Here is a 57,439-nt window from a genome sequence, read left to right as displayed (position 1 = left end):
CCTTTGGTTGGCGTTGAACTGGGCTAGATAGTCATTAAAATCACTAAAGCCTCGGTTTTGCCATACATAGCTATGATGCAGCCACTTGTGAAAGCCCAGCGCCTCCATCTGTGCCTGCCAATCAGGATCGACATACAGAAAATTGCATCCAGATATCTTGTGCTGTAAGCAAAACTCATCAATTAACTGCACCATCGCCTGAGTCAGCATCGCCTCATCTTCAGTCGGTGCGACCAAGAACCGATAGCCTTCCGCTGGCGTAAACGGCGACATGCCTAGTAGCTTCGGGTAATACTCCACCCCTAGCTGTGAGGCTAGCTCAGCCCACTGATGGTCGAATACAAATTCACCGTAGCTGTGCCCCTTTAGATAAAGCGGAGCCGCCGCAACCAAAATATCGTCTTTCCACAAAGTAAGATGATTCGGCAACCAGCCAGTATTTGGCCCGGTGCTACCAGAGGTTTCCATATTGTTCAGCCAGTCCCACTCAAAGGCGGGGGTAGGTAGCGGCATGGCCATTGCATTCCACTGCTCGGCTGAAATATCTGATAAGCGACTCATCCAGCGGGCGGTGTACTGCACTTGAGTGGTTGACACAGGAAGTAGCGGGTATAGAGCTCTATATAGAGTAGTAGAAGTTTTAGAAATCTGCTGCTCTTATCGCTTCTCTGGCATAACTACCGGAATAGTTTCATTTCGATTGATCCGATAGATATTGAAGTCGCTGTCGAACGTAACAACTGGAGTATCTTTTCTCAGCTCCGCCATTCTCACTAGGCAAGCATCTGCTAGAGACAATAGTCTTTATACGTAGACAACCTAATTTTCCATCTCGTCCGCTGTGGTGCTATCTAAGATGAGCAGCATCTACGCACAATTTCCTGATAGGGATGTCTGACCGCGATAATGATGCCGAAGTGTTGCTTTTGCGCCTCAAAGTATTCTTGCGCTAACTTCATCCTCATCTAGGTAGGTATAGACAAATATCCGACTCATGCTTATCTGACACGCGGATCGATCAGGCTTTCTAGAATCCGATTCCGTTCGATATGTGCGTTGATCTCTGCTTGGTGATCCAGATAGTAGCTGAGGGCGTCAAACACTTGGGATAGAGATAGGTGGGGCAGTCTCTGAGGAATTTCTGCGGGCGAAACGTTGATGCGCCACATTTCTACAATGGCCCTCACTAACGTTCTAGTTCCTTTAATGATGGGCTCACCATCGAGAATTTCTTCGTTTCTAACGATATGGCAATGTTCGGTCTGAATCATCAAATTTTGTCTGACAAGCTAGGCTCTATATTAACGTGTGGACTTAATAGCAACTGATGAGGGAATGACGGGATGCTTTGTTCGGAATCTTTGGCGCAGATGAAGCCGTTTGATAAGTTGCCTGCTGAGCGGCTGGATTGGGTGTGTGATCGCGCCGAACAAATCCACCTATCCCCCGGTGAAGTCCTCGTCCGTCAAGGCGATACCTCGCTTGGCTTCTTCATTCAGATCAGCGGTCAGATTACTGTCACGCAGCATACTAACGGGGCCGAAATGCCCGTCGGTCGCCACAGCAGTCCGTCTTTTTTTGGTGAAATCCAGGTGCTGACCGAAGACCTTGTGCCAGTGACGCTCACTGCCGATACCGATACCGAACTCTATCGACTGAATTGCCCCGACTTTCTCGATCTTGTCCATAGCTGCCGGGAGTTTGAAAGGGATATCTTTCGCACCGTCGGCCAGAGAATGCGCGGGCTAGAATCTTTTATTCGCACCCGCGAAAAGATGGCAGCGCTGGGCACCTTGTCTGCTGGGTTGGCCCATGAGCTGAATAATCCAGCAGCGGCACTAGTTAGGGTGATGAAAGACATCAAGCCTGCTGTGCTAGAGCTACAGCGGATGAACTTGGTGTATGGGCAGCATCAGCCGGATGAAGCGCATACCGAGCAGTGGACAGATGCTAGGGATCGGGGATTTGAGGCGATCGCGCATCCAGATAATGATCCGCTGGCTCAAGGCGATCGCGAAGACGCCCTGGGTGACTGGCTAGAAGACTACGGGATAGAGAATGCTTGGGAACTGTCCGAACCCCTGGCTGCCGGACGGATTGAGCCTGAAACGTTAGATAGATTGATCGACTGCTGGCGCAATGACAAGACTGAAATGCGGGACATGGGGATTCGCTGGCTTGCTCTCTCTTTTGATGTGATGGGCATGATTCGCAATGGTCTCGATGGCGCAGAGCGAATCTCTACGCTGATTCAGTCGATGAAGTCTTACTCGTACATGGACCAAGCGGCTCAGCAGCAGGTAGACATTCACGACGGGATCGAAGACACCTTGCGCCTATTTGCCTTCAAGCTAAAACATGGCATTCAGGTCAAGAAGCAATATCACCAGGATTTGCCAAAGGTAACCGCCTTTGGTAGCGAACTCAACCAAGTATGGACGAACTTGATCGACAATGCGATCGACGCGCTTAACGAAGCGTCAGATGAAGCATCAGATGAAGCGCCCAATGGCCAAACGCCTACTATCACTATTCGCACCTGTCAAAAAGATGCAGACATCATCGTAGAGATAGAAGACAATGGCCCTGGCATACCGCCTGAGGTTAGAAGCAGAATTCTAGAGCCTTTCTTTACGACTAAACCGATGGGCAAAGGATCGGGGCTGGGGCTTGATCTGGTTAGAAGAATCGTGCAAAACCGTCATAAGGGAAGTCTGTTCGTAGATTCAGAGCCTGGTAAGACCGTTTTCTCTGTGAGAATACCTGCCTAGTATCAGCTTTGTAGTCGCTTCCTCTGTAATCGCTTTCCTTGGAGCTAAGTCTACTCTGCGACGAGTTCACTGTTGACTTCATTCACCGGACGACGCCGCAGCTCTACGGATTCTTCACGCGGGAGAAGGTCGAATACTTCGCGTAGCTTGTCATCAACTTTCTCGTAGCTAACCTGTCCAACTTCGTTGAGTACGACATTGTTCTTGGCATCAAAGACGACGGTCTGCGGCACTGAGCCTTTGAAGTAGTAGCCGGCTTCGTTGGGTTCGTAGTCGTCTTTGACTGGGATGGAATCGGCGGCGACTGGCACGAAGTTGGCTGCTCTACCGTAGGGTGCCTGTAGCTGAGAAACTACGGGCGAAAACACTTTGCTGTCTCGGCTGTCGTCGACGTAGAAAAATAGCAAGGTAGGCTTGTCTTGCTTGAACGACTGAGCCAGGTTAAATTTGGGCGGCACGATCGAACCGTTGCCCGCGTACAGCGCGAAAATGTTGCCGTCGTAGTTGTCATCGTCGATACCCGCCCAGGCAGGCGTCGTCCAAATGCTAAAAAGGGCGATCGCACACAGTGCTATCAGGCCAAACCTACGAAAAAATTGAACCACCATACCTAATCTGTATATTTCCGGCTATCAAAAATGGACGAACGATGACTAGCGACTAATCTGCTCTTTCACTATCAACCCTATCGTGGGCAACCCTATCGTGGGCAACCCTATCGTGGGCAACCCTATCGTGGGCAACCCTATCGTGGGCAACCCTATCGCAGGTGAATCTGTTGCAGACAAGTCTATAGCGGTCAAATGCCTCTAAGACCCTTCAAAACTCGCGATGATTTCTTGCAGCGTTTCTCTATTGTCGGCGTAGAGCTCTCTTCTTGTCCAGCCAACCACCTGATAGTAGCTGTCTGTGCCTCGAACGGTCGTATGTAGGTACACGACCGGCACGCCTTCTACTTGCCCTCGAATTTCATACTGGACAGCAGGGTATCCATTAACTTCATCTACGCCCGTGCGAGTCGAGGTTTCATAGTCGTTTAGTTCCCTTTCAATCAGTCGGCGGTACTGCTCTGCATTATCTTCTAGGCCAAACTGGCCAATCCTAGTATCGTTTTCAGATACGACACTGGCATATAGCGCTTGCGATGGGTAAGTTGCATAGATATCAGCATCGCCTCGAAGCAGGCTCGCGTTCTCCCACTGAGGTGGGACAGTGATCCTGACGCCGGTATCCCTATTTTCTAGTACCGTCGGCCTGTTATTAGGTATCTGGTCGGTCAAACTTGTCGTGTCAGCGCTGCTCTCAGTACGAGTCCCACAGCCTCCGAGGCCACTCGTCAAAAGCATCCCTGCCAATAGAGGCAGGGTTAGTCTAGCGGCTACACTACCAGCGGATTTAGCGATTGACGAAGTTGACCTCATTTTTGCTTAGTGCTTTCTATCTGTATATCTATAATCTTTTTGTCTAGTTTTTTAAGCCTACATAGAGCGTAGAACTGCTCTGACCACGGTTTTACAGGAGACTTGTGGGGAGGCTTTGCAGCAAGTTAGCCAAAGCATAGCAGAAGAAATATCCCCTATTCCCTTTATGCTGGAGACAGCTATATATTGTCATTTTAATCCCCATGCTCAGAGCCGGAATTGTTGGACTACCCAACGTCGGAAAATCTACTTTATTCAACGCGGTTGTCGCGAATGCGAAGGCTCAGGCCGCAAATTTTCCTTTTTGCACTATCGAGCCGAATGTAGGGGTAGTCGCAGTACCGGACGAGCGACTAGGCCCACTGGCTGACATTTCTAGCTCCAAAGAAGTGATTCCGGCGCGAGTCGAGTTTGTCGATATTGCTGGTCTGGTCAAAGGGGCGAGTCAAGGAGAGGGCCTAGGCAATCAGTTTTTGGCTAATATCAGAGAAGTCGATGCGATTATCCACGTGGTGCGCTGCTTCGAAAATGATGACATCATTCACGTGTCAGGCTCGATTGGGCCGCTGCGCGATATCGAAGTGATTAATTTAGAGCTGGCACTGTCAGATTTAGGTCAGATCGAGAAGCGAATGGAGCGAATTCGTAAGCAGGCTCGTAATAGCAAAGAGGCCCAGGCTGAGCTGGAAATCTTAGAAAAGCTACAGCCTGTACTAGATGAGGGTAAGGCTGCTCGCACCGTAGAGCTAGACGAAGATGAAGCGCTGATTGTTAAGCCCCTAGGCTTACTGACCCGAAAGCCTGTGATTTATGCGGCGAATGTCTCTGAAGATGATCTAGCAGAGGGCAATCAGTGGGTTGAAGAAGTGCGATCGCAAGCAGAAACTGAAGGCGCTCAAGTAGTGGTGGTCTCTGCTCAAGTTGAGGCAGAGCTGCTAGAGATCCCCGAAGATGAGCGAGCGGACTTTTTAGAAGCGCTAGGCGTAGAAGAAGGTGGATTGCAGTCATTGATTCGGGCCACGTACGATTTGCTAGGGTTGCGAACCTACTTCACCACCGGGCCGCAGGAGACTAGGGCATGGACGATTAAGGCGGGCATGCTAGCGCCGCAGGCGGCAGGGGTGATTCATACTGATTTCGAGCGGGGCTTTATTCGCGCCGAGACGGTGGGTTATGAAGATCTCGTCACCTCTGGATCGATGTCGGCGGCGAAAGAGAAGGGCCTAGTCCGCAGCGAAGGCAAGGAATACACCGTCAAGGAAGGCGATGTCATGCTATTTCGATTCAACGTTTAGCTATTGTGTTTAGACGTTGTATGTAGATTTTGGGCTTACGAAGATCTTGGGCGTATAGAGATCTTGGGCGTCGATACTGGCATATTGAAACTACGTAGCCAAAATAAAGCTAGTAGAAAAGCTGCTACTCTTCGCTACGGGCGATCGCGTGTTCTGACGGAAAAAGGCTCTAAATCGGGCTTTTATCTAGGCAGGACACTCGGTTCAGATTAAAATTTTTTCAAGCGGTGGGTGCGGTTTCAAATTGAGGGAGTTCCGGTCTGAGTAAGGTGCTTGTGTGATTAATTGGTTCACTAGGATTCCAAACTGGGCGGCTTTGTCGCTGGTGATGAACGGGCTGCTGTTTACAACGGTATTGGCAATTTCGCATCAGCAATCAGGGGCGTCAGAGCTATACGCGGCTGGACAGTTGAACGATCCGTTGGTCATTGACGCGGCGATCGCACCCAGCATTCCAGCGCTGCCACACCCTAGCGGCGGACGCAGGCTTAGCTACACGCAGTGGAAAGAAGTACTCGCGCAAGACGCCAAACTGATGGCGGCAAGGAATCCTGACCGCCTGAGCGTGTTGCTAGGCGACTCACTAAGCCTATGGTTTCCGGGTGAACTGATGCCGGGACAGCGGGTGTGGATTAACCAAAGCATCTCCGGCGAAAAGACCAGAGGCTTATTAAATCGGCTAGATTTGCTAAAAGACAACGATGTCGAAGCCGTTTTTTTGATGATTGGCATCAACGATCTGATCTGGGGTGAGTCGGATCAAGAAATTTTGGCTAATTACAGAGAGATTGTTCGCCAGCTGAAACTAACGCATCCGAATACGCAAATAGTCGTTCAGTCGATTTTGCCGCACGGTGGTGAGGCGTCCACTTGGGAGAGCCGCGACAAGCTAGCAGCGCTGCCTAGCGAACGTATCCAGCAAATGAACGATGCGCTGCAGAAAATCGCTGCTGACAATCAAGCCTATTATCTAGATCTCTATCCTATCTTTGTAACTGGTGATGGCACCTTACGGCCTGATCTGACAACCGACGGTCTGCATTTGAATCGGCAGGGCTATCTGGTTTGGCGCAGTGCGATCGCGCTCTATGCCCAGCTAAAACTTCAATAGATAGCCCTTACAAGATCGAATCCTTAGCATAGACGTGCGATTGAACAAAATTGCCACTGAACTTAGTACGATAGGGTATATAAAGCCATTGATAGAAAGCCTAGAAAGCTGATTACCCTCATGGATACCAAAGCCTTTAAGCGCAGCCTCAATCACTCCGAGAACTATTACCGCAATCAGGGCTTTGGAGAGAAAGAAAGCGTCGCTGGGCAAATGCGCTCGGAATACGAAAGTGCCCTCATTCAGAAAATTAGAGCGAACGACAATCGCCTAGTCGAAGGGGATGTCACTATCCACCTAGCTGAATCCTTTGGGTTTTGCTGGGGTGTAGAAAGGGCCGTCGCCATGGCATATGAAGCAAGGGCGCACTTCCCCGAACAGCGCCTATGGATCACTAACGAAATTATCCACAACCCAGAAGTAAACCAGCAGCTTAAAGCCATGAATGTTCATTTCATTGAAGTGAACGCAGGCGTAAAAGACTTTTCTGGTGTTCGCAGAGGCGATGTGGTGATTCTGCCTGCCTTTGGCGCTAGCGTACAAGAGATGAAGCTGCTACACGATGAAGGCTGCACCATCGTAGATACCACCTGTCCTTGGGTTTCCAAAGTTTGGAACACCGTCGAAAAGCACAAGAAAAAAGAATTCACCTCTATCATCCACGGTAAATACAAGCACGAAGAAACTGTGGCCACCACTTCATTTGCGGGCACGTATCTAGTCGTCTTAAACCTAGCTGAAGCCGAGTACGTCGCCGACTACATCTTGAATGGGGGTGATAGAGAAGCCTTTCTTACCAAGTTTACTAATGCCTACTCGGAGGATTTCGATCCAGACCGGGACTTAGATGCTGTCGGCATTGCCAATCAGACCACTATGCTCAAAGGTGAAACCGAACAGATCGGCAAACTTTTTGAGCGCACCATGCTAAAAAAGCACGGGCCTGTCGAATTCAACAATCACTTTCACAGCTTCAATACCATCTGCGACGCTACTCAAGAGCGCCAAGATGCCATGTTCAATCTGGTAGAAGCTGATATCGATCTGATGGTTGTGATCGGCGGCTTCAACTCATCGAACACCACTCACCTACAAGAGATTGCCATCGAGCGCAGCCTGCCCTCATTCCATATCGACAGTGCCGAGAGGGTAGACGTAAACAACCGAATCGAGCACAAACCGCTTCACAGTGATCAGCTAAAAGTGGAATCAGATTGGTTGCCCGCTGGCAAGATCTCAGTCGGCGTGACATCCGGGGCATCCACGCCCGATAAAGCAGTACAAGAAGTCATCGAGAAGATCTTCGCAATTAAGGCAAAAGTGCTGGCGGGTATCGCTTGACTGGTATTGTTTGATTTGATCAACAAAGTCAGGCTACCGTATGGCAAACCTGACTTTGTTGTTACCGCTTACCGGAAATAGTCAGTCAGTTCTCTCTTTGCCTTTTTCATTCGCTATAGATTGGCGAAACTAGCTAGAAAACTAAGCTTTTATAGCCTCCCGAACGAACATAGCAACTGATACCAACAGACCTGCTATGAAGACAAACGGAATCAGCAGCATGATAGTGTCACCAGCGGCCATCCATAGAACCTGATAGGGCAGGGCGATCGCGATCGCGCCAAATATAGCCAGTCCAAGCACAACAAAGAAGATGAATCGATGGACTGATTTTATCGACTGGTCAAACAAGGGCGCTTTACTACGTCGAATTTGATAGGTTGTTGGAATGTGGCTAAGAATACCTTTGTCATCTTCTGGAATTGGCTGAGCTGTACGCGCTAGCTGATCTTCAAGTTGCTGGATGAGTGAATCACGTTCATTTAGCTGTTCTTGATAGTAGTAGCGCTGATCCGAAATTCGCTGTTCGTGAAACTGATTGTTCTTTGCGATCGCCTTATTCACAGCCACTCCTACAACTTCTTCAAGTACCTCCTGATAGGACTTGTCTTGAAAGTTAGGCATCTTATCAAGCGGACGTTCAGAATGAGGCGGCAAGGCTAGAAGCTTCTGGGGCAGGTTGTCTATGTAGCCGCGTCCATTAAGTTCTGGCTCAAGGTGGAAACTGTTATTTTCAGACATTGGCATTGTTCAGACTCCTATTGCTGGGGGCAAATGCTTGATGAATCTGGAGATCTAGACGGTTAATAGAGTATATGGACGCGGTTACACCTCAGGAATAGAATCTTTTTGTTGTTTTGATGGAATGTCGAATCGATAAATTAAGCTGCTAGGGTGGATGGAGAAAGAGACACACACCGCGTGAACTAGAAAAGCTCAACTCTAGAGAGTATTACTACAGCTTCAGAAAAGCTGATAGAAATAGAATATATAAATCAATAAGATTCTCCTATAGTTATCTATGCACAGTTAGCAGGGCTTTAGTGCAACAAATTCTGCGGAAAACCGCACTCGAATTAGAGACTAATGACGTAGGCTAAGCTAATGCACTCAAAACCAAAAGCCTATAAAAATATGACAAAAGCGCTTCAATACTCTGCGGTATGTATTCGAACAGTTTCGATAGGAGCTCTTCTGTGGGGTATACCAGAAGTAGCCTCTGCAGTCGAGAATGCCGTGATCATCTCTGATATTGTCAACGCTGAGGAGTTAGAAGCTGAAGATGTCGAACGGCAAGTTTGGCAAGGGAGGGGGCAGATAATACAGGGGAGAGGTGTTGGAGCAGTAGCCTTTCTTGAGATAGAGATAGAAGGCAAAACAGCTCACTTCTTGAGTGGTCCATCGGCTGGAGAGCGAGTGCCAATTCCAGAAGACAATCGAGACTACAGCAACGCTAGCAACGGTAGATGGAAGTTTAGATATAGAAGAGAGGATGAAATGATTGTAACTTTTACTGAAATAAGAACAGAAGTAGTAGACCAACCCAATTCTCCATTTACAAATACGCTGAAGGTGATTGAGTACATCCTAGTGCTAAAGAACTCGTAAGTTAACTATGTCCTTTTGTTCTAGAAAGAAATCAAAGATAAGCTTATTACCAGGAATAAAGAAATTTGGTGCGCTGCTATCATCAGGTCGGACTATAAAAGCGGCGGGCTCAATCTTCGGCTTCTTGGCTTCCACTGGGTTACTCAACAGCTTTAACATGGCCGCAGCCTATGAAATCTCTTGTCGTGGTAATGGACAGATACTTAGAGGAGAGGGCAGAGGCGGCATTGTCTCTCTGTCTCTAAACAGACGTTTCGCCGGAGGTAGTACATACGAAATTAGACTTCATCCTAATTACTTCGGTGGTGATACATTTAACATCAGTGCTTATTCCTCTAACCAAAGACGATACGGACGTTGGACAGCCGAAGAAATTAGTCGTAACCAGATAGTCTTAATCTTCGAGCAAGAGCGATCGCCCTACGTAGTAGTAAGCTACGTATTGAACTGTGGCTAGCAAGCTTTCTCTTAAATACGCATAGAGATTGTCTTGCCGACAGTACAACTACAACCAGGTTATGGCGTATGCGTCATCGATCATTTCTGACCTGTGCTTTATTAGGCTCAATCATCAGTATAGGCTGTCATTTTCTGCTCTATTCTGCCCCCTTCACTAAGAGCGTAGACAGCGGAATAGAGCCATATCTACTAGGAAGCGACAGAAGAGGAACTACCTCGGAACCAGTTGTCATTATAGGAATTGACGAATTCAGAGGAGATCACGCCTCTTTATATACTGAAATATTAGAGGAAATGCTAACTGAGCTATCTGTAGGAGTTGTTGTAATCAATCCGCCAGAGCACTGGGTCAGCACGGTGCAAAACACAGGCGACGATATTAACGCACTTCACAGTCTAGTTGCAGAACATCAGGATAGAATTGTCGTAGTGTCTACGGTACCCCCTGACTACAGTCCTCCTATCGGTTTGCACAGCTATTTTATCGGACACGATTCAGATAGCTTTGAACCAGCTATGCCACCTGAGGCTATTCACGGCTATTTCGAGTTCTCTAATTTTCAGGCTCAAAACAACATCAACACAAGTAGTCAGTTTTCTTTGGAAAGAGATTTTGTTCGTAAAGATAGCTTTGAACCCATTTCACTACAGTCAGTCGCATACAGCAGTTACAAAAAGCTTTTAACCTATCAAGGTAAGAGCGAAGAAAGTACCCTCAATCGATGGCCAAGAAACCATAGTGGCTTCTTATTTTCCATTGCCAGGTTTAAAGCACCTATAAGAGATTTTAGTCGTCAAACTTATTCTCTCTTTGAAGAGTGCGCGGAGGAAATATACGGATGCCGCCTTAGTGAAACAAAAGAACTATCAGAGTTAGAAGGTAAAGTTGTTATCCTTGGCTTGGTTAATCCAGCACCAGAGCAAGATGAAGCTCAAACAATAGATGTAACCATAGGTCCTGTGTCAGCAGCGGAGACCCAAGCTAGCCAAATTTCTGGACTGATTGAAGGTCAGGTGTATATCCCCTACAGAGGATGGGCTGAATATGCAGTTGTCGGAGTCATCGGTGTCTTTTTTAGTTATGTGCTAGGCGTTTTAATATTCTATTCAGCGCCAGGGGAGAGGGCAGCCAGGAGAAACCGAACTCTATTTACGCTTCTATCAGCTCTAGTTCTTTACGGTTTTCTAGTGCTCGCGTTTGCGTACTTTTATGTTCTGCTACCCATCGCCTCCCCAATAGCTAGCTGGATCGTAACTATTGTGGGATCTGGTATGTTTTGGCTGTACAGAGACCAACAGAAGGCTATCAGAGAGCAGAAGTTGGCAAACGTACGAGCGCTTTTGTCTGAACGACAGGCGATTGTCAACCACGCTAGCAATCAACTTAGAAGCATTGCAGATCGAGTACATCAAGATGCCCTACATCACTTGAAGCTGGCGATGGATAGGTTAGAGCTGATGCGAATCGATAATCTAGATTGTGATCTGCAGGTGCCTATAGAAAAGCTATTGCAGGCTAGCGAAAGTATTCGGAGTAATTTACAAGAAACTCGTCTTTGCGCGAAGGAACTAGCCATCTCACCCGAGCTAAAACCGGGACTGTGTGAGGCAATTCACAAGCACTTAGAGGAGCTTCAGGTAGATAGCGAGCTAAAGCTGAAGGTAGATAGCGAGATAGATTTAATAGATGAAAGCATTTTGAATGATGGGTGGATAGAAGCTAGAGAAAGCGTGTTTAGCTTTTACCGAGATGCCATAAACAATGTCGTCTACCATGCTCAGCCACCAAAAGGAAGAGCGGCTTGGGTCAAGATAGTTTTACGCTGTCAGGGAAGCCAAGCTTGCTTGCAGATAGTTAATGATGGCGGCTTCGATCAATCTTACCTACGCAATCTATCCAGAGGGTTTGGTGCTCAGTCTATGGACGAGGCAACCTCAAAGCTGCCGGAAGGTAGGTGGTCTAGAACTATTACTGAAGAAGGCTACTTTCAGGTTAAGTTAAGATGGTCCGTACGAGATTTTCTATAGATCAGCAGATGCTATTGACTTTCTTTAGCTGCCGTCCTTACTAAACAGATTATGGAAAAACCAGAGTATTCTTTTCTGGTAGTGGAGGACACAGAAGAAGTTGCACACAATAACTGTACGTTTCTACACTTGATCAGTCCAAGCGCTACTTGTGAAATTAGCTTGCATCCGTATGAGGCTAAGCGAGAGCTAGAACGCCACCGGCCTGACCTGCTCGTTGTTGATCTTCTCTTTGGGCACAAAGAAGCTGATGCTGTAGAAGACGTAGGTATTAGTTTCTTGAAACACGTTCTTTCATGCTATCCCACTATTAACGTGCTGGTCTACTCCACCAATCCTGAGCTGATAAAGCATCTTTCTAAACGTATTGAGATGCATAAAGGAGGCTTTTCTATTGTTAATAAGATGGATCTAAGAGAAGCTTTCCTAACAGGAGCAAACGTCGCACTGTCTGGTCAAAAAAGAATACCTGCCGAGCTTTCATTAGATTGAATTCACAAGAAGCAGTAGAGTTTGCATTGAAATGATCCGGCTGTAGGGTTTACTCTATAGATAATTCTATAAAAAAAGCATAGTCTTAGAGCCTCTTATGACTAGTAGCATTAATAATACTTATCTAATTGTTGAAGATGACGGCGAAACGGCAGAGTTCAACAGTTTATACATAAAAATGTTTGATACAGATGCTAACTGTATCAATGTGGCATCGCCAATAGAAGCAAAACAGCAGCTCGAAAGAGAGCAGCCCAGGCTGATTATTGTAGACATCCTGTATCGCGATGCTGTGGGTGAAAGATCGTCAAAGCCTGGACTGAATTTACTAAGGGACATTCTCGATGATTATCCACAGCTTAATGTCTTGGTATATACCGTCGAACCAGAGTTACTGCGACCAATACTCCACCGGATTCGACCACATCTTGGTGGATTTGCAGTCGTGAATAAGCTGAAGCTGAGAGATTCTTTTACCGCAGGCGTTCGTGCTGCTGTAGATGGTCGCTATTCTCTATCGCCTGAGCTGCGTGAGGTGGCGGACGTGAGCGAGGAAGATCAAGAGATTTTACGCTTAATGTGCATCGACTCTCTGAGTGACAAAGAAATTGCTAAACAGATGAGCCTATCTGTTAGGGCAGTACAAAATCGCATTGCCAGCCTGAAGCAGAAGCTAGCACCCGAAGCTCTCGATGACACAGGGCGGAATTCTAGAGTGGCTGTCTGTATGCGAGCCTTTGAAAGGCGCTGGATTGCAAAATAGGCATTTTCGACGCACTCTTCGCACCGCTGCTATGTGCTTGGCGCTACATGCAGCCAAAGGCTAAAGCTTCTAAAGCGTGACCTAACCCTCTACAGATCATTAGGACTGTAGCTCGCTAAGTTTAGCGGTGATTCTGTCTATGTTTTCTCGGTCTTCGTTGGCTTTGAAGGTATCTAGAGCGAGGTTGAGATCCTGTGTGGCTTGTTCAAGATCTCCCAGCATTTCATAGTTGATGGCTCTATTGACGTAGGCATAGGCGAAGCCTGCCTCTAAGTCTATAGCTTGACTGTAGTCGGCTATGGATTTTTCGTACTTTTCTAGGTTGTGATAAGAGTTAGCCCGGTTGTAGTAAGCAGGTACGAGAGTGGGCTCTAGAGCGATCGCACGCCCATAGTCTTCTATTGCCCCTTGATGATCGCCTAGCTCATCACGTACCAGCCCCCGATTCACCAGCATTGTTGTATTTTCAGCTTCTAGCATCACGGCCTTGTCAAAACTCTCAATGGCTTTATCAAGGTTGCTTTGTTGAGTTTGAACAATTCCCTGCTGATGCCAGCCTTCAGCCGTCTGTGGCGAAGAGGAACAACCGCTAACTGCAGCGCTAACTGTACTGAGTGATAGCGCGATCGCCAAAGCACTCACTGACTTTTGAAAGAGTTGATACATGCTCAAAGCTATCTAACAGCTATCTAGCGAACAACCATCTCATAGCTACTCGACGTTGACAGGGATCGCAAATAAAATTACCCACCCACAGGCCAATACCAAAGCTATGGCAGTTGATAGTAAACTCATCTCTTGGCTAAGTTCCTCGGCTATGGTTTTCCCAAATATTTTTGGCAGCTACCTAGGGCCGTCATAAGGAAGGCGCTGCCAATCTGGATCAATTTGTTCTAGCCAATCTTCACCCACCCGAATCGTGATATCAGAATCGATATCGCCTGTCGACTCAGAGACGACCTGACCTAAATCAAGAATAGATTTGATTTCTCTAGCGCTGCCAACGTCTCCTCGCTGAACGACGACTGAAGTTTCGCGCTCTACCCTAGGCCAGTTAGTAACAACGTATACATCGTAAAATCCTTGGTCTCTCAGATACTCTGCCATAGAGGAGCTAGCATATCGCTCGTTAGTTGCGTTTTGTACAGCCACTCTCAGGTTACTCAGCGCCCAGTCAGAAGGCGTCTCGTAATAATTGGTTCCGATATCGTTGACGAATTCGACGGTGTCCGCATCAAAATACGTCCGCATAATCTCGCTATTGACTGACGGGTCAGAGAGCCAGTAGCTAGCCCGGTATTCTTCTGGCGTGCTGAACCTGCCTGGTAACATCACCATCTGCAGATCTTGACGCTCAAGATCTAGGCCGAAACCTGCCAGTGCTAGCAGCTCTTCTACGGTTAGGTTAGTATCGATGCGTTTTTGTAAGACTCGAATAATCTGCGGTAGCTTGGGTAGTACGGTGGGGTTGGTGAGCCGCTGGCGTAATGCTTTAAGTAGAATTTGCTGTCTTTGCACTCGGCCAATGTCGCCGTAGGCATCTTGCCGAAATCGAGCGAATTGTTCTGCCTGATCACCATTCAAAGTTTGCAGTCCGGGTTCTAAATCAATGACGAGCCCTTGGGTTTTGTCCTCATATTCCATCGCTTTGGGTACTAGCACTTCAATGCCACCGACTAGGTCGACGATCTCTTTAAAGGCAGTGGTGCTAACTCTGATGTATCGATCAATTTCTACGTTGCTGAAGTTGCGGCTGACGGTTTGAGCCGCGAGTTCTGCGCCGCCTTCAGCATTGGCCTCGTTGATTTTATCGATGCCGTAGCCCGGAATCTCGACCCGAGTATCGCGAGGGATAGACATAACGTTGACGATATCTGCGTCTGGATCAACGCGAACGAGCAGCATCGTATCGGTGCGGCCAACGAGATCTTCTGGGGTTGCCCCTTCAATATCTCTCGCTTCGTCTAGACCCATGACCAGAATGTTGACAGGGTGAGCAACCTGATAGCGAAAGCCAGAACGCCAAAGGTCAGTGAGGGGGGGCGCAACGGCTTCACCGCTGAGCTGACGAGGTAGGGGAAAGGTAATCACCGCGATCGCACCCAACCCAGCCGTCACTAACGCTGTCGCTGTAAAAGCTGCCCCTAGCAGCGTGTTTTTGAGAACGCGCCGCAGGCCAAAGGGAGCAGTTTGATTCGGCTTTTCTCGGACGGTTATCGCGGTGGATTCACGTTCAAGAGGCGATGCGATCGCCCGCTCTGCTACGCGCTTATGGTCTGTTCTAGACTCTACTTTGGAAGGGATTCTAGAGTCTCTATCTAGATTAGGTGCCGGATTGGGTGACAGGTTAGGTGGTAGTTGAATACGTCTAATATCGCTAACATCGGCAGAGGATAGCTGGGTCTCAGCGTTCTGTTGTTTAGCAGCCGATTGTTCAGCAGCTGATTGTTTAGCAGTTGGTTGTTCAGTAGTCGGTTGTTCAGCAGTCGGTTGTCCGACATCCTGAACAGCAAAACTTTGTTGTTCAGGACTTTGATCTTCACCACTACGGTTTTCAGCATTATGTTTTTCAGCAGTATGCTTTGATTCGTAGGGTTGAGTAGTCATGCTGAACGGCGATTGCTGAGGTTTACAAAAATAGCTAGCTGATATCTAGGCAAGTTTCTACTGAAGTTAACAGAAGGTTACACACCCAATTAACCCCTGACAGTACCAAACACTCGCGAGGCGACTTGCTGTTTATCAGACAGTTTCTCAACGGATCAGCCGAGAGATAAGGAAATTGTCTAGGGTAGGGCTCTCTAGATAAGCAAACTTTGATGAAGCATTGTAATTATCTGCTGTCATCGTCTTTTTTCTGAAATCTAGTCTTGATGCTGCCGCCTAGAATCGGCTCGCCAAGAATTGATTTTCCACAAGCGGATGTACAAAGCTTGTAAAGATATCAGCAAGCTTATGATTTGTTGTCAATTATTAAGATAATTGTAGCTCAAGAACTACCGTCCCTGGAATCCAGGCGGTAGGATAGTCCGAAATCTTAGATAGCGTAGTGGCAGTTATGGTTCGTTTTATTCCGATTATCTTGGCGGGTGGAAAAGGTGAACGCTTTTGGCCAGTGAGTCGGCTGAAGCGGCCAAAGCAGTTTCTTTGCTTAGATGGCGGCGATCGCTCGCTACTGCAATGTACTGCCGATCGGCTATTGCCCCTAGCTAGCTGGGACGACCTATTTGTGATTACGGCTGCTCATATAGCAGAGGGTGTCAAAACGCAGCTACCTGAGATGCCATCTGAAAATATCTTGGTCGAGCCCCAGGGTCGAGATACTGCGCCTGCGGTTGCCTGGGCCACTATTGAGATAGCCAGACGCTACGGCGATGATGCGGTTTGTGGCTTTTTCCCAGCCGATCACTACATTACAGATGAGGCTCGCTATTGCGACACGCTGCGGGCCGCAACGGCGCTAGCCGTGAATGCAGGTGCGATCGCCACACTAGGAATCACGCCGACGTTTGCGTCTACCGGCTACGGCTACATTGAGCAAGGTGATTCGGCAGGCAGCTTCAGCGCCGGCAGCGTTACTGACTTGCCAGCCTACAAAGTTAGTCGCTTCGCTGAAAAGCCTGATAAAGCTACCGCCAAAACGTTCCTTGATAGCGGCAACTATAGCTGGAATAGCGGCATGTTTATTTTCCCAGCAGCGGTGATGCTAGGCGAACTCAAAACTCACGCGCCAGACATGACCCACGCCCTACTCGAAAAAGGCGTAGACGCCTACGCGACGCTCGAAAAGCTCAGCATTGACTATGCGGTCATGGAGAAGACCGACCGGGCGTATGTCGTTCCGGCTGACTTCGGCTGGGATGACTTGGGCGATTGGAACGCGATCGAAAGACTGCTAAAAGGTGAAGATGATAACGTAGAAATGTGTGAGCATGTCTCTATCGATACAGTTGGCAGCATCTTGTACAGCGCAAATCCTGATGAGGTTGTCGTTACCATCGGCCTAGAAGATATCGTAGTGGTGCGTGATGGCGATGCCACTTTGATTGTGAAAAAGGATCGGACTCAAGAAATTAAGCAGGCGGTCAAAGCGCTAGGCAAAGAAGATAGATTTCAGCATTTGCTTTAGCCTCAGCCGACGCGATCGCCTTTGTTGATAAATGTGCCTGACAAAGAGCCAATTGCCTACTGTCACAGCTACGTGTCTATACGTCCTGATGGCTTTGTTAGTTTGTGGAAATACTTTAGTGTGACTGTTGAGCATGTCAACACGAGTCAATCGATATGAGTGAACCGAGGAAAGTATGGCGAGATTGTTGGCGGGCTAACGCAGCCGTTTTGCTAGGTGCTAGCGCTCTTTGGGTGAGCACGGGCCTATCGGTACGTGCCAATCGAGCGAGTGACGATGCCACTGCATTGAGGACTTACGCAATCACTCGCACTGAAGCGGCGAAGGCTCGGCTGGCAAACCATCGAGTTGTCTTAGATATCAGCGATCGCAAGGTCTATCTATACGACGGCAGTGAACTGATCAAGGGCTATCCGGTAGCGGTCGGTACACCTGAGACGCCAACGCCGACCGGAGAATTTGCCGTCACGCAGCTTGTCGTCAATCCGGTGTGGCAAAGTCCGTGGACTGGGGAAGTGCGATCGCCCGGTCCAAATAGCGCGCTAGGTCTGCGGTGGATTGGATTTACTAGCAATCGCGAAGGCGTCTTTGGCTTTCACGGTACGCCAACGGTGGAATCCATTGGTCATGCCACTTCTAACGGCTGCGTACGAATGCATAACGCCGATGTGGTCGAGCTATTTGCTCAAGTAGCGATTGGCACCACCGTTTCAGTCGTACCGTAGCTACTGCGAGTCATTAATACTGCTAGTGATCTACTTCGCGACCGTTATACAAATTCATCGAGCGCTCTACGCCTTTTCTCAAGCTTAGATCTACAGCATCGACTGCCATCGGAATTACGGCATCAACTACTTTTCTCTCTTCTGGGGCAAAGCGACCCAGAACGTGAGAAACCACAGCACCATCGCGATCGCCACTCTTATCCGCACTGCCAACCCCCACTCTCAATCGCGGAAATTCCTTAGTTCCCAAATGAGAAATAATCGACTTCATGCCGTTATGACCGCCCGCACTGCCTGAGAGCCGCATTCGCAGTCTGCCAGTCGGCAAGTCCATATCATCGTATATCACCAGCACAGCCGTCGGCTCTAGCTTATACCAGTCCAAAACAGCACGTACTGCCTGCCCAGACTTGTTCATATAGGTAGTTGGCTTTAGTAAAACGATCCGCTCTCCCGCGCTGCGAAATTCGCCTGTTGCACCTTGAAACCGTTTATTAGGTGCAAGCGAAACATCTGGAAAACTTTTCGCCAGGGCGTCAACAATTTCAAATCCGATATTGTGCCGTGTTCGATCGTACTTTGCACCCGGATTACCCAGTCCGACAATTAATCTAGGCACTACCAATGCCGGGGCGATGGTTGGCTGATCTTTTTGAGTACTTGGAGGTGTCCCTACCATCTTTTCTTTTGCTACTTGCTAGGCTGGCTGCGACTCGTCTACAGTTTCAGCCACTTTGGTTTCATCGGCTTCGCTCTTTTCATCGGCTTCGTTATTAGAGGCTTCAACGATCTCGGCCTCAGTCGGCTCGTCTTGACTGCTCGTTTGATTGCCTTTTGGAATGGCCGCTTCATCGACTGTCTGATTGGGCGTCTGATTAGGCGCACTAGCCTTCTTCTGTCCTTGAGAAATCGCCCGAGGCCCCTCTAGCGTTGCCTTCATAGGCTCTACTGTCTGCTCAATCCGCTCGGCCTCTTTCTTAAATTCAGTCTCAAATTCTTTCGTCGCGTCTTGAAATCCTTTCATGGCCTTACCGAGGCTACGGCCAATTTCCGGCAGCTTTTTAGGCCCAAATACCAGCAAGGCCACGATCATAATCAGGCCCATCTCAGGCAGGCCAATTCCAAAGATGTTCATTTCTTTTCGTCCAAAGCGTGTTCTATTGCCTGCTTCTATTATCTAAAGCTGTGAAGTATCTGAAGCTATCTAAAGCTGCAAAGGGGCGATGCATTACACACCTGCCCCTTGTTTAACAGTAGTACTGTTAGCCAGCTAATATCTGCAGCCAATCTTTGAAGCATGTGCAGCGAGTACCTCAGTTCAACTAGCAGTTCGACTAGCAGGCCAGCGGCAAACGCTGAGCTAGTTGCCGAGACTTCTCCAATCGACATCAACGTTGTTAATGATCAAAGAAGAATTGTATAGCTGAAGGATGATCAGCAAGAATACTAGGAACAGAACCATAAACACGCCCATTACCGGCGTTGTTCCCCATCCAGGAGAGACCTTACCGTATTCAGAGTTCAAGGGCTTTAGGAGGTTGCCCAACTTTGTGCGCTGTGCCATGGGGAGATCTGGAGGTAAACTTTACTTTATATTCTGTAATATCATAGAGGAAATCACGAAAAAAACTAAATGGAAAACTTAGATTCTGCAACAGTTCTTATTGTGTCCGTAGCGACGATCGTCTTTGCCTTCACTGCGTTTGCCGTATACACAGCGTTTGGTCCACCAGCCAAGCAGCTAAGTGATCCGTTCGAGGATCATGAAGACTAGACCAGCGAGGACTAGCTCAGTCTGGCTAGCTCAGCTTTAAAAGCCATGCTGAGCCGCTTGATTCTATGCTAGCTAAGCCTGTCAGCTCTATGCTAGAAGCGGGCAAAGTTGAGGCTGGCGCGGTAGTGCTCGCGCCATGACTTCGAGTTTGGCATCATTCTTCGTGCCAGAGAGTTGACTAGACCAAATTCCTTTGCCCGAACATAGCAGTGGGTGTTAAAATCGAGTGCTCTAATTAGTTCATATTCTTACACTGTTCGGCTAGGCCGTTATTACCCTGCAAATGATCAAGATTCGACTCAAGCGCTATGGAAAAAAGCGCGAAGTTAGCTACCGTATAGTCGCGATGCGAGCTCAAGACCGCCGTGATGGTCGTCCGTTAGAAGAGCTAGGCTTTTACAACCCTAGAACTGATGAGACTCGCCTAGAAGTCCCTGCGATTGTAAAGTGGCTCAAAGAAGGCGCTCAGCCGACTAGAACCGTTGCGGATATCTTGAGGAAGGCGAATGTATACGAGCAGCTTAGTAGCTAGCGATCGCTTCCTTGACGCTCGTGTTTTTGTGAGCCGACTGAACAGGCTCATTTTCGACTTGATATAGGTGAAAATATGGCTGATTACGAAGCGCTAGCGCGTTATCTGATGGAGCCTTTTCTGGACAAGCCAGAGGAGCTTAAGTTTCATATTGAATCTTTATCGGGTGGTAAGAAGCTTTGGCTAAGGGCTGCTTTTAACGAAGAAGAAGACAAAGGCCGGGTGTTTGGTCGAGGCGGTCGCAACATTAAGGCGATTCGTCAAACGATTATGGTGGCTGGCCAGCTTGAGGAAATGACAGTCAATCTCAGTGTCTTTGGTGAGCCTCAGCCCGAAAGGTCCGAGCGGGGCAGCGGTGGCGATCACAGTAGTAGAGGTCGTGGCGGTGGCCGAGGTCGTGGCAGCGGTGATAGAAAACCACCCCAACGAGCGAGTACGAATCCTGCGCCTCCAAAGAAAAAGCCTAAGCCTAGTGCTTAATTTGCCACACAGGTTTTTTCTAAAGTCGAAAATATGTGATCGAAAGCGTTAGGCTGAAGGTGCTTGCATCGTTTGGCTGTTGGCTTCTTTTCTTTTTGCGCTCTTTATCATTTCTTTAGCACTCAGTGTTTACTCGATGCTTAAGTGATGTTCACTCGATGTTTAAGTGCTAGCTGTTACAGACTGGCTACTTTTTAGGTTTCTACTACTAGCTGAATGGGAAGTTCTAGCTGAATGGGAAATTCTAGCTGAATGGGAAATTATAAACTCGGCCTGATGAGCCCTGAGAATGCGATCGCACTAGCAGGCCCTCGGGAAGAAAATATCAAACGGATTGCTCAGCAGACAGGGGCAGTCGTGGTGCTGCGAGGTAGTGAGCTCAACATTGCGGGCACCGAAAATCAGGTAAACCGGGTCAAGCGAATTGTAGAGACCCTAGAGCCTACCTGGAGTCAGGGACAGGCGATCGCTGTGACCGATGTGCTGACCGCCATCCACGCGCTAGATACTCATAGGGCCGAAGAGCTACAGTCGATTCAAAAAGACGTAGTCGCCACCACCCGTCGCGGCCAAATCATCCGTGCCAAGACCTTTCGTCAGCAGCAGTACATCAAAGCGCTACGAACTAGCGATCTGACCTTCTGTACGGGGCCAGCGGGTACCGGCAAAACCTTTCTCGCGGCCATGGTCGCTGTCAAGGCGCTGATGAATGAGGAATACGAACGGCTGATCTTGACTCGGCCTGCGGTAGAAGCCGGGGAGCGTCTAGGCTTCTTGCCAGGGGACTTGCAAGAAAAAGTGAATCCCTACCTGCGTCCCTTGTACGATGCCCTACACGAGCTGTTAGATCCTGAGCGCATTCCCCACCTGATGGAAAAAGGCGTGATTGAAGTGGCCCCACTGGCATACATGCGAGGGCGCACGCTGAGCAATGCATTCGTTATTTTGGACGAGGCGCAAAACACGACGCCCGCCCAGATGAAGATGGTGCTCACTCGCTTAGGCTTTCATTCGCGGATGGTCGTGACCGGCGACATCACCCAGACAGATTTGCCTCAATATCAGCAGTCAGGACTGGCAATGGCCGCTAAGATTCTCAAAGGTGTCGACGGTATCGAATTTTGTGAACTGACCAAAGCAGATGTCGTTCGTCATGCTTTGGTTCAGCGCATCGTTGCAGCGTACGAACAGTTCGAAGGAAAAGCGTAAAGATAGCGCTTTGAAAGACAGTGCTCTAATCGTTTTGGCCTGGCAGAAATCTAGCTTCAAACTTGTTTCTAGATAGCGATAAAAGTGAAATCTTCATAGCTACAGCGAAGTGACTAGCTATCGTATAGACCCATTTAAAGCAGCTGTATAGACATCCCTTTCTAAACTCCCCTTCCAGATTTAGAGACCAATTTAGATACATTTGAGCGTTCTTAGCCCATGGCAACTTTACACGGTAACTGGCTACCCGACCTTCAGCGGTTTTTCCTATGGGGTGAAACCTGGCGGAAGGCTGAGCCGACGCAGCTATCGATGCTCAGTACAGACGAGCAGCTAGCACTGCCTGTTCATCCCTATCAGCTATCGGCGGCGGAGCTAAAGGACAGTTTTCAAAAAAGTGACGAGCTTGATCTTTCATGGATGCAGGCTGAGCTAGGAACAGCTAAGGCGAGCAAGCGATCTCGATCGGGATCTGCGAAGACCACAAGCCGGAAAGCTAAGCTGGCAAGCAACTGGCTTTCTAGAGCAGTCGTATTACCGACGCTATTTAACAATTCACCGCTAGTAGACGCGCCGATAGACACTAAGTCCAAGAAATCGAAACAGGCCAAGCTGGAAGCCGTTGGACTTCTGCCGGTTCTATCTGCCGATTCTACAATCGCCCCTGCTTTGCACCCTTGGGAAGTCTCCGGTGGACTATTGCAGCCGACGATAACGGTGAAGCTTTTGACCGCGCTGCCTTTGGGCCATTCAGAAATGAGCGCTTTTGTTGGAGACGATCTGCGCTATTGGTCACATCTAGCGCGGTGGTGTCTAGATCTGCTGGCTAGAGGCAAGTTTGTGCCTGTAGTAGGGGGCGATAAGAAAGGAGCGATCGCCACCTGGCAGCTTTTACTCGATAGTGCCACTGACCAAACTCGACTCAAAGATTTTTGTGATCGCATCCCGCTCATCTGCCGCAGCTACCTAACCCCCACTCCAAAGAAAGCGTCTGCGCTCAAAATAGACCTGCCCAGTTCCAACGAATCACTGGTTCGTAGCTTTCTAGAAACCATCGTCGATGCCCAAGTTCGTAGTATTGCCAAGGACAACACCTTACAGAATGCCGCTCTCAGCAAAGATCTGCCCCTGCCCGAGTGGCTAGACGCGCTGGGCGCAGAAGATCCTCACTTTGAAAGCACCCCTGCGGGTGTCGTTCGACTCAACGATGCGATCAACACCTGGACCGCACCGCTGCAGAACCTAACCGATACAGTAGAAGGGTTTCGCACCTGCTTTCAGCTCGTGCCGCCAACCGCTGCTGATACGCAAGACTGGACCTTGCGCTACGGCTTGCAGGCGATTGACGATGATGACTACAAAGTAGATGCCAGCTTGATCTGGCAGCACCCTACCGATGAGTTTTCCTATCAAGGGCGAACGATAGACGCGCCCCAGGAAACGCTGCTAGGCGGCTTGGGCCGGGCGACTAGGCTTTATGAACCGATCAAACAAACGTTGGTTCAGCCCAGTCCAACTGAATGCGTGCTGGGTCCGATTGAAGCCTTTCAGTTTCTCAAAACGACCGTTTGGCGACTGCAAGACAGCGGCTTCGGCGTCATCTTGCCCGATAATCTAGTCGATCCAAGTAAGGTTGGCGCTAGCCGACTAGGACTACAGATCAGTGCTACGGCCCCGCCGAAGACTCAGCGGCTAGGGTTGCAGAGCCTGCTCAACTTCAAGTGGGAGCTGTCTGTCGGCGGTCAGGTTCTGAGCAAATCAGAATTTGACGAGCTGATTACGCAGGGAACACCGCTGGTTGAAATTAATGGCCAGTGGGTGGAGCTGCGTCCGCAAGATGTGCGAGCCGCTAAAGACTTCTTTGAGAAGCGTAAGGGCCAGACTAAGCTCTCGGTCGAGGAAGCGCTGCGAATTAGCACCGGCGACAATCAACTGATCGACAAGCTGCCAGTGGTGAAATTCGATGCCTCTGGCAAGCTAGATGAACTGATTTCTACCATGACGACTGGCAATCAAAGTCTAGAGCCGATGACGGAACCGGACGGCTTTGCTGGGCAGCTGCGTCCTTACCAAGCCAAAGGAGTTTCGTGGCTTTCATTCCTAGAGCAGTGGGGACTCGGCGCATGTCTGGCGGACGATATGGGCTTGGGTAAGACGGTTCAGCTGATTGCCTTTTTGCTGTATCTGAAGCAGGAGAAGGCGCTGGGTGGCCCTGTTTTGCTGGTATGTCCAACCTCTGTGTTGACAAACTGGCAGCGGGAGGTGAGTAAGTTTGCGCCGAATCAGGTGAAGACTTTGGTCTATCACGGCGACAAACGTCCGAAGGGGGCAGCGCTGGTAAAGGCCACACAGAAGCTAGATCTGGTGATCACGAGCTATACGCTGGTACAGCGAGATTTGAAAGACCTTAAGCGGGTCGAGTGGCGGGGGATGGTGCTCGATGAAGCGCAAAATATTAAGAATCCGACGGCAAAGCAGTCTGTGGCCGTACGAGAAATTGAAAGCGAGTTTCGCATTGCGCTAACCGGTACACCCGTTGAGAACCGGCTGTCTGAGCTGTGGGCAATTATGGACTTTCTCAATCCTGGCTATCTCGGCCCGCTGAATTTCTTTAAGCGGCGCTTTGCTACGCCGATTGAGAAATATGGGGATACGGATTCGCTAAAGACCTTGCGATCGCTGGTCCAGCCCTTCATCTTGCGCCGTCTAAAAACCGATCGCACCATCATTCAAGACTTACCCGAAAAACAAGAGATGACTGTCTTCTGTGGGCTCTCATCCGAGCAGGCCAGACTCTATCAAAAGCTGGTAGACAGTACGCTAGGCGAAATTGATGAAGCGACAGGCGTACAGCGACGCGGCATGATTTTAGGGCTCCTAGTCAAGCTCAAGCAGATTTGTAACCATCCGGCGCAGTTCTTGCAGCAAGATAGCCTAGGTAAAGCTAGACGTTCAGGCAAACTGCAGCGTTTAGATGAGATGTTAGAAGAAGTGGTGGCAGAAGGCGATCGCGCCCTGATCTTTACCCAGTTCGCCGAGTGGGGCAAACTTCTCAGCAGCCATTTAGAACACCGCCTTGGCACCGAATCGCTCTTCCTCTACGGCAGTACCTCCAAAAATAAGCGCGAAGAAATGGTCGATCGCTTCCAGCTCGATCCCAATGGGCCCAAAATCTTCATCCTCTCACTCAAAGCCGGCGGCGTCGGCCTTAATCTCACCCGCGCCAACCATGTCTTTCACTTTGATCGCTGGTGGAACCCCGCCGTCGAGAACCAAGCCACCGACCGGGCCTTCCGCATCGGCCAAACCAAAAACGTTCAGGTTCACAAATTTGTCTGTACTGGCACCTTAGAAGAACGCATCAACGACATGATCAATAGCAAAAAGGCGCTGGCCGAGCAAGTTGTCGGTGCAGGCGAACAGTGGCTGACAGAGCTAGACACTGACCAACTACGTAATTTACTGCTATTAGATCGCGACGCGGTAATCGACGAGAGCTAGCAAGGACGGAACATAGTAAAACAGATGGCTGTATTGAAATCTTTGGACACGGTTGCAAATATCAACCCTATTCCTATAGAGCCTGTACCGGATGCATTCGTTACAGGCTCGTCACTTGGCCCGTTGTGACATAGAGCTTTCAGCCTGAAAGATGTACCTCAGCCAAGTAACAAAAACTATAGAACGGTTAACTCTAGTCGAGCCAGAGTATCAGTCAATATCCTGTTTACCTACCGGTCAAGTAGGAACCATCGTCGCGATCTACGAGGGAGAGAGTCCTCAATATCTGGTTGAGTTCGCAGATCTACAAGGCCGTGAATATGCGATGGCCGTGCTAGAGAACAGTGAAGTCCTAGCAATACATTACGAACTCAGTACAGCAAGCTAAATCCGATCGAACGGTTATATCAACGTCTGTATCAACGCCACGCTAGAATCTATCGCCATCTGCTGGTGATACCTGGCTAATTCAGCAGCGTCGCGAACCTTTGCCAGAGCGTCTGCCACAACCGCCGCACCTGAACCCTTGTGAGCCTGCTGTGTCAGCGTTTGTTTCCAAATGCGACTGCCCGGCTGGGCGTGAAATAGGTGCAGCATGTGGCGAGTAATGCTGTGCAACCTAGCACCTCGATGGTGAGTGTGATAGTCGATATAGGGGAGCATTGACTCTACCACCTGATATCGTGTCTGCGGTTTAGCCACTTCACCAAAGATCTCCTGGTCAGCTTTTTCAAACAGAAAGGGAGTGTCGTAGGCGGCTCTACCAATCATGACTGCATCGACCGCTTGTAGCTGGGTTTTGGCTTGCTCCAACGTTTTGAAACCGCCATTGATCTCTATTTGCAACTGAGGAAAGTCTTGCTTTAATCGATGCACGTCTACGTAGCGCAGCGGTGGAATATTGCGATTATCTTTTGGACTGAGCCCCTGTAGCCACGCTTTGCGAGCATGAACGCTAAATCGACGACAGCCAGTAGAGGCAACCACTGTGACAAAGTTGGCCATATCTTCATAGCTGTCTAGATCGTCGATCCCAATCCGGTGCTTGACGCTCACTGGCAGCGGTGAGGCTGCCATCATTGTCGCCACGCAGTCGGCTACCCGCTGCGGTTGAGCCATCAGGCAGGCCCCGAAGTTACCGCTTTGAACGCGATCGCTTGGACACCCCACGTTCAAATTAATTTCGCTATAGCCAAACTCAGCCGCTCGCCGCGCACAGTTAGCGAGCAGGGTTGGATCGTCACCACCGACTTGCAGCACCAGCGGCTTTTCGTCCGGGGTAAAGCCAATCAGCCGATCGAGATCGCCGTGGTAGATCGCCTGCGCGTTGATCATTTCGGTGTAGAGCAGCGTCCGCCGAGTGATCTGTCGCATGAAAAAGCGATAGTGGCGATCGGTACGATCCATCATTGGAGCGATACTTAGGGGAAGCATACTCGGGGGAAGCATGGGAGTTACAGAATTACTTTCCATCTATAAAGTCTAGCGCCCGCTGCGGTTGGCCCCACAAGACCTGCTCATGCTTGTAGATAACCATGCCAGGCAGCGCGCCTTTTGGCTTGTATACGTTTTTAGGCTCGGTATAGACCACGGGCACCTGATCCGATTGGCGAGCCCGGCTGTAGTAGGCAGCAAGGCTAGCGGCTAGCTGTAGGGTTTTATCGGTAGGGACTTCACCTGCGTCTAAGCGCAATAGGACGTGGCTTCCTGGAATTTCTTGGGCGTGAAACCAGAGGTCATAGTCGCTGGCTTGCTTGAAGGTAAGCTGTTCGTTTTGACTATTGTTGCGACCAATGAGAATTTCGAGCCCTTGAGGAACGGTGTAGCGACGGAAATCTATGGTGTCTTTTTCTTTGCGGCGGTTCCTAGATTGGGCGGCTTGAGTGGATTGCGATCGCCCGCTCGTATCTCGCAAATATCCCTGGGCTATCAGCTCTAGCTGAGTTTCTTTCAGAGCTGCTAAATCAGCCTCGCTCTGGTAAGCAGGCACTTGCAGTAAGCTGTCTTCTACCTGATCTAGATAATTGATTTCAGCCTTTACTTCAGCCAATAGCGGCATCACCGCACTCCGCGCTCGCTTTAGCTTTTGATGCTGCTTATACATCACCTGCGCGTTCTGCACTGCGTTCTTCTCAGGGTTGAGCGAGATTACCACTGGCTGGCCAGACTCAAAGTCAGTCAGCTCAATTTTGGTCATACCCACCTGCCATTCAGATAGATGCGCCATCAGCAGATCGGCCAGTCGGCGATAGTCTTCTGCCTGGTCAGACTGCTGTAGCCGGGTGGTAAACGTGTTGGCTTTTTGCCTAAGTTTTGCCAATCGCGTCTTGAGCGTTTGACTGAGCTGATGGTGCAGTCGGCGAAACTCTTCTTGGTTGAACTGATAGCGATAATAGTCGTCTAGCAGCGTTTGTTCATTTTTGACAGGATTTAGAACGACTTGGCCGCTTTTTACTGATTCACTTTCTACCAATAAATCCGATAGAACCGTGTAGCTGGCTTTGCCTGTAGTGGCGTCTATGGCGGCTGAAGAGAATGTTTCGGTAGATAGGCAGTCCAGCCAACGTTGCCACGCCTGAAATAGACGCTGCCAGTGGTCTTCTGTGAGTTCATCAGTCCTGATATCAACAGAGAGATCGGCGGACCAAATTAGCTGGGTGGCCACCGATGAGCTGACGCCGCTAGAGGCTTTGACCAGCATCTTTTTGAGTTTGCCAGGAATCAGAGAGATGCGATCGCGCCAATCCTCAAATCCTTCCGAAGGCGAAGGCAGCTTGCCTCGAATCGCTGGCGGATGCACATAGGGGCGACCAGTTTGAATTGGTCTGACGCTAGATTGCTGCTCGCTGACCTGATGAGCGGCAGTCACAATCAAGTTATCTGCGGCAGTCAGGATTACATTGCTGTACTTGCCCATGATTTCTACGTAGAGATGCCACAGTGCTGGCTCGTCAGGACGCCGCGCAAACTGTAGATCCAATACCCTTTCCCAAGGCGATAAGACATCGATCGCGATCAGCGCTAATCCGCCGATCTGGTGCTTTAGCTGCTGAGAGAATGTAAAGGTGTCTGGCTGTTTGGGCGGTGGTGATGCCATGTGAATGCGCGCTGCCTGTGGATGCCAGGAAATCGCTAGCCAGCCCTTCGCTTCAATGGTTCGAAGGGCAATGAACAGCGTGTATCGATCGCGTTGATAGACCTGCTCACAGCGAGCGGGCAGCCAGTGGGTACGCAAACCAGCACTGGCTGCCAATAAGGTCGTGTAGTCAACTGGCTGCACAAAGCACCTCGTCAGAGCGTTATTAAAGTATTAAAAGTGAAGACAAATCGCAAAGGAAAAGCCGGCTATAGATCAAAAGTCGGCAAGAAAGACACTGTTTGGGTTAGAAGCATGCCTGTTTTAGGTCATTCAAAACTATCGACTAGATGCGATGATAGAGTTTCAAAGCAGTCAGCTTCAACTAATTTTTTAGCTAAAGTTGATAGATAGCTACTGACAGCAGCTTGTAGTGACTCGAGATCTGAATCGCTTTAGTGTCACTGCATGCATCCTCCATGTACGCACCTTCTAGCTGCCGATATCAATAGCAGAATCTCCCAGCTACAGCACCATCTACCAACCACGCGCCCAAAAATCAAAACTGGCCGAAATCAAAACTAAAAGCATCCAGCTACTTGATCTCAACAAAAGACACTGTTCAGCTCTTGGCTAGATCCTCAAAGCACGATGGACCGGGCTCACTGTAATCTTGCCTACTACAATCTTATAGAGACATGCAGCTTATTAACATCGGGTTTGGAAACATCGTTTCTGCAAACCGAATTGTCGCTATCGTTAGCTCAGAATCAGCCCCGATCAAACGGATTATCTCCGACGCACGCGATCGCCAGCAGTTGGTCGATGCCACCTACGGCAGACGCACCAGGGCTGTTATCATCACGGATTCTGACCACGTTATCCTTTCGGCCATGCAGCCAGAAACCGTTGCCAACCGATTTGTCAGCCCCAGAGAAGCCATTAGCAAGGAAGCAATATAACAGGGAAACAATATGGAACCTAGTGTAGAACCTCTAGTAGAAGTACTGTGAGTTCAGAACCTGACACGCTATGGTTGAGAGAGGTTCGTTACATATCGCAATTCCTGCCGCATCGAATGAGTACCGCCGCCCGTCCTGCCCAAGTTGATAAACTCGTCAAACGCTTTGCTAGAATCAACGACCCCAAACGCCGATATGAGCAGCTACTTTGGTATGCCAAGAAATTAGCAGCCTTTCCAGCCGAAGAAAAAACTGCTGAGAACAAGGTACCAGGGTGCGTTTCACAGGTATACGTCACCGCTAGTCTTGACCAAGATGGGGTCAGCTTTCAAGGCGATTCGGACGCGCAGATCACGAAAGGGCTACTAGCAATGCTAATCATCGCCTTGGATGGTCTCTCACCGACAGAGATTGTCAAGCTATCCCCGGATTTCATCAAAGAGACCCAGTTAGATGTCAGTCTCACACCGTCTCGGGCTAATGGCTTCTACAACATCTTCAAAATGATGCAGCAAAAAGCACTGTCCTTAACCGGATCTGACACCAGCGAAGGCTAACTAAGCAGGCTACTGCTAACTGCTAATTGAGCGCCGATTAAGTACTGATTGAGCCAATCGGTTCACGAGCGCTACATTCACGAGCGCTACAGGTGAATGCCGCACTCTGTCTTGTCAGATCCCCGCCAGCGCCCTGCTCGCTCGTCTTCACCGGCTACCGTGCGAGTCGTTAGCGGCTGATCGCCAATACTGGTATAGCCCTGATCGTGCAGTGGGTTGTACATCACGTCATGCTTGAAGACATAGGCCCAGAGGTCTTTGTGCGTCCAGCGAGCTAGCGGATTGATCTTTAACCTGCCTTGGTCATCCCGCTCGAAAATAGGAAGATCTTTACGCGCTTCAGACTGATCGCGCCGTCGTCCGGTAATCCAAGCGATCGCACCTAGATCGCCCAAAGCTCTTTGTAACGGCTCTACTTTTGTGAGTTCATAGAACCTATCAATATCGGTATCCCATAGCTTTTCGCCATAGCGAGCAGCGAAAGACGCTTGGGAATGGGCACCAATAGCCGTGTAGGTATGCAGATCTAAGTGATAGTGGGCTTGCGCCTGGCGAGCAGTATCTAGGGTTTCGGGAAACAGATGCAGCGTATCTAGAAAGATAACGGGCACCGGATGATTGAGCTCTTCGTAGAGCATGTGGGAAATAGCTAGAAAGCTAAAAGAGGTGGTTTGCACTAACCCTTTTGGGATATGCGTTATGCACCAGTTCAAAATTTCTTGTGGCGACGCCTGGGCAAATCGCTGGTTGAGCAAGTCTAGATCTAGCTGCTGCACAAACTGCCTGGGATTGCAGGCGGCTACCGCATCAATGGCGGATAAGTCGTTGACAGATAAATCTTTTACAGATAAGTCTTTTGCGCTCAGATTTTCGGCAGGTAGATTATTAGCTGGCAGACTGCTAGCAGATAAATTATCTAGATTGCTCACAGATGCCTCTGTACACTGAACCATATCGTTCACCACCAAATCTAATCGTGGTTGTTCCAAATGTTCTCCACAATCCTACCTCAAGAAACACCCGTATTCCGATCGGAATACCGGCCATTATTTTTCTTGGCCTATTTCTCAGACTTTGATGTCCAGTTGCCTAGCAATCAAACGACAATAGAAACTGCCCACTCATAGAAATCAATAGAAATAGACAATCGGTCTCTTCGCCAGCTTATGAAAACGCTCATTCTGTACAGCAAACCCGGATGTCATCTTTGCGAAGGACTTCAGGAAAAATTAGAAGAGCTGCCCGTTCGTCTAGAGATTAGAGACATCACCCAAAACCAGAGCTGGTTTCAAAAGTATCAGTACGAAATCCCGGTTCTTTGCTATGCCGACCATGCCGAAACGTCGGCTGTCGCCACAGAGCATCCCTTACCTCGCCTTTCTCCACGGGCATCGACCGCGCAAGTCGCAAAAACGATACAGACGCATATTGGCCCGTTTGAGGCATAATTTCAGCATCAATTTTGGCGTAGGGGATATTTTGTGATGCTGCTAAGAGATCTTTTTACCGGACTAGAAGCGTCGGGGCTAGAAGATTTTCAAATTCCTGAGCCGATCGCCGATCATCCTAACTGGTCAAAAGCAGTCACTGGCCTATCGACCAATTCCCAGGCGATCAAACCTGGCATGGTGTTTGTTGGCATGCCTGGGACCAGGGTAGATGGCGGAGAGTTTTGGCAGAGTGCGATCGACAAAGGCGCGATCGCAGCGTTAGTTTCTCCGTCCGCTCTGGACAGCAAGCCCAACCCCGACGGCGCACTAGTTCTAACCACCAGCGAGATTGCTAGAAACTGCGCCGAACTGGCCGCGACCTTCTACGCTCAGCCAGCTAAGGCCATGAACCTAGTCGGCGTCACAGGCACCAACGGCAAAACAACGACGACTCATCTAATCGAATACTTCCTTAATCAGGCTCAGCAGAAAACTGCCATTCTCGGTACGCTCTACACCCGCTGGCCCGGCTACGAGAAAGTCGCTGTTCACACGACGCCTTTCTCTATTGACTTGCAAGCAGAACTTGCCAGCGCCCGGCAGGCCGACTGCCAAAATGTCGTCATGGAGGTCAGCTCTCACGCCCTCGCGCAAGAAAGAACCTGGGGCATCCCTTTTGAAGTCGCTGTTTTCACCAACCTGACGCAGGATCACCTCGACTATCACAAAGATTTCAATGACTATTTCGAGGCAAAGGCGCTGTTGTTCAGCGGTGACTATCTAAAAGCGCGCGCCATCATCAATCAAAAAGATCCCTACGGACAAAAGTTGATTGAGCGAGTGGGCAAAGATCGGGCTTTAACCTATGACATCACCGATAGTAGCGCCGATCTCTACACGTCCGGTCTTGAGTACAGCCCTACTGGCGTTAGCGGCACTCTCCATACCTCCGCAGGAGACGCTAGCTTTACCTCACCGCTGGTTGGTCAGTTCAACCTCGAAAATCTGTTAGCCGCAGTCGGCGCGGCGCTGCATCTGGGCGTATCGCTAGACCAGATTGTAACGGCACTCCCACAGTTTACGGGCGTGCCCGGACGCATGGAGCGAGTGCAGATCTTAACAGCAGATATGCCAGAGCAAGACATCGCAGAGCAAAACGGGTCAGAGCAAGATATCAGCGTGATTGTAGACTACGCCCATACGCCCGACAGCTTAGAAAATGCGCTGAAGGCGGCTAGACCCTTTGTTAATGGGCGGCTGATCTGCGTGTTTGGCTGCGGGGGAGATCGTGATCGCACCAAAAGACCCAAGATGGGTCGCATTGCCTACGAGCAGTCAGATCTAGCAATCGTGACCTCTGACAACCCGCGCACAGAATCACCTGAACAGATATTGAAAGACGTGGTGGCTGGCATCGATGGCCCGCTAGATGAAAAGCAAGTGATTGGCGATCGCGCCGCCGCTATTCGTAGCGCTATCTTGAGTGCTCAGCCGGGTGATGGCATCGTCATCGCCGGCAAAGGTCATGAAGACTACCAAATTCTAGGAACCGAAAAAATTCATTTTGACGATAGAGAGCACGCTAGGGCAGCGCTTGAAGAGCGGCTACGGACACGCTAACAGACACACTAAGCGCGAAACTGCGGAACCGATCGCGAAAATCATTTGGCAAGTGGGCATATTCGAGTAGATAAACTCAACCCACCGTCTGGTGTCTTCCTATAAGAGCAAGATTGGTTAATAGGTTTTTATGGAACAACCCACATTTCGCAAGATCTTATCTCGCAAGATCTCATAGCGCTTTGCCAACTTCGATATATGTCAGCATCGGGTGCATTCTCTTAGAGAAGAGGATGCGTTCCAACGCCTAGACGATGCTTTTAATAATAGGCACACCGCTACCAGTGATCGAAGCTACAGATACATCAGGTCGCCGCCTCACGACTTCTGGTTTGGTACTTTCGCATCTATCCCAATCAGCACTCAGGGTCTTCTGACCGGGTATTCACAAATAGATATGCTATGTCGTCACTGTCTTTATTAGCTCGCACGGTCAATCTACCATCTTCGCCCGAAGCAATCGCCGTTGATCCTAAAGGCTTTAAAGCCGCGCTCCAGTCTTTCATCCAATTCTTAATTGTCCATCAGGTTCGTGCCACCTTATGGCTGAAACTACCGAAAGACGACGCTTGGTGGCAAGATATCTGGCAATACGCTCAGCAGGCAGCCGGCTGTACCATCTATAGCCTAGGCGAGCAAACAGGCGATCCGCCTGACACCTTGGCCGCTAGCTTGCGACCTATTCCTATCGAGCAAACCGTAGAACTAAAGCGTGAATATCTATGCTTGGCTGTTTGTGACCAGTTTGTAGGCTCTCTTGTCGCAGCTAGGATGCCACCAGGCACCGCCGTTCTCGACAAGCGAACGCTACGGCTATATGGATCGACCTCACTTAGTACAATTGCAGCTCTATCCGCGAATATAAAAGCGATTATTGAAAGTAACTTATCTGTTCCACCGTCAGTATCAGGCCCAGAATCGAGCCCAGAATCAAGCCCAGACACAGCCTTAAACCCGTCGCCTGAAAGTACTAGCGAAAAGGACATCGCTGGCGCGGCGGCGCTTAGCCAATGGGAGCGCTACTTTCCAGAGACACTTTGGACTCAAGGGCCTTTGCCACTATCCGAAGCTTTTTTGACCTGGCAGATGCAGCACCAGGAAGATCTGCGATCGCAGATCAATGAAAGTCGCGGTCTCCACTCGGATAAAGGCAAAGATAAGGCCGATTCGGCTTCTAGAGAGTCTTGCAGGACGGCTCAAAGTATCAACGCCGACTTTCTCAGACAGGCAAGAGAAGAGCTGCAATCACCGTTGACTACCATCAAAACAGCCCTAACGCTCCTTAGTTCACCTACACTCAAGCTGACTCAGCGGCAGCGCTACCGAGAGATGATTGTCGCTCAGTGCGATCGCCAAACCAATCTTGTCAATGGCATCATAGAACTTCTACAGCTCCAGACCACTCCCAGCCCACAACCCCAACCCATTAGCCTAAGTGAACTGCTGCCGGGTATTGTTAGCATCTATCAACCCATCGCTCAAGAGCGAAACATCATGCTGGCTTATACCGTTCCCGATCAGCTTGCCACTGTTTTGGGCGTAGAGGCCGAACTCAAGCAGGTGGTCGTTCACCTGATCAAAAACAGCATCCAAAGAACCGCTAAAGGGGGTCGAGTCTGGGTTAGTGCAGTCCCTGAAGCAGAGGACTTCATCGTTCTTACTGTCCAAGATTCAGGTAGTCATATTCCCAAAGTCGAAATAAACCGGCTGTTCGAGGCTTTTCATCCGTCGGCTGAGCACGGCACAGCGAACCTAGATCTAACGCTGGTACAGCAGCTAGTGCAAAGAATAGGGGGGGGGATCTTGGTAGAGAGCCCACTAGACCAAGACACCCTTTTCAAAGTTCGACTTCCCATCCAACAGCCGCCTACAGCGCAGCTAGTTTCTTCTAAATCGGCACCGGCTGCAGATCGCGCTGTAGAAAACGACCTCGGCTCGACTAGAACCACTGCTCGAGAACTGCATAGCGAGCAAGTACCCGCTGGCGTCTCATCAGCGACTTCCTAGCGTTTCTGAGAATTCTTTGGACGTTTTTTCGGACGTTCTTTGGACATATAGGCTAAGTCGCTTCATCTTCACCCACTAGGGTTTCGATCAGCAACGCCGCTTGCTTTTGCTTTTCTTGAAGGAAGCGATCGCACTGCTGCAGTGCGCCTACGGCTTCAGAAAACTGATCGAACACCTCAGCTAAGGGAAGATCGCCGCCTTCTAGCTGTTGAGTAATCGCCTCAATGCGAATCAGTGTCTCTTCGTAGTTCCAATCATCGGGGAGAGGAGGTGTCTTCTTGGGGCGGGGCATAGAAGCTAGAGCGTAGGGAATAGGGGGCGTAGAGGATGACTGAACGTTGAATTAGGTCAAGTCAGCCGTTTTCTATTTAGAGCAGACGGTCAAGAGTAGGCGGTCAATAAGAGCAGGCGGCCAAAAACAGTCTAGCTACTTGTTAGCAGTCACCGTCGCGGTGACTTTGCCTTTACCAAGCTGAATTTCCAGCGCAGTGCCAGGGGGTAGCTGATCGGCATTCGTGGCAATTTGACCCTCTTTTTTGACCAGCGCATACCCTCGCTTCAAAACAGATTGTGGATCTAGCGTCGCGAGTTTTTCCTGAAAAAGTTGGTGCCGATATTGGTGCTGCTGCAATCGTTGAGTCATGGCTGATATCAGCTGCTGCTTTTGCCATATCAATGATTTCTGGTGCTGGGTTAGCTGACGGTCTACCCGCTGACGCTGAAGTCTCGCTTCTAATGACTGTACCTGCGTTTGGGCAAGCTGTAGCCGCTTGGCCATCACGCTCCCGACTCGCTGTAGATAATTCACCTGCTCTTGATATAGCTCATCTAGGCTAGGCGCAATCTGTTCAGCAGCGGCAGTTGGGGTATGAGCACAGACGTCTGCCACGAGATCGGCTAGCGACTCGTCTCGCTGATGGCCGATCCCAGTAATTACAGGAATAGGTGAAGTCGCGATCGCCATCACCACCCGTTCATCATCAAAGCAAGCCAGATCTTCGACCGCGCCTCCACCTCTTGCTAGTAACAGCACATCGGCCCGGCCATCTCTGGCCGCTCGGGCGATCGCCGCTGCAATCGAAGCTGGAGCCTGCGGACCCTGTACTGTGGCCGGAGAGAGCAGTACCTTCAGTCCAGGGCTGCGCTGTTCCAAGGTTCGTTTAATATCTCCCCACGCCGCTGCTTGACGAGAAGTCACGACCGCCAGTGTCTGAGGATAGGCAGGTAAGAGGCGCTTTCGATCTAGATCAAACAGTCCTTCTGCGGCGAGACGTGCCTTCAGCCGACGGTAGCGCAGCGCTTGCAAGCCTTCTCCGGCAGGCAGCACTTGCCACACTGTGAGCTGATAGGTGCCGCGCTTTGGATACAGCCGAATCTGCCCTAAAACAGTCACCTGCTCGCCGACCTTTGGCAGGGTAGCGAGGCGAGGTAGCTGCGACTTCCACACCACACAGTTGATTGCAGCCGACCCATCCGGTTCTTGCAGCGTAAAAAAACAGCCCTGACGGTGGCTGTTGGCACTAGACACTTCTCCGACTACCCATAGTTTGCGTAGCTGAGCATCTTCTTCTAGTAACAGCTTCAGATAGTCGGTCAGACCTGCTACGCCGATAGCTAGCTCAGTTGTCATATCAGCAAGTTGATCCGCTTGATCCACGATGTCTTCCACTCCCTACAGTCCCTTTTACAAGACCTTTCCTTTCCTGTGTTGATCAGCGCACAGGATTTCATCAATGCACAGGACGCTGCTGTCTGCCAGAGACCTTCGCTGAGAGACGTTATCGACTAGGGGCTGCTCACAGAATATAGCTTTTACTACTAGACAGCATCAAACAAATCAGATACATATTAGTACATGCGTTTTACATCGGCTCTCAAACTTTTCTTTCTTTAGACTCCTATGGCTTACCTTCTCAACGGACGAGCAACGCCAGCTACAGCAGATATTGCAGAACGAAAGCGGGTACTGGGCAGCGTGGTAGCTCAAATTGAGCGGAGTTGGGGCCAGGGCTCAATCATGCGACTAGGTCAGACCTGTAACCTACAGGTAGAAAGAATTTCAACAGGCGCGTTGACCTTGGATATAGCTTTAGGCGGTGGCCTGCCAAAAGGACGGGTAATCGAGATATTCGGACCAGAAAGTGCCGGAAAAACTACGTTGGCTTTGCATGCGATCGCATCTATTCAGTCTCAGGGGGGCACGGCTGCGTTTATCGATGCCGAACACGCTCTAGATCCTAGCTATGCTGCCGCCATCGGCGTCGACACCAGCACCTTACTAGTCGCTCAGCCCGACAGTGGAGAAATGGCTTTAGAAATCACCGACCGGCTGGTTCGATCCTCGGCAGTAGACATTGTTGCTATTGATTCTGTAGCAGCCCTAGTTCCTCGCGCCGAAATTGAAGGAGAGATGGGCGATCGCTCTGTAGGCTTACAGGCGAGGCTAATGAGCCAGGCGCTCAGAAAAATTACTGGCAGTATCGGTAAATCTGGCTGTACCGTCATCTTCCTTAACCAGCTAAGACAAAAGATCGGCGTCCTCTATGGCAGCCCAGAGGTGACCACAGGTGGCAACGCTCTGAAATTCTACGCCTCTGTTCGATTAGACATTCGCCGAGTCCAAGCACTTAGAAAAGGCAATGACAACTTCGGTATGCGGGTTAGGGTCAACGCCGTCAAAAACAAAGTCGCGCCACCGTGTCGAGTCGCAGAATTCGATATTTTATTCGGCAATGGGATATCAAAAGCAGGCTGTATCTTCGACTTAGCACAACAAGCGGGCGTCATCGACCGTCAGGGCACCTGGTATTGCTATCAGGGGGAAACCCTTGCTCAAGGCCGAGACAATACCGTCCATTATCTAATGCAGCATTACGCCCTAGCTCAGTCTATAGAAAGCGCGGTCCGCGACAGAATCGTCCTTACTTGACTGGCTTCCATCTGATTGTACTGTGTACCGCTCGATTAGATAAAGTGAAGCCAGTAGTTGAATACAGCGTTAATCACAAAAAAAGTCTAGGTCGCTGGCCTAGACTTTACGGTAATATTTCTGGGGAAAGTGCTTTGTAAGCTGTCTATAAACAGGCTATTTAGATAATTGGATAGCCAATAATTAGGCAACTGACTGAGTAATCGATTACCAAAGCCTAACTGAAGCCAATTACTAAGCAACAGCTTCGCACTCAGCCGGACTAACCTGATATTTGATCAAGTTTGCTAGCTCCTGAAGCTGATTAATAGCCTCAGCACCTTCTAACTTCATCAGCTCTCGATCGTCACGCATCTCTGTCCAGGTGATTCCATAGTCAGAGACTAGAAATCTAATCAAATGATCCCCACCTAGGCTTACCATGAAGGAAGCGCTGTTTAGCTCATCTCCACATGTATAGCAAGAAGCTAGGTATCCTCTTTTCTCTAGCACCAACGCCATTGCCTTCAAGTTCAATACAAGATCTTGAACAAACTGACGGTGCTGATCTGCAAGTCTGACAAACATTGACTGTCTCCTACACCACTATATAATCTTACACGGTCTGTTTAATACTTTTTTAATGTTTTGAGAGGATAGGCTTGATTAGCGATACTTTGACAAGGGCCATCTAGGCTATTCAGGTGTTTCGGGCGTCAAATGGATTTCGTAGCTGTCGAAATCACTCGATTAAGCCTGCCTAATCCAAACCTAAAACTATCAAACGCCGGGCCAGCGTTTTAAGATATGTTAACTCCTAGCGCCTGTATCCTAGTTCAAAATGACAATTTCTGCAGAGAGCTCTTCAAATATCCATCGAAGGACATACGTAATAGCACGCTGTAAAAGCTGTTACTTCGTTCTAACGCAATTGCGTCAGATTGATGGGAATAGAGCAGAGGGGATCAAAAAAAATGACAAAACTTGACAAGCACATCTTACTTGTCTATGGCAAGTAAGGAAAACTTTGGTAGACGTCTATAGTAACAATATAGTTATAGCGCTAGGGGTCAAACTCACAAGCCACAGGCAGTGGCGGCTATCCGAAAGGCTGCCGTCCGAAAGGCTGCTGTCTACGCGCACCCTATACACGCCTCATTACACGACTTGATACAGGTGACTAGTTCGTCAGCGTCCACCAGCCAAAGCCTGGGCCAATAAAGCGAATCGTCAGCCAAGCAGCAACCATTAATATGATGCCTGCCCACGCCCCTCGGCTAGACCAAGTGACAAACTTAGCGGCAGTTTCTTTACTGATCGGGATGCCACGCATAACCGGTTCAGGCTGGCCGTATTTTTCGCCTAGTTCTTCTCTGCGGCGTCTGGATTCTCCCATGGGTCTACCGGATTCTACTCGCTAGTAGTGACTTTGGGTTTATCATAGCGGCCCTGATTACTGAACCTCTGTTGGGGCGGGCTAAATTATTATTTGTTTAGAGAGCCGACAAGAGCTAGGAGAAAACCACAGCTTTCGAGATTCCAGCAGAACCAGGTTCAAAGCAGAGGTTCAACACCGGTCTGCATAAGGTGCAAACCAGCCAACATCAAGGTAGCTGCTGCGAGCAGCAGGACTGAGCGCGGCTAGAAGCTGTCTGCCATAGCTACGATGGTTAATTCGGTTATCGAGGATGGCAACTACGCCGCTGACAGGGCTATCGGGAAAGTTATGTTCTGAAAAAGCGCTGCCCAGGCTGTATCCAGAGGAGCTGTAGCTGTTTGGAGAATCATCTAGGTGGTGGTTCTCTGGGCGATGATGCGATCTATTCTTAGTAGAATTTATCTTAGTAGAATTTAACGATCGCACCGGGGCGATCGCGTGCTGTAGCATACTCAGCGCTTCAGGGAGAAGATAGGCTTTGAACCAGTCTTGCTGTCGTCGCTTGTACATAGCAACTCGCCCAGCTACCAGCGGATTTTCTAGAGAGGGAATCGGCAGCGTTGTAATAATCATTAGGCTTGGCGTTGTGAACTGTGACTGGTGCGATCGCCAGTACTCCCAGCCCGTGATCAACACCCCTTGGCGACTGTCTACCCCAGATTCGACCTGCACTCTAGAGCCAAACTCAGCGGCTAGTACAGACGCAAACTGCGCCCTCAAAGGCACATCACCCACAATGATCACGGTAGGACCAGCGTTGAGAGGATCAGCTTGGGGGCTTTCATCCATCATCTGCTTAGCACCTAGCAATCGTCTGATTTCTTCTAGCGCAGCGGCCTTGAAGTGGCTGGTATTTGGCATAGGTAGGCGGTCAGGCAGATAGAGCTGTATCAGATCGTTGTGCCGATCTGGGCCAAAACGCAGACAGGTCATGTCTCCTAGACCTAAGCGGTCACGATATCGCACGGCCTGAGCATCCATATCTAGGGCCGCACCTACCAAGACCACCGGCTGTCGCTGCCAAACGGGAACTAGCGTGCAATCAATATCAGTAGGGCAGCAGCAGAGTGCAAAGCTACCAAGCTCACGGTTCATCTGAGCCCAGGCCAATTGACCAGGCTGGTCGAGCTGCTGCCAGAAAGCCCGCCAGGCCGTAGGCATCTGAGCGCCTTCTCCATAAGCCATCACTCCATAGGCCATCAACAGCTCGCGGAGTTCATTCAATAGCGTCCGCTCGGGAACATCTATCAGGTGGCAGCTGTATGGATTCGCCGGATGTTGAAGAATAGTGTGAGTCAGTCGCACACGCAGATCGAGAATCCGCTCGCGATCAGCTGGATAGGCAAGCATCAGCGACTCCCACGCTTGAGGCGGTAGGGTCGTGCTCAGTTCTGTCCTAATCCACTTTTCTAGATCGCTAGCACCATCAATAATTGTGGGAATACCGTCAGGGAAGCGACCGGTGGTCTTTGCTGAGAACGCCGCAGAAGAGGGTTTAGAACCAGAGGCTTCAAGACTAAAGGCTTCAGGACTAGACATCTTAGAGCCAGAGAGGCGATCGCGCAGCCACCCTTCAGCCGAGGTTACCAGCAGCCCTCTAAACGAGTCCTCTGGCCATCTATCCCCCGTTTGTACAGGCTTAACGACAGGTAGCCGCCGCTGTAGGTCAGGAATATCTTGCTGCAACACTAGCTCTAGAAGTCTGTCAGGAAGTGCTAATATCGCAGGCTCAGGCCATAGCAGCGCTGCAATCAGGTAGCTCAGCCGGTGGGTCCCTTGGTAAGCGCTCAGGCTGTCTGTTTGCACCAAAGCACTGCGTCCGACCCTCAACGCTCTGGCCACTAGCCGGGCCATCGTCAGATGATGAGGCCACTGAGTATGACCCTGCTCTCGCAGATAGGCCCGAAGGCGCTGGTGAACTTCTGTTTCGATCACAGGCGTATGTGTAAGGTGGCAGGCATGCGGAACTGCTTGATGGGCGGTGACTTCGGGTGGGTTTTATTGTGACACATCGTTCGAGTAGTAGGGTGTAGATTCTAGGCTCATTCAGTCGAAAGGAAAAAGTGGGCCATAGAAGGTGGCCATAGAGCATAGAGGCTCGCATCAATAGGTGCGACTTAGTAATCGAAGGACGAAATGAAAATTGGAATTGTTGGCCTAGGGTTAATCGGTGGCTGTCTGGGAGTAGATCTGAAGGCGGCGGGTCATCAAATCTATGGTGTGGCCCGGCGGATAGAAACCTGTCAGCAGGCCCTTGATCGCGACATCGTTCACTGCGCTGATGTTCAGCTTACTAGTTTGGCTGATTGTGATGCTGTGTTTATTTGTACACCGATTGCCACGATAGTGCCTACAGTGATGGTCCTATCGAAGATATTAAAGTCAACTGCTGTGGTGACAGATGTGGGCTCTGTAAAAGCGGCAATAGTAGAGCCAGCGACCAGATACTGGCCGCTGTTTGTCGGTGGCCATCCGATGAGCGGCAAAAGCGAGGCGGGGTTGGAGGCGGCAGAAGCGGGCTTATTTCAAGGAAATTCTTATGTGATTACGCCTATAGAGCAGCCGCTGCCACCCACTAATAGCGAGGCGATCGCCCGAGTCGAACAGCTAGCGACGCAGCTTGGCTCACAGATCTACCGTTGCTCCCCGACAGATCACGACCGGGCGGTTGCCTGGATTTCGCATCTACCTGTCATGGTTAGCTCTGGCCTAATTCACTCAGCTAGCAGCGAACCTGACGGGACCGTTAGAAAACTCGCTGAAAAATTTGCCAGTTCTGGATTTAGAGATACCAGCCGAGTCGGCGGTGGCAATCCAGAGCTAGGACTGATGATGGCTCAGTACAACCGGAACGAGGTCTTGCGATCGCTTAAACAATACCGACAGTCGATCGACCACACCATCCAGGCTTTAGAAGCAGAAGATTGGCAGGCGATCGCCAAGCAGCTAAACGAAACCAAAATCGCTAGAGCCCGCTACGTTGAACCAGCCGTAGAACCGACTACAGAGCAAGACGCAAAGCAAAACTACGTAGCGCCTAGTTCCATTACAGGCTCTTGATACAGAACCGTTGTAAACGTCACGGTTGCACCTAACCCTTCACCCATACTGACAAACTTCACTGTTCCACCCATAGCTTCAACCAGCCGTTGAGAGATAGCTAACCCTAGTCCTGTGCCCTCATACTGGCGAGTGCGGGTGCTATCCACCTGGCTAAAGGTCTGAAACAACCGATCCTGCTTTTCTAGCGAAACTCCGATCCCAGTGTCTGCCACGCTGATCTTGACCAGTCCTGGCCACATTTGTTCATCAAACTCGAACGGCTGAGGCTTGATCTCGGCAACGATCGTAATACTGCCTTCATGGGTGAACTTGTTAGCATTGCTCACTAGGTTTAACAGCACCTGCTTCAGCCTCTGATAGTTGCTATACAGCTTGATTTCATCTAGGGTTGCTGGCAACACGATATTGAATTCTAACCCTCGGTTTTCAATATGAGTCCGCTGAGATTTTTCGATCTCTTCTATCAGCTCTTGCAGACTGACAGCGCTAAACTCAAGCTCCATCTTGTTCGCCTCGATCTTGGCGATATCCAATACGTCATTGATCAAATTCAGCAGATGAATAGCCGAATTGTGAGACTCTTGAATAAACTCAAGCTGCTCTTCCTCGTCGTCCGCCATATCGTCTAAGACCAGGCGCAAAAAGCCAATCATGCCGTTTAGAGGCGTTCTTAGTTCGTGAGAAGTATTAGCTAAGAACTCACTTTTGCGCCTTGAGGCTTCTTCGGCCTGGCGCTTGGCTTCTTCTAGCTCTTGATGCTTACGGGTGAGTTCACTATTGGTCTGGCGCAGGGCTCTAGACTTGGTACGAAGCTCCCGAGTGATGGCTTCACTTTCGCTAAAGAGTTTGGCATGGGCGATCGCAGTTCCCACCTGATCTGTCAGCTCCCTAATTAGATCAATCTCAAAAGGTTGCCAGGGCTGTCTAGGTGGCTGCTGTAGCACCAAGATGCTGTTGGGCTCCTGGCGATAGCAGGTAGCAATAGTCAATACCGTGTAGGGCAACTCCCCCCCACTCTGTTCAAAATCTGAGATTACCGGCTCTAGATTCTGCAGCGTATCCAAAAAATCAGACTTAGCAGATAGTTCAAAAGTCTTACCCAAACAGGGATGCAAGCTAGGCTGATAGTACTCGGCCACTACCGTTATCGTCTGCATCGCCTGCGAATAATCACAAACCAAACAACGATCTAGCGTCAGCAAACGACCTAAGCCGTTGACCGTCTGCTGCCAGATTGTCTTGAGATCTAGCGTCTTACGAATGCTAGAAGCCACGCTAGCTAACAGCGCATAATAGCTGCTGCCACCATTATCAGAGATTGAGCTAGTAGCCGTGATTTGAATTGGCTGGGGTACGATGCGTCGACCAACGCCGACTACGCCAGCCGCATTCAGGGCAGTTGCTGCCAAATCCTCTGCCGTGTCTCTATCTACCTGCAATCCATCCGTAGAGGCTGGTTCTGTGGGTGCTGATTTGGCAGGCAGAGGGCTAAGTACAAAATCAAATCCTACTGGCTGCTGTCCACAGCGGACAACGCACTGAAACTCCTTGGGTGCTTGCTGCTCGACAACCTGTCGGACATGCTCCATATAAGGCACGATAGCAACTGGTCCAAACAGTGATTCAATCGACTGGTCCACATAACAATCATCCTCCGTCAGATTGCCGCAGTCGGTGGCCTGAGGCCAATGCATTGATAGAATCTTGCCTTCTACCGTATGTACAACGACCAGCGTATTTGACTGCTCAGCAGTCTCCGCTGTCCTATTAGCTGAGCCAATACTAGACACCACAGCCAGGTCAATCGAGTTAGAAGAAGGACGGGCAGACCGAGACATTGTAGACGGGTTAAAGATTATTTTTAAGCGTGTTCTTTTGAAACGGAAAGCAGGAGATGGAATTACCTGAAGATCGAAGTAAGGCGCTAGTCGGCGTCTTGACTCGTCGTTCTCTCGCTAAGCGCTCCCTCGACCTAGCAACTCCTATCTATACTCTATCTATGTAGATGTGAACCCTTTGAAAATATGAACCAAACTGTCTAAAGGTTATCGCCTATTGCTGTACTTGCTACGATAGCTAACCAGTTTAGCCGAGGCCCCTTAGGCAAAATTGTGGGCAACAAAGCCTATACTTTCACACTGCTCCCACATAGCGCTTATAGAAGCGCTTGTAGAGCGCTTACGCCTACAGCACTTATAGAGATATAAAGCCCACCCAAAGAGCTGACTCATTCACTTGCGCTTTCAACTTAATCTTTCTAGAAGCAACGCTTGCTTTCAGACATTGGCGGTTTCAGACGTATGCAGTAAGACTTAGTATAAGTTCAGGCTTGCTTACCGGCTTTTTAATCTGTATTCCTGCTTCTAATTTTTCCTTACTGGCCCATTCATGACTGATGTACCTGTCTCAAGACTGCGGAATTTCTCTATCATCGCCCATATTGATCACGGCAAGTCTACACTGGCCGACAGGCTGCTGCAAGAAACAGGTACAGTCAGCGATCGCGATATGAAGGCGCAGTTTCTCGACTCGATGGATATTGAACGAGAGCGCGGCATTACCATCAAGCTACAGGCCGCTCGGATGAACTATACGGCCAAAGATGGTGAGCAATACGTACTTAATTTAATCGATACCCCTGGGCATGTAGATTTTACCTACGAAGTGTCTAGATCGCTAGCGGCTTGCGAAGGAGCGCTGCTAGTGGTCGATGCTTCCCAGGGGGTAGAAGCGCAGACGCTGGCCAATGTCTATCTAGCAATTGAGAACGATCTAGAAGTGATTCCGGTGCTGAACAAGGTAGATCTGCCGGGGGCCGATCCTGAGAGAGTCAAGCAAGAAATCGAAGAAATCGTCGGCCTTGACTGTAGCAATGCGGTGATGGCCTCGGCCAAAGAAGGTATCGGCATTACCGAGATCTTAGAATCGATTACTTATCTAGTGCCGCCGCCAGCAGATAACACGCAAGCCCCGGTGCGAGCTCTAATTTTTGATAGCTATTACGACAGCTATCGAGGAGTAATTGTATATTTTCGGGTGATGGATGGCGTGATCAAAAATTGCGATCGCATCCGGCTGATGGCCTCTGGCAAAGAGTACGACATTGATGAACTTGGCGTGCTCTCCCCCAACCAGGTTCCAGTAGACGAGCTGCACGCAGGCGAAGTCGGCTATATCGCGGCCTCAATAAAATCAGTCGAAGACGCTCGTGTCGGCGATACGATCACGCTGGTCAAAGCCCCTGCCGAGAAGCCTTTAGCGGGCTACATAGAAGCAAAACCGATGGTTTTCTGTGGACTTTTCCCCACAGACTCTGACCAGTATGAGGATCTGCGTGAGGCGCTAGACAAGCTGCGGCTGAATGACGCGGCCTTGCAGTACGAACCTGAAACTTCGAGCGCGATGGGCTTTGGCTTTCGCTGCGGATTTTTGGGCCTGTTGCATATGGAAATCGTGCAAGAAAGGCTAGAGCGTGAGTACAATCTCGATTTGATTACGACAGCGCCCTCGGTTATCTACAAGGTCTACACCATTCAAGGAGACGTGATTGAGATTGATAATCCTAGTCTGCTACCTGATCCTCAGTATCGAGAGAAAATTGAAGAGCCCTATGTGAAGGTAGATATCATCACGCCAGAAGAATTTGTCGGCACGCTGATGGAACTGTGCCAGACGCGCCGGGGAGATTTTCAAGACATGAAGTATCTGACGCCAGGGCGAACCACGCTGGTGTATGAGCTGCCTTTAGCAGAAGTGGTGACAGACTTTTTTGATCAAATGAAGTCGCGATCGCGCGGCTATGCCAGCATGGAATATCAGCTGATCGGCTACCGAGAAAACAACCTAGTTAAGCTAGAGGTCAAGATCAACGGAGATACTGTCGATCCACTAGCGGCTATTGTGCATCGCGATAAAGCCTACTATGTAGGCCGCGCCCTTACCGAAAAGCTCAAGGAGCTGATCCCGCGTCACCAGTTTAAAATTCCAGTTCAAGCATCAATTGGTAGCCGAATTATCGCCAGTGAGAGCATTCCGGCCTTGCGTAAGGATGTGTTGGCAAAATGCTATGGCGGTGACATTTCTAGAAAGAAAAAGCTGCTGAAAAAACAGGCTAAAGGTAAAAAGCGGTTGAAATCGATTGGCACTGTCGATGTGCCCCAAGAAGCTTTTATGGCCGTCTTAAAGCTGACCTAAAGCGGGCTAAACATAGGATAGCTTTACATAAAAGCACCGCATCGCTTGGTATTAAGGTTCCTAAGCAATACCTCCTTGATCTCATATAGGCGGCTCACTTTTAGTAAATTTTGGCTGACGAACGAGTCGTTTGGGACCATTTGGGGATTGATAAAATCAATTGAAGTTTTAGTGAAACCTAAAGCTACTGTTAAGTGCAGTTAACAATTTTTTGATACATTTCTAGGCAGCTCGGTCAACTCTTATTAGGCTTTTGGAATCTTTTTATACAAGACCTGGGCCCTTACTTTGGTATCTATGCAGTTATCCACGTCCATACAAGAAGAGAGCCATAGCTAGCGTCCTTTAGACATTGAAACCTATGAGAATTCTAGTCACGGGGGGTGCTGGCTTTATCGGCTCCCATTTGATTGATCGACTCATGGCAGCGAACCATGAAGTTATCTGTCTTGACAACTTCTACACCGGTCACAAACGCAATATTCTACGTTGGCTGGACAATCCCTATTTCGAGCTTATTCGCCATGACATCACCGAGCCCATTCGCCTAGAAGTAGATCAGATCTATCATCTGGCTTGTCCCGCATCGCCTGTTCACTATCAATACAACCCTGTTAAGACTGTCAAGACGAATGTGTTAGGAACGCTCAACATGCTGGGTCTTGCCAAACGGGTCAAGGCTCGCTTCTTTCTGGCCTCAACTTCTGAGGTGTATGGCGATCCTGAAGTGCATCCTCAGCCAGAAGAGTATCGCGGTAGTGTCAACCCCATCGGCATTCGCAGTTGCTACGACGAAGGCAAACGCATGGCCGAAACTCTCTCCTTTGACTATCACCGTCAAAATGATGTTGACATTCGAGTTGTGCGAATCTTCAACACCTACGGCCCGCGCATGCTAGAAAACGACGGTCGTGTCGTCAGCAACTTCATCGTTCAGGCGCTGAGTGGTCAGCCTTTGACCGTATACGGCGATGGCTCGCAGACCCGTAGCTTTTGCTATGTCTCTGATCTAGTAGAAGGGTTCATCCGGCTGATGAACAGCGATCATATCGGCCCTATTAATATCGGCAACCCCGGAGAATACACCATTCTTCAGCTAGCTCAAACTATCCAAAAGATGGTGAACCCGGATGCAGAAGTTCAGTATCGTCCCTTACCTCAAGACGATCCACAGCGAAGGAAGCCTGATATCACGAAAGCTGAGAAACTGCTGGGCTGGCAGCCAACTGTAGCACTAGAAGCCGGACTAGAGAAAACTATTGCTGATTTTAGAAGTCGCATGGACGCCGCTGGCACTTTGAGCGAGAGCTTGAAGACACCGACATAACCCAGTGCCTACAGAAATAGAGCTGTGTGGGAATGCAGCTCTGCTCGCTTCATCCTAAAAATTTCATCTCAAAGAATCAGTGTCTTCTCAGTTTTCTCTTCATAAGCAGCCTATTTTGAGATAGCTTGACTGCCTAATGTGGAATCGTTAGTCAGGCGTATCAGGCGCTATTTGACCAGTATTCATTTCACTAGTCATTCATTTAACCCGTAATAAAAAGAGTGGTATCGCTATGCGTGTGTGTGTCATTGGAACAGGCTATGTAGGATTGGTGACTGGGGTTTGTTTGTCCCATATCGGTCACCACGTCATGTGCGTTGACAACAATGAGCAGAAAGTTCAGCTGATGAAGTCCGGCCAGTCGCCAATTTATGAGCCAGGGCTATCCGATTTGATGAAGTCATCAATGGAGTCTGGCAATCTAGAGTTTACGTCTGATCTAAATGCAGGGGTAACTCATGGCGAGATTCTATTTATTGCGGTGGGGACGCCAGCATTACCGACTGGAGAAAGTGATACGCGCTACGTAGAAGCAGTGGCAAGAGGCATCGGCGAAAATCTCAACGGTGGCTACAAGGTGATTGTGAATAAATCAACTGTGCCTATTGGTTCAGGCGACTGGGTACGGATGATTGTGCTAGATGGCTTGAACGAGCGCCAGAATGGTGGAGGCGGCGAGGCGGCTTTCGATGTAGTGAGTAACCCCGAATTTCTGCGAGAGGGCTCGGCTGTCTATGACACCTTTAATCCCGATCGGATTGTGCTAGGTAGCAACAGCGATAAGGCCATTGGCATGATGAAAGAGCTGTACACGCCTTTGGTAGAGCGGCAGTTTTCTGAAGATAGTTCTGTGTCGCCAGTCCCTGTCGTGGTGACCGATCTTAGCTCTGCGGAGATGGTCAAGTATGCGTCCAATGCCTTTTTGGCGACCAAGATCAGCTTTATTAACGAAGTGGCTAATATCTGCGATCGCGTCGGTGCAGACGTCACTCAGGTCGCCGCTGGCATTGGCTTAGACTCTCGCATTGGCAGCAAGTTCTTGCAGGCGGGCATTGGCTGGGGCGGCTCCTGCTTTCCCAAAGATGTCTCAGCTTTGGTACATACCGCTGATGACTATGGCTACGAAGCTGAACTGCTAAAAGCCACTATCAATGTAAATACTCGTCAAAGACTACTCACCGTTGAGAAACTTCAGCAGGTACTCAAAATCTTGAAAGGTAAGACTGTTGGCCTCCTAGGTCTTACCTTCAAGCCAGACACAGACGACATGCGCGACGCGCCTTCGCTGATTATGATCGACAACCTCAATCGCCTCGGTGCAAAGGTCAAAGCCTACGATCCAATTGTGTCGCAAAGCGGCGTCAGCCAAGGTCTTTCTGGCGTTATTGTTGAGACCGATCCTGAGCGGCTAGCGGATGGCTGCGACGCACTAGTGCTGGTGACCGACTGGGCTAAGTTCAAGAACTTGGACTACGGCAAAATGGCTGGGCTGATGAATGCACCAGTGATGATTGATGGTCGCAACTTCCTCGATCAAAAAGCACTGGAATCAGCCGGCTTCCAATACATCGGCGTGGGTCGGTAGTTGACAGTTCAGGCTGGTCAGCACGTTTGTTGACTGGCTCTATTCATATTTTTAGAGCTACAGCCCCATGCTTTTGAAAAAGTACGGGGCTGTAATGGTTGTGTAGTGACTCGCGCTTCCTTTTGGCACAGCCTCGCCTTTTGCATTATGCGCCCGAGACGCTGTATTAGTTTTTCAACATCGGCCAGGTTAGGGGTAGCGTTGCTGGGTTTTGATGCAAAACAGGTAGCCAGGATGCAAAAGGGAATCGAGACTCTATACCTTGCAGCTGTTCTCTGGCATCTCTGACGGACTGATGCAGAGGAATGCCTTGAGAAAAGGCAGTCAGGAAATGCTTGAGAAAAGCTTGGGCGACGGCATCTGGTACCGGATAGCGCATCACGATCGTAGGTGGCAGATTGCCATGATCCTGTAAGTCTTGGATGAGCTGAAGACCGTCACAAGCGTTAAGGATAGAGAGTTTTAGGCCGCGCTCCGTGGCTTTTCTAAGGGCGTATTTGAGTTCGCTCAGCGTTAAGCTTTCGGTTGGGCTGAGGCGAAGGGACTGTTGACCATTAGTGCTAGCACTGTGTCCAGCGAAGAAGAGTATGTCCCATGGCTGGGACCAAAGGGTATCGTTCAGGTGCGATCGCTCCGGCTCTACTAAACAAGTCAATGCGACATCAGCAAGCTGCTCTAGCAGTCTGCGATCGCGCTCGATATCCAAACCACGCCCGTCGCCAAAAATCGCCAGCACCCGCACTTGACGAGCTGTATCATCAGCGCTGCCGCCGCCCTCACGGTTAGCGGCGACATCCGTTAAAGCCAACCGTCGATAGCTTGGCTCGCTCAATACCAGCTCCGCCTGACGATAGTGGTCAAACCACATCCATAAATGCAAAGGCAGCGCCCGCAGGCGCAAATCGTTCGTCTGCAAAAAGAACCGAATAGAGTCTTCTGGCTTCAGCGACATCATCAAGGCTTCGCGTATAGGCCGAAATGAATCTGAGCTCAGCCAATCATTCACTCCCTTAGACAGCTCTTTTTCTAACGCTAAGCAGCGCTCAAAGCATTCCAAGTAGCTAACGTTGGTGATTTGCTCTGGTAGGGCGCTGATCCGAAAATTCTGAGACAGCCGGTCGGCGACCTGACGATAAGCCCGCTGCCATTGCTCATTACTTTCTAGCAATCGGTCGGCAGCAGGTAGCCATGCCGATTGTTCTAGCTGAGCGGCTATCCCTTCATCACCAATCTGCATAGTGGCGGGCAGTCCCTTTTCCTCTTGCTGAGCGATCTTGATCACGATTCGCTTGCCCTCCATCGACAGATGTCGGGGCACCTGCTGAGTCAATAGCTGAGTGAGCTGCGACAGCTCACTTCGATGTTGCTTGTACAGATCTATCTGCGCGTCTTTTGCCGCTAGCTCCGCCTGATAGCGTGCTTCTAGTTGTTGCAAAGCCCGATCATATTCCTGGTTCAATGAAGCTTGAACTTGGTTTTTATCAGCGGACTCTGGCACTTCTACCCTGACCACCACCACCCCGTCGCCTTTATTTTCGATGCTGCGAACGGACATAGCCTCGCCGGTAGAGCGCACCTGCTGAAATGCCGCCATAAAAGCAGACATATCTAAGCCCTGTCGAAAAATAAGATCTACCGTATGCAGCACATCTTGAAACAGCTTCGTAAAATCGCCTAGCTGAAAATTGCCATGGCTAGGGCGACGCTCACGCTGGTCGCTCAGGAGGTAAATGTAATCGCACTCTACGCCTTCTAGCTGGGTCGCGGTATCGATGTTCCAAGATTCTACGCAGCTACTGGTTAGCCGCACACCGCGCAAACAGGCTCCTGATAGCTGCGATCGCGTAAAATTAGCCGCTGACAGATCGGCCCCCGTCAAGTCTGCATCCGACAGATCGGCACCCGTAAAATCAGCTGCTCGTAAATTAGCGCCCTGCAAACAGGCACCGCGCAAATTGCAGCCAGCATAGGATTTCCCCTGTCCTTCTAGGCTAGTGACTAGCGATCGCACCGCCGCCTGTCGCAAAAGCGTCTGACCCACTCGCCCATAGTCCAAAGACTGAGCGTCCTGAAACCGGGTTCTAGCCAAATTAGCACCCACGAAGTCAACAGCGTTGAGCCGGGCACCGGAAAAATTCGCTTCAGATAAATCTGCCCGGCGAAAACAAGTGCTGCCTATGCTGGCGATCGCCAACGCTGGCCTACGCAACCAGCTATAGCGCGGATGGTCCGTCAAGATGCGGCGGGTAGTGTGCAAACACAGCCAAAACAATAGGCCCGTATCTAATGGGGCGTTGATTTTTGCTAGCCAGCCAGCGTGCTCTATGGTTCCAGGCAAAGCGGTCAAAGCAGCAAATATAGCCACTGAGTACTCAAGGGAACCGAACCGAGCGCGTAGATTAAAGCGAAAATGCGCGATCGACAGTAATAGGGCGCTAGTACTGATAATTACACTTGCCCCAATCCAAAAGGCAATAATGGTGATGATCACACCGCCTGTAACCGACTCGGAACTTAGCAGCGCATCTAAAAAATCAAAAGAGTGAAAGTATTCCCAGCAAAATAATACAATCCAGTTGATCAAACCGCCTAAAACCGTACCCCAAATCGCCACGGTAAGATCCCAGCGAAGCAATAAGAAGCTAAAAAAGCCAACCGTAGAGAAGGCAATAATGCCATCTAAAGGGCCAAAAAACCTCAGGTAGATAGTATTGACGGTATCGGATACAGCCGTTCCGAACAGACCCAGCAGAAAACCGCTTAACCCTACTAGCACGAGCACACTCGCAATGCGCCCAGAGCCTACTCCAGCCTTGGCGGCACTAAAATCTGCACCCGTGAGCACAGCGCCAGTAAAATTTGCGCCTTGGATCTGAGCCTCTCTAAAGTTGGCTCCTGTCAGATTTTGGTGCTTAAACGAGCGTCCCTTCAGGATCTGACCAGCAAAGTTTTCCTCCATCTCATTCGACCAGCAACGTTCTTCTCTATCCCAATTCGCACGACTGGCTTGGATGACAATTCACGAAGACCAGCGCTCTAGCGCTCTTTGCCCACCCCATCGAGCCACAATTTCGTCGTCGTAGTCATCAGCGAGGCGAATGACAGTAGTCACCGAGTGCTTGAGTTCAATTTGATCGCAGGTAGACCCGACTAAGCTGTGCTCAAAGACGATATCGTTTTCGCCATCAAGCGCAAATCGACCGAAGTGGATGCCGTTATTAGCCCTCAGCAAATAGTAGCTAAGCTCTGGCGTAACGGTGACATCGGTGACTACAAACGATCGCGTGGTGATGAGGGCGTCGTTTTCACCCCAGGGAACCACCCGAGTCGAGGCGACCGCTGAACCAATAGTAATGATAAATAGAGGCTCGTCTTCAAACAGAACCGCAGCCTCGCCAAATAAATCCTGCATCCAAGGCACGATTCTGTTGTAGCAGGCCCTTTGAGCAGTACTTTCAAACTCCATAGGCACTCTTAAGTGTAAATAACTACTTTGATTCTCTCACTGTTTAATCAGATCGCTTTAATCAGATCGCTCCATATTGGATTGCCAAGTGCGTTCCTGAAGAATTTGGTTGCTGACTTCTTTGGAACTTCTTTGGGACTTAGACGGGTTTACCCCACTCTGATTTAGAGCCCAAACTTTCTATACTTTGAGCTACTAGAAGATCTGCTTTTGGCTATGGACACCTTTGATCAGCTAACCGATGATTTGCGCTATCAGCAGGCGATCGCATCTGTCAAAAAACTGATTACCTCTCTAGACCTTTCACCTCGTGAAAAGGCCGGACTAGCAGCGGAAATTGGCCATTTGCACGGCGTGCTCCAGAAGCTAGAAGATCAGGTACTACACATCGCCGCGTTTGGCATGGTCGGTCGGGGCAAGTCTTCTTTGCTAAACGCGCTAGTGGGTCAAACGGTTTTTCAGACTGGGCCGCTGCATGGGGTAACTCAGCAGGCAGAAGGCGTTGCTTGGCAGGTGGAAAAAGATCAGCAAATTTATTCGGCGACGCTTTCTAGCCAAGCATCTGACCAGGTGTCTGATCAAACGTCTGATCGAACCGTTTCTAGTCGAGCAGCGGCTAGGGTGGAACTGATCGATACGCCAGGAATTGATGAGGTCGCCGGGGATGAAAGACAGGCGATCGCTCAGAAAATTGCCCGTCAAGCCGATCTCATTCTCTTTGTCGTGGCCAGCGATCTCACCCAGCTAGAACACGATGCGCTGCTCGAACTCTATCAGGCGGGCAAGCCGGTTCTGCTCGTCTTTAACAAAAGCGATCAGTACGCCCAAAACGATCGCGCCCAAATCCTGGAAAAGATCCAGAGCGTCCATCTAGCCGATCGCATCCCTACCGAAAATATCGTCATAGCCGCAGCCGCACCGCTGATCAAAAAGGCGGTCAGAAAGCCAGGCGGCCAGCTTACTACATTCACAGAGCGTGGCCCAGCCGATGTTACTGATTTGAAGCTCAGGATTCTAGAGATTTTGCAGCGAGAGGGCAAAGCCCTAGTCGCACTCAACACGCTGCTATATGCCGACGATATTAATCAGCAGGTGGTTGAGCAAAAGCTAGCTCTACGCGATCGCGCTGCCGATGACACCATCTGGAAAACCGTTCTAACCAAATCTGTGGCGGTCGCGCTTAACCCTTTGACAGTAGTCGATTTGCTCAGCGGCGCGGCCATCGATGTGGCGCTGATTATTGCCCTAGCTAAGCTATACGGTATCGAAATGACACAAAAAGGAGCAGCCCAGCTCCTCAAGAAAATTGCCCTTTCATTAGGTGGCCTGACCGTTAGCGAGCTAGCGATTACCTTCGGGCTAAGTGGGCTCAAGAGCGTTTTAGCTGCCGCCGCTATTCCGACCGGAGGGCTGACCGCTAGCCCATATGTGTCAGTGGCCTTGGCTCAGGCGACAGTTTCAGGCGTGTCTACCTATGCGATCGCGCAAGTCACTAAAACCTATCTAGCCAACGGCGCGACTTGGGGAAAGGGTGGCCCCAAAGCTGTCGTTACCGAAATCCTCAGTGAGCTAGACGAAGATTCGATCATGCAGCAGATTCGCCAAGAGCTAGCGGAAAAACTGGAGCTACAGACCAGATGGACAAAAAGTAACCCCTAACGATGACTGCGATCGCTAGGGGTTTAGTAATATCTCAGCAGCAGAGTTATCAGCGGCGCTTATCCGTCGGTATTGACAAAATCAGTTGGGCCGTCGTAGCCAGAAGCCTCAGCTAAAGCTTGCAGACTCTGAGAACCAGAGAGAAATTGACCGTTCACTTCCCAAGTAGGGAACCCAGTAAGTTCTGGAACAGACTGACAAAGCGTAGTTTGAGACGCCTTGCCGTCAGGCGCGCATTCGATGTACGGAATATCTTTGGAAGCGGTTTGACCAAATAGCTGCTTTTGATCGTGGCAGTGCGGACACCAGTAAGCGCCGTACATCTTTGCATCAATATCGGCTAGGTGCTGAGCTAGCAAAGCTTCAGCTTCACCAGAGGGTGTCGTCACGGGTGGCCCCACGCCTGGCTCTTCAACCACCGCTGCCTGCGTCCCGCTGCTGAGTGGACCGCCAGGCACCGCGTAGATCCCCAATGTGCCAACTAGTGCCACCATCGCAATGATTGAGCCACTAAACAAAAGCTGACCGCGATCGTCCCAGCGACGACCAAACAGCGTCAGTAAGAACATAGTGACTGTCAGCGCCGCTGAGCCAATGCAGTAAGGGCAGACCGCTCGAATGTCAGTGGCTAGCACGTACATCAAGAAGCCGCTGAAGACCATCATGCCCGTTGCGCCCACAAACAAAAGCGGCCAGGTAATTCCTTCTAGCTTCGTCCGTAGCTCTTTGTCTTTCTCAGGATTCGCAAGTAGCGGTGCGATCGCCAGCACCAGCATCGCCAAGTACGACAGCGCGCCAAACAGCGTTAGTGGCTGGCCCAAAACGGTCGCCCAATCGCTAGAAAGAACCTTGCCGCAGCCACTGCCACAGACCGCTGATGCATTTGCGAGCCTGGTCGCAGTTAGATAGCCGGTTCCAATCAGACCAACGGTGGCGATCGCGCCAATCAGCGGGCGAGACCATTTATGGATCCACAGCGTTTCCTGGCGACGACGTCTCATAAGAAAAATGCCTAAAGGATGAAATTCAACAAATTCAGTCAGCGTTCGGTTATCAATAATACTTGAATTTTTCGGAAGCGTCAGGCGTTAGATCCCGGAAAACTTTCAGCTCGACGCCTAACTCGGTGCCCAACTCAACGCCAGGCTAGCGCTTCTCACCACTTACTTATCCCTAATTCAACGCCATAGAACGGTTCGCGGTAGATCGCTCCACCGGACGAGGCGTTAAGCCCTGTGCCATCGCTGTCACAAACTGTCTAGCTCGAATCGGATCGACTGGCTGCTCAATTTGACCCTTTCGTTTGAGCGAACTAGAGACTATTACCCCATCAGCAGCCGGAATCAGGTGAACAATATTATCTATAGTTGCGCCGCTGCCGATGAAGATAGGCGTATCCCCTGCCGCCTCTCTAGCTCGGACTAAGTCTTCTACGGTTGGTGCATGGCCAGTCGCCGTGCCCGAGACAATCACCCCATCAGCCAAGCCGCGATGGATAGTATCTTGCACAGCCGTCGTCACGCTAGGACGGCCCAGAGGCTGAGCATGCTTGACTAAGACATCTGCCAAGATCTTGACGTCTGCGCCTAGCTCACGGCGGTAGCGCATTAGCCGATGGGCATCGCCTTCTATCAGCCCCTGATCGGTCGCCATCACGCCAGAAAGCACGTTGACTCGGATGAATTTTGCATTAGTACAGGCTGCGATCGCCAGCGCACTACAGGCATCATTACGCAACACATTTATGCCAATCGGCAAAGGCACTAGCTGAGAGAGACGCTGCACGACCAGCGTCATCGCACTGACCACCACTGGATCTACTTGCGATTTGGCAAACGGCGCATCGAAAAAGTTCTCAACAATCAGACCATGAACACCGCCTGAGGCTAGCGCCGTCGCCTCTTGCTCAGCGCGAGCAATCACACTATGCAAATCGCCCTGCCAGCGAGGAGACGTTGGCAAAGGCAGCAGATGTACCACCCCAATCGCAGGGTTAGCTGTCTTAAAAATTTGGTTTAAGTCCACGGTTCCTTCATCTCGGACTCGGCACGTTGGATAGTCTTAGTCCAATAGTCATTGTCCTTAGTCCAATAGCTATAGTCTCAAGTCCAGCGGTCATAGACAAATAACCATCGACCAAGCGGCGTACCAGCATATCAAAGCAGCACGGCGCTAGTGCATCCAACGCTAGCTATACCTTAACAGTCAATGCTGAGGGTTTAGGCGTTGAATGCGCTCAAATTCTGAGCAACAGGTACTAACCCGATCAAGCTCACCTATCAGTCCTAGCCATCAGTCCTCATCCGCTCATTCGCCTTCACTCGCTCATCAGGCAAAGTAGGCAGACGCAAAGCAGGCAGATTGCCCAAAATCGAGAACTTATAGACCTTCGCCTCGTAATTGTGAAGTTATGTTATGATTCGCAAGAAAGCGATTTAATCTCTGCGTGTGATTCTGGGGATTCGATCATCTCAGTCACCTCATTGATCAAAGAGACCTCCATGGGAC

At 49.9% G+C, this 57,439-nt stretch carries 51 protein-coding genes and 1 pseudogene (1 of these 52 cut by a window edge); 29 read left to right on the top strand and 23 right to left on the bottom strand.

What is annotated here, in order from left to right:
• Positions 1–597 carry the start of a GNAT family N-acetyltransferase gene (locus IQ256_RS03830; protein ID WP_370623341.1) on the bottom strand. 603 nt of this gene lie to the left of the window's left edge, so the window shows 597 of its 1,200 coding nt (coding positions 1–597); the start codon lies at positions 595–597; its stop codon lies beyond the left edge, outside the window.
• 401 nt (positions 598–998) lie between these two features.
• On the bottom strand, positions 999–1,271 hold the full coding sequence (locus IQ256_RS03825) for a DUF433 domain-containing protein (RefSeq protein WP_193854232.1): 273 nt from the start codon (positions 1,269–1,271) through the stop codon (positions 999–1,001).
• 72 nt (positions 1,272–1,343) lie between these two features.
• On the opposite strand from IQ256_RS03825, the gene IQ256_RS03820 reads away from it, so the two are divergent.
• On the top strand, positions 1,344–2,771 hold the full coding sequence (locus IQ256_RS03820) for an ATP-binding protein (protein WP_193854231.1): 1,428 nt from the start codon (positions 1,344–1,346) through the stop codon (positions 2,769–2,771).
• Between the two features lie 50 nt (positions 2,772–2,821).
• On the opposite strand, the gene IQ256_RS03815 is transcribed toward IQ256_RS03820, so the two are convergent.
• Positions 2,822–3,379 carry a thylakoid membrane photosystem I accumulation factor gene (locus IQ256_RS03815; RefSeq protein ID WP_193854230.1) on the bottom strand — a complete coding sequence of 186 codons (558 nt, stop codon included), beginning with the start codon at positions 3,377–3,379 and terminating at the stop codon, positions 2,822–2,824.
• Positions 3,380–3,504: 125 nt separating this feature from the next.
• Between IQ256_RS03815 and IQ256_RS30275 the strand changes: the two are divergent.
• Positions 3,505–3,567: pseudogene (locus IQ256_RS30275) on the top strand (hypothetical protein); the annotation flags it as partial.
• A 13-nt stretch (positions 3,568–3,580) separates the two neighbouring features.
• Here IQ256_RS30275 and IQ256_RS03805 read toward each other — a convergent pair.
• Positions 3,581–4,192 carry a hypothetical protein gene (locus tag IQ256_RS03805; protein WP_193854228.1) on the bottom strand — a complete coding sequence of 204 codons (612 nt, stop codon included), beginning with the start codon at positions 4,190–4,192 and terminating at the stop codon, positions 3,581–3,583.
• Between the two features lie 203 nt (positions 4,193–4,395).
• Here IQ256_RS03805 and ychF point away from each other — a divergent pair, with 203 nt between their 5' ends.
• From ychF to IQ256_RS03790, 3 genes are all read left to right on the top strand, one after another.
• On the top strand, positions 4,396–5,487 hold the full coding sequence (gene ychF, locus IQ256_RS03800) for a redox-regulated ATPase YchF (RefSeq protein ID WP_193854227.1): 1,092 nt from the start codon (positions 4,396–4,398) through the stop codon (positions 5,485–5,487).
• Positions 5,488–5,764: 277 nt separating this feature from the next.
• Positions 5,765–6,598, top strand: a complete 834-nt coding sequence (locus IQ256_RS03795) for a GDSL-type esterase/lipase family protein (protein ID WP_370623340.1) — start codon at positions 5,765–5,767, stop codon at positions 6,596–6,598.
• A gap of 120 nt (positions 6,599–6,718) precedes the next feature.
• Positions 6,719–7,939, top strand: coding sequence for a 4-hydroxy-3-methylbut-2-enyl diphosphate reductase (locus IQ256_RS03790; protein ID WP_193854226.1), 1,221 nt, complete (start codon positions 6,719–6,721; stop codon positions 7,937–7,939).
• A gap of 141 nt (positions 7,940–8,080) precedes the next feature.
• Here the strand turns inward: IQ256_RS03790 and IQ256_RS03785 are convergent, their stop codons facing one another.
• On the bottom strand, positions 8,081–8,686 hold the full coding sequence (locus IQ256_RS03785; RefSeq protein ID WP_193854225.1) for a hypothetical protein: 606 nt from the start codon (positions 8,684–8,686) through the stop codon (positions 8,081–8,083).
• 489 nt (positions 8,687–9,175) lie between these two features.
• On the opposite strand from IQ256_RS03785, the gene IQ256_RS03780 reads away from it, so the two are divergent.
• The 5 genes from IQ256_RS03780 (at position 9,176) to IQ256_RS03760 (ending at position 13,289) form a co-directional block, all read left to right on the top strand.
• Complete coding sequence (locus tag IQ256_RS03780; RefSeq protein WP_193854224.1) at positions 9,176–9,547, top strand: hypothetical protein; 372 nt, start codon at positions 9,176–9,178, stop codon at positions 9,545–9,547.
• 157 nt (positions 9,548–9,704) lie between these two features.
• Positions 9,705–10,004, top strand: a complete 300-nt coding sequence (locus tag IQ256_RS03775) for a hypothetical protein (RefSeq protein WP_193854223.1) — start codon at positions 9,705–9,707, stop codon at positions 10,002–10,004.
• Between the two features lie 296 nt (positions 10,005–10,300).
• Positions 10,301–12,034, top strand: coding sequence for a sensor histidine kinase (locus IQ256_RS03770; protein WP_193854222.1), 1,734 nt, complete (start codon positions 10,301–10,303; stop codon positions 12,032–12,034).
• A gap of 51 nt (positions 12,035–12,085) precedes the next feature.
• The gene (locus IQ256_RS03765) at positions 12,086–12,526 is read left to right on the top strand and encodes a hypothetical protein (RefSeq protein ID WP_193854221.1); all 441 of its coding nucleotides are present in this window, start codon (positions 12,086–12,088) and stop codon (positions 12,524–12,526) included.
• Positions 12,527–12,623: 97 nt separating this feature from the next.
• Positions 12,624–13,289: a sigma factor-like helix-turn-helix DNA-binding protein gene (locus tag IQ256_RS03760; RefSeq protein ID WP_193854220.1), complete on the top strand. Its 666-nt coding sequence runs from the start codon at positions 12,624–12,626 to the stop codon at positions 13,287–13,289.
• A 99-nt stretch (positions 13,290–13,388) separates the two neighbouring features.
• On the opposite strand, the gene IQ256_RS03755 is transcribed toward IQ256_RS03760, so the two are convergent.
• Together IQ256_RS03755 and IQ256_RS03750 are read right to left on the bottom strand one after the other, a co-directional pair.
• Positions 13,389–13,955 carry a tetratricopeptide repeat protein gene (locus tag IQ256_RS03755; RefSeq protein ID WP_193854219.1) on the bottom strand — a complete coding sequence of 189 codons (567 nt, stop codon included), beginning with the start codon at positions 13,953–13,955 and terminating at the stop codon, positions 13,389–13,391.
• Positions 13,956–14,132: 177 nt separating this feature from the next.
• Complete coding sequence (locus IQ256_RS03750) at positions 14,133–15,896, bottom strand: LCP family protein (RefSeq protein ID WP_228024543.1); 1,764 nt, start codon at positions 15,894–15,896, stop codon at positions 14,133–14,135.
• Between the two features lie 451 nt (positions 15,897–16,347).
• Here IQ256_RS03750 and IQ256_RS03745 point away from each other — a divergent pair, with 451 nt between their 5' ends.
• On the top strand, positions 16,348–17,418 hold the full coding sequence (locus IQ256_RS03745; RefSeq protein ID WP_193854218.1) for a mannose-1-phosphate guanylyltransferase: 1,071 nt from the start codon (positions 16,348–16,350) through the stop codon (positions 17,416–17,418).
• 155 nt (positions 17,419–17,573) lie between these two features.
• Positions 17,574–18,143, top strand: coding sequence for a L,D-transpeptidase family protein (locus tag IQ256_RS03740; RefSeq protein ID WP_193854217.1), 570 nt, complete (start codon positions 17,574–17,576; stop codon positions 18,141–18,143).
• Between the two features lie 22 nt (positions 18,144–18,165).
• Here the strand turns inward: IQ256_RS03740 and pth are convergent, their stop codons facing one another.
• The 3 genes from pth to psbH all read right to left on the bottom strand — a co-directional run bounded on the left by pth (position 18,166) and on the right by psbH (position 19,707).
• Entirely contained in the window at positions 18,166–18,822 is a 657-nt protein-coding gene (gene pth, locus IQ256_RS03735) for an aminoacyl-tRNA hydrolase (protein ID WP_193854216.1), read from the bottom strand.
• An 18-nt stretch (positions 18,823–18,840) separates the two neighbouring features.
• Positions 18,841–19,278, bottom strand: a complete 438-nt coding sequence (locus IQ256_RS03730) for a TatA/E family twin arginine-targeting protein translocase (RefSeq protein WP_193854215.1) — start codon at positions 19,276–19,278, stop codon at positions 18,841–18,843.
• Positions 19,279–19,503: 225 nt separating this feature from the next.
• Entirely contained in the window at positions 19,504–19,707 is a 204-nt protein-coding gene (gene psbH / locus IQ256_RS03725) for a photosystem II reaction center phosphoprotein PsbH (RefSeq protein ID WP_038016562.1), read from the bottom strand.
• A 69-nt stretch (positions 19,708–19,776) separates the two neighbouring features.
• On the opposite strand from psbH, the gene psbN reads away from it, so the two are divergent.
• The 6 genes from psbN to IQ256_RS03695 all read left to right on the top strand — a co-directional run bounded on the left by psbN (position 19,777) and on the right by IQ256_RS03695 (position 26,027).
• Positions 19,777–19,917, top strand: a complete 141-nt coding sequence (gene psbN / locus IQ256_RS03720) for a photosystem II reaction center protein PsbN (protein WP_006457718.1) — start codon at positions 19,777–19,779, stop codon at positions 19,915–19,917.
• 283 nt (positions 19,918–20,200) lie between these two features.
• Positions 20,201–20,449 (top strand): 30S ribosomal protein S16, encoded by a 249-nt coding sequence (gene rpsP, locus IQ256_RS03715; RefSeq protein ID WP_193854214.1) that lies wholly within the window; start codon positions 20,201–20,203, stop codon positions 20,447–20,449.
• A 75-nt stretch (positions 20,450–20,524) separates the two neighbouring features.
• Positions 20,525–20,929: a KH domain-containing protein gene (locus IQ256_RS03710; RefSeq protein ID WP_193854213.1), complete on the top strand. Its 405-nt coding sequence runs from the start codon at positions 20,525–20,527 to the stop codon at positions 20,927–20,929.
• 252 nt (positions 20,930–21,181) lie between these two features.
• Complete coding sequence (locus IQ256_RS03705) at positions 21,182–22,138, top strand: PhoH family protein (protein ID WP_193854212.1); 957 nt, start codon at positions 21,182–21,184, stop codon at positions 22,136–22,138.
• Between the two features lie 219 nt (positions 22,139–22,357).
• Positions 22,358–25,639, top strand: coding sequence for a DEAD/DEAH box helicase (locus IQ256_RS03700; protein WP_193854211.1), 3,282 nt, complete (start codon positions 22,358–22,360; stop codon positions 25,637–25,639).
• Positions 25,640–25,790: 151 nt separating this feature from the next.
• Positions 25,791–26,027, top strand: coding sequence for a DUF4926 domain-containing protein (locus IQ256_RS03695; RefSeq protein WP_193854210.1), 237 nt, complete (start codon positions 25,791–25,793; stop codon positions 26,025–26,027).
• A gap of 14 nt (positions 26,028–26,041) precedes the next feature.
• Here the strand turns inward: IQ256_RS03695 and dusA are convergent, their stop codons facing one another.
• Both dusA and IQ256_RS03685 read right to left on the bottom strand, forming a co-directional pair.
• Positions 26,042–27,073 (bottom strand): tRNA dihydrouridine(20/20a) synthase DusA, encoded by a 1,032-nt coding sequence (gene dusA / locus IQ256_RS03690; RefSeq protein ID WP_228024552.1) that lies wholly within the window; start codon positions 27,071–27,073, stop codon positions 26,042–26,044.
• 28 nt (positions 27,074–27,101) lie between these two features.
• Positions 27,102–28,919: an NFACT RNA binding domain-containing protein gene (locus tag IQ256_RS03685; protein ID WP_193854208.1), complete on the bottom strand. Its 1,818-nt coding sequence runs from the start codon at positions 28,917–28,919 to the stop codon at positions 27,102–27,104.
• Between the two features lie 494 nt (positions 28,920–29,413).
• Here IQ256_RS03685 and remA point away from each other — a divergent pair, with 494 nt between their 5' ends.
• Positions 29,414–29,677: an extracellular matrix/biofilm regulator RemA gene (remA, locus tag IQ256_RS03680; RefSeq protein ID WP_193854207.1), complete on the top strand. Its 264-nt coding sequence runs from the start codon at positions 29,414–29,416 to the stop codon at positions 29,675–29,677.
• Between the two features lie 47 nt (positions 29,678–29,724).
• Positions 29,725–30,234 (top strand): SufE family protein, encoded by a 510-nt coding sequence (locus IQ256_RS03675; protein WP_370623339.1) that lies wholly within the window; start codon positions 29,725–29,727, stop codon positions 30,232–30,234.
• A gap of 86 nt (positions 30,235–30,320) precedes the next feature.
• Here IQ256_RS03675 and cysH read toward each other — a convergent pair whose 3' ends face one another.
• Positions 30,321–31,223, bottom strand: coding sequence for a phosphoadenosine phosphosulfate reductase (cysH, locus tag IQ256_RS03670; protein ID WP_228024542.1), 903 nt, complete (start codon positions 31,221–31,223; stop codon positions 30,321–30,323).
• 177 nt (positions 31,224–31,400) lie between these two features.
• On the opposite strand from cysH, the gene IQ256_RS03665 reads away from it, so the two are divergent.
• From IQ256_RS03665 to IQ256_RS03655, 3 genes are all read left to right on the top strand, one after another.
• Entirely contained in the window at positions 31,401–31,682 is a 282-nt protein-coding gene (locus IQ256_RS03665) for a glutaredoxin family protein (RefSeq protein WP_193854206.1), read from the top strand.
• 36 nt (positions 31,683–31,718) lie between these two features.
• The gene (locus IQ256_RS03660; protein ID WP_193854205.1) at positions 31,719–33,284 is read left to right on the top strand and encodes a UDP-N-acetylmuramoyl-L-alanyl-D-glutamate--2,6-diaminopimelate ligase; all 1,566 of its coding nucleotides are present in this window, start codon (positions 31,719–31,721) and stop codon (positions 33,282–33,284) included.
• Between the two features lie 402 nt (positions 33,285–33,686).
• Positions 33,687–35,291: an ATP-binding protein gene (locus IQ256_RS03655; protein ID WP_193854204.1), complete on the top strand. Its 1,605-nt coding sequence runs from the start codon at positions 33,687–33,689 to the stop codon at positions 35,289–35,291.
• A 52-nt stretch (positions 35,292–35,343) separates the two neighbouring features.
• On the opposite strand, the gene xseB is transcribed toward IQ256_RS03655, so the two are convergent.
• Positions 35,344–35,583, bottom strand: coding sequence for an exodeoxyribonuclease VII small subunit (xseB, locus tag IQ256_RS03650; RefSeq protein WP_193854203.1), 240 nt, complete (start codon positions 35,581–35,583; stop codon positions 35,344–35,346).
• 135 nt (positions 35,584–35,718) lie between these two features.
• Positions 35,719–36,948, bottom strand: coding sequence for an exodeoxyribonuclease VII large subunit (xseA, locus tag IQ256_RS03645; protein WP_370623338.1), 1,230 nt, complete (start codon positions 36,946–36,948; stop codon positions 35,719–35,721).
• A gap of 243 nt (positions 36,949–37,191) precedes the next feature.
• Between xseA and recA the strand changes: the two genes are divergently transcribed.
• Entirely contained in the window at positions 37,192–38,220 is a 1,029-nt protein-coding gene (gene recA / locus IQ256_RS03640; RefSeq protein ID WP_193854202.1) for a recombinase RecA, read from the top strand.
• 234 nt (positions 38,221–38,454) lie between these two features.
• Here recA and IQ256_RS03635 read toward each other — a convergent pair whose 3' ends face one another.
• From IQ256_RS03635 to IQ256_RS03625, 3 genes are all read right to left on the bottom strand, one after another.
• Positions 38,455–38,787 (bottom strand): DUF1815 family protein, encoded by a 333-nt coding sequence (locus IQ256_RS03635; RefSeq protein WP_193854201.1) that lies wholly within the window; start codon positions 38,785–38,787, stop codon positions 38,455–38,457.
• A gap of 592 nt (positions 38,788–39,379) precedes the next feature.
• Positions 39,380–39,595, bottom strand: coding sequence for a DUF2839 domain-containing protein (locus tag IQ256_RS03630; RefSeq protein ID WP_193854200.1), 216 nt, complete (start codon positions 39,593–39,595; stop codon positions 39,380–39,382).
• A 171-nt stretch (positions 39,596–39,766) separates the two neighbouring features.
• Entirely contained in the window at positions 39,767–41,572 is a 1,806-nt protein-coding gene (locus IQ256_RS03625) for an ATP-dependent DNA helicase (RefSeq protein ID WP_193854199.1), read from the bottom strand.
• 201 nt (positions 41,573–41,773) lie between these two features.
• Here IQ256_RS03625 and IQ256_RS03620 point away from each other — a divergent pair, with 201 nt between their 5' ends.
• Complete coding sequence (locus tag IQ256_RS03620; RefSeq protein ID WP_193854198.1) at positions 41,774–42,697, top strand: prephenate/arogenate dehydrogenase; 924 nt, start codon at positions 41,774–41,776, stop codon at positions 42,695–42,697.
• On the opposite strand, the gene IQ256_RS03615 is transcribed toward IQ256_RS03620, so the two are convergent.
• Positions 42,664–44,538 carry an ATP-binding protein gene (locus IQ256_RS03615; protein WP_193854197.1) on the bottom strand — a complete coding sequence of 625 codons (1,875 nt, stop codon included), beginning with the start codon at positions 44,536–44,538 and terminating at the stop codon, positions 42,664–42,666. The two genes, IQ256_RS03620 and IQ256_RS03615, sit on opposite strands and share 34 nt — an antisense overlap.
• A 550-nt stretch (positions 44,539–45,088) precedes the next feature.
• Between IQ256_RS03615 and lepA the strand changes: the two genes are divergently transcribed.
• From lepA to IQ256_RS03600, 3 genes are all read left to right on the top strand, one after another.
• Positions 45,089–46,894 (top strand): translation elongation factor 4, encoded by a 1,806-nt coding sequence (gene lepA / locus IQ256_RS03610; RefSeq protein WP_193854196.1) that lies wholly within the window; start codon positions 45,089–45,091, stop codon positions 46,892–46,894.
• 361 nt (positions 46,895–47,255) lie between these two features.
• A complete protein-coding gene (locus tag IQ256_RS03605; RefSeq protein ID WP_193854195.1) occupies positions 47,256–48,221 on the top strand; it encodes a UDP-glucuronic acid decarboxylase family protein in 966 nt (321 codons plus the stop codon).
• A gap of 232 nt (positions 48,222–48,453) precedes the next feature.
• Positions 48,454–49,806 carry a UDP-glucose/GDP-mannose dehydrogenase family protein gene (locus IQ256_RS03600; protein WP_193854194.1) on the top strand — a complete coding sequence of 451 codons (1,353 nt, stop codon included), beginning with the start codon at positions 48,454–48,456 and terminating at the stop codon, positions 49,804–49,806.
• Positions 49,807–49,972: 166 nt separating this feature from the next.
• Here the strand turns inward: IQ256_RS03600 and IQ256_RS03595 are convergent, their stop codons facing one another.
• Positions 49,973–52,765, bottom strand: coding sequence for a pentapeptide repeat-containing protein (locus IQ256_RS03595; RefSeq protein WP_193854193.1), 2,793 nt, complete (start codon positions 52,763–52,765; stop codon positions 49,973–49,975).
• Between the two features lie 60 nt (positions 52,766–52,825).
• Positions 52,826–53,272, bottom strand: coding sequence for a YbjN domain-containing protein (locus tag IQ256_RS03590; protein WP_193854192.1), 447 nt, complete (start codon positions 53,270–53,272; stop codon positions 52,826–52,828).
• Between the two features lie 216 nt (positions 53,273–53,488).
• Here IQ256_RS03590 and IQ256_RS03585 point away from each other — a divergent pair, with 216 nt between their 5' ends.
• Positions 53,489–54,931 carry a DUF697 domain-containing protein gene (locus IQ256_RS03585; RefSeq protein ID WP_193854191.1) on the top strand — a complete coding sequence of 481 codons (1,443 nt, stop codon included), beginning with the start codon at positions 53,489–53,491 and terminating at the stop codon, positions 54,929–54,931.
• A 59-nt stretch (positions 54,932–54,990) separates the two neighbouring features.
• On the opposite strand, the gene IQ256_RS03580 is transcribed toward IQ256_RS03585, so the two are convergent.
• Positions 54,991–55,932: a vitamin K epoxide reductase family protein gene (locus IQ256_RS03580; protein WP_193854190.1), complete on the bottom strand. Its 942-nt coding sequence runs from the start codon at positions 55,930–55,932 to the stop codon at positions 54,991–54,993.
• Between the two features lie 172 nt (positions 55,933–56,104).
• Complete coding sequence (gene btpA / locus IQ256_RS03575) at positions 56,105–56,956, bottom strand: photosystem I biogenesis protein BtpA (RefSeq protein WP_193854189.1); 852 nt, start codon at positions 56,954–56,956, stop codon at positions 56,105–56,107.
• Between the last annotated feature and the right edge of the window lie 483 nt (positions 56,957–57,439).

The sequence above is a fragment of the cf. Phormidesmis sp. LEGE 11477 genome (genome assembly GCF_015207105.1).
In the GTDB taxonomy this organism is placed as follows: domain Bacteria; phylum Cyanobacteriota; class Cyanobacteriia; order Phormidesmidales; family Phormidesmidaceae; genus Phormidesmis.
This window is presented reverse-complemented; position numbering and strand designations above follow the sequence as displayed.

What these genes read in the sequence shown, in the direction of transcription:
- IQ256_RS03825 (WP_193854232.1), bottom strand. Translation starts at nt 1,271, where the DNA reads ATGATTCAGACCGAACATTGCCATATCGTTAGAAACGAAGAAATTCTC.
- IQ256_RS03820 (WP_193854231.1), top strand. Translation starts at nt 1,344, where the DNA reads ATGCTTTGTTCGGAATCTTTGGCGCAGATGAAGCCGTTTGATAAGTTG.
- IQ256_RS03815 (WP_193854230.1), bottom strand. Translation starts at nt 3,379, where the DNA reads ATGGTGGTTCAATTTTTTCGTAGGTTTGGCCTGATAGCACTGTGTGCG.
- IQ256_RS03805 (WP_193854228.1), bottom strand. Translation starts at nt 4,192, where the DNA reads ATGAGGTCAACTTCGTCAATCGCTAAATCCGCTGGTAGTGTAGCCGCT.
- ychF (WP_193854227.1), top strand. Translation starts at nt 4,396, where the DNA reads ATGCTCAGAGCCGGAATTGTTGGACTACCCAACGTCGGAAAATCTACT.
- IQ256_RS03790 (WP_193854226.1), top strand. Translation starts at nt 6,719, where the DNA reads ATGGATACCAAAGCCTTTAAGCGCAGCCTCAATCACTCCGAGAACTAT.
- IQ256_RS03785 (WP_193854225.1), bottom strand. Translation starts at nt 8,686, where the DNA reads ATGCCAATGTCTGAAAATAACAGTTTCCACCTTGAGCCAGAACTTAAT.
- IQ256_RS03775 (WP_193854223.1), top strand. Translation starts at nt 9,705, where the DNA reads ATGGCCGCAGCCTATGAAATCTCTTGTCGTGGTAATGGACAGATACTT.
- IQ256_RS03770 (WP_193854222.1), top strand. Translation starts at nt 10,301, where the DNA reads ATGCTAACTGAGCTATCTGTAGGAGTTGTTGTAATCAATCCGCCAGAG.
- IQ256_RS03765 (WP_193854221.1), top strand. Translation starts at nt 12,086, where the DNA reads ATGGAAAAACCAGAGTATTCTTTTCTGGTAGTGGAGGACACAGAAGAA.
- IQ256_RS03760 (WP_193854220.1), top strand. Translation starts at nt 12,624, where the DNA reads ATGACTAGTAGCATTAATAATACTTATCTAATTGTTGAAGATGACGGC.
- IQ256_RS03755 (WP_193854219.1), bottom strand. Translation starts at nt 13,955, where the DNA reads ATGTATCAACTCTTTCAAAAGTCAGTGAGTGCTTTGGCGATCGCGCTA.
- IQ256_RS03750 (WP_228024543.1), bottom strand. Translation starts at nt 15,896, where the DNA reads ATGACTACTCAACCCTACGAATCAAAGCATACTGCTGAAAAACATAAT.
- IQ256_RS03745 (WP_193854218.1), top strand. Translation starts at nt 16,348, where the DNA reads ATGGTTCGTTTTATTCCGATTATCTTGGCGGGTGGAAAAGGTGAACGC.
- IQ256_RS03740 (WP_193854217.1), top strand. Translation starts at nt 17,574, where the DNA reads ATGAGTGAACCGAGGAAAGTATGGCGAGATTGTTGGCGGGCTAACGCA.
- pth (WP_193854216.1), bottom strand. Translation starts at nt 18,822, where the DNA reads ATGGTAGGGACACCTCCAAGTACTCAAAAAGATCAGCCAACCATCGCC.
- IQ256_RS03730 (WP_193854215.1), bottom strand. Translation starts at nt 19,278, where the DNA reads ATGAACATCTTTGGAATTGGCCTGCCTGAGATGGGCCTGATTATGATC.
- psbH (WP_038016562.1), bottom strand. Translation starts at nt 19,707, where the DNA reads ATGGCACAGCGCACAAAGTTGGGCAACCTCCTAAAGCCCTTGAACTCT.
- psbN (WP_006457718.1), top strand. Translation starts at nt 19,777, where the DNA reads ATGGAAAACTTAGATTCTGCAACAGTTCTTATTGTGTCCGTAGCGACG.
- rpsP (WP_193854214.1), top strand. Translation starts at nt 20,201, where the DNA reads ATGATCAAGATTCGACTCAAGCGCTATGGAAAAAAGCGCGAAGTTAGC.
- IQ256_RS03710 (WP_193854213.1), top strand. Translation starts at nt 20,525, where the DNA reads ATGGCTGATTACGAAGCGCTAGCGCGTTATCTGATGGAGCCTTTTCTG.
- IQ256_RS03705 (WP_193854212.1), top strand. Translation starts at nt 21,182, where the DNA reads ATGGGAAATTATAAACTCGGCCTGATGAGCCCTGAGAATGCGATCGCA.
- IQ256_RS03700 (WP_193854211.1), top strand. Translation starts at nt 22,358, where the DNA reads ATGGCAACTTTACACGGTAACTGGCTACCCGACCTTCAGCGGTTTTTC.
- IQ256_RS03695 (WP_193854210.1), top strand. Translation starts at nt 25,791, where the DNA reads ATGTACCTCAGCCAAGTAACAAAAACTATAGAACGGTTAACTCTAGTC.
- dusA (WP_228024552.1), bottom strand. Translation starts at nt 27,073, where the DNA reads ATGCTTCCCCTAAGTATCGCTCCAATGATGGATCGTACCGATCGCCAC.
- remA (WP_193854207.1), top strand. Translation starts at nt 29,414, where the DNA reads ATGCAGCTTATTAACATCGGGTTTGGAAACATCGTTTCTGCAAACCGA.
- IQ256_RS03665 (WP_193854206.1), top strand. Translation starts at nt 31,401, where the DNA reads ATGAAAACGCTCATTCTGTACAGCAAACCCGGATGTCATCTTTGCGAA.
- IQ256_RS03660 (WP_193854205.1), top strand. Translation starts at nt 31,719, where the DNA reads ATGCTGCTAAGAGATCTTTTTACCGGACTAGAAGCGTCGGGGCTAGAA.
- IQ256_RS03655 (WP_193854204.1), top strand. Translation starts at nt 33,687, where the DNA reads ATGTCGTCACTGTCTTTATTAGCTCGCACGGTCAATCTACCATCTTCG.
- xseB (WP_193854203.1), bottom strand. Translation starts at nt 35,583, where the DNA reads ATGCCCCGCCCCAAGAAGACACCTCCTCTCCCCGATGATTGGAACTAC.
- recA (WP_193854202.1), top strand. Translation starts at nt 37,192, where the DNA reads ATGGCTTACCTTCTCAACGGACGAGCAACGCCAGCTACAGCAGATATT.
- IQ256_RS03635 (WP_193854201.1), bottom strand. Translation starts at nt 38,787, where the DNA reads ATGTTTGTCAGACTTGCAGATCAGCACCGTCAGTTTGTTCAAGATCTT.
- IQ256_RS03630 (WP_193854200.1), bottom strand. Translation starts at nt 39,595, where the DNA reads ATGGGAGAATCCAGACGCCGCAGAGAAGAACTAGGCGAAAAATACGGC.
- IQ256_RS03620 (WP_193854198.1), top strand. Translation starts at nt 41,774, where the DNA reads ATGAAAATTGGAATTGTTGGCCTAGGGTTAATCGGTGGCTGTCTGGGA.
- IQ256_RS03615 (WP_193854197.1), bottom strand. Translation starts at nt 44,538, where the DNA reads ATGTCTCGGTCTGCCCGTCCTTCTTCTAACTCGATTGACCTGGCTGTG.
- lepA (WP_193854196.1), top strand. Translation starts at nt 45,089, where the DNA reads ATGACTGATGTACCTGTCTCAAGACTGCGGAATTTCTCTATCATCGCC.
- IQ256_RS03605 (WP_193854195.1), top strand. Translation starts at nt 47,256, where the DNA reads ATGAGAATTCTAGTCACGGGGGGTGCTGGCTTTATCGGCTCCCATTTG.
- IQ256_RS03600 (WP_193854194.1), top strand. Translation starts at nt 48,454, where the DNA reads ATGCGTGTGTGTGTCATTGGAACAGGCTATGTAGGATTGGTGACTGGG.
- IQ256_RS03595 (WP_193854193.1), bottom strand. Translation starts at nt 52,765, where the DNA reads ATGGAGGAAAACTTTGCTGGTCAGATCCTGAAGGGACGCTCGTTTAAG.
- IQ256_RS03590 (WP_193854192.1), bottom strand. Translation starts at nt 53,272, where the DNA reads ATGGAGTTTGAAAGTACTGCTCAAAGGGCCTGCTACAACAGAATCGTG.
- IQ256_RS03585 (WP_193854191.1), top strand. Translation starts at nt 53,489, where the DNA reads ATGGACACCTTTGATCAGCTAACCGATGATTTGCGCTATCAGCAGGCG.
- IQ256_RS03580 (WP_193854190.1), bottom strand. Translation starts at nt 55,932, where the DNA reads ATGAGACGTCGTCGCCAGGAAACGCTGTGGATCCATAAATGGTCTCGC.